The sequence below is a fragment of the Anabaena sp. UHCC 0204 genome (assembly GCF_009711975.1).
Taxonomy (GTDB): Bacteria; Cyanobacteriota; Cyanobacteriia; order Cyanobacteriales; family Nostocaceae; genus Dolichospermum.
In genome coordinates this window covers 1-56,848 of sequence record NZ_VIKW01000008.1, presented here as the reverse complement: position 1 = coordinate 56,848, position 56,848 = coordinate 1, and the positions used below count along the sequence as shown (strand labels likewise).

Sequence of the window (56,848 nt, the reverse complement as noted above, 5' to 3'; positions counted from 1 at the left end):
GGTATTAAATTTAGCTGTAGTCACTTTTACCAGTTTGCTAGATTTCCTGCTGACAATGGTACTAACGTTTTATTTATTACAGCATGGCGGTGAACTTTGGCAAAGTTTAGTAGAATGGCTACCTTCTAAATTTCGCGTTCCCTTCTCTAAAACAGTGCGTTTGAGCTTTCAAAACTTTTTTATTACCCAATTAATTTTATCAACCTGCATGGCATCTGCTCTCATTCCCACCTTCTTGTGGCTGAAAGTTCCCTTTGGTTTATTATTTGGGTTAACTATTGGAGTCATGGCACTTATCCCCTTTGGCGGCTCTGTAGGTATCGCCCTGACAACTTCTTTAGTCTCACTGCAAGATGTTTCTATGGGGGTGAGGGTATTAATAGCCGCCGTCATCGTGCAGCAAATTCTCGAAAATCTGATTGCACCCCGAATTTTAGGCAGTTTTACTGGTTTAAACCCTGTTTGGATTTTAATTTCTGTTTTGACTGGGGCGAGAATTGGTGGACTTTTAGGGGTAATTGTAGCTGTCCCCTGTGCTGTTGTCATTAAAAGCATCATTAGCGCCATTCGCCCTCCCAGTCGTAATCTCGACACAGAAGACTCTTCTCCAGGGGAGATAGCTGCACCCATGACACCAGAAGAATCTTCAAAAATTGAAGCGAATAATTCCTTGAGTGTTTCTTAAAATTAACCTATTGACCTCAAAATGGATTGTTTTCCGGCGAAAGGCTGGGTTTAGAGCCAGGTAAATAAGATTTAGAGAGGGCGTTACTACTATTGTCTACCGAGGAACAACCAAATACACTGATCAGCATAACACTAGCAGCCGCTAAAACATAACGTCTTCCTAAACTTACGCCATAACGTCGTTGTAGAAAATTGGTTTTTACAGAATTCAATTTCTCTCGGTTCATTCTTTTACCTCAATAGCTCCAGATTTTCAGGTGTTTATCTAGTCAGACGTTGATCATGTGCTAGTACCGCGGGTGGAATTAAAAAAGCAGATTAAACAGGCTTTTTAGGTATTTTTAATCGTTTGTTAACTTACGCCGTGCTGTACTAGTTGTTCAATATCCCACGTCCAGGTCTATAAATCCTCAACTGTTACAATTTTGGTAACGGCTCTAGTAGGGAAAAGAAAATGGGTGGAAAGTCTTTGTGTGTAAGAGTTTTATCCTCACTGGATGTCAACTATTTCCTGAAAACTGCTATCAAAACATGAAAAAAGTCATACTTCAACCTTATTCAATCCTAGACCATGCAATTAATTCTCTACAGCAAACCAGGTTGTCATCTCTGTGAAGGGTTACAGGAAAAACTCGAACAAATCAAAAATCTCAGTTTTGAGTTAGAAGTTCGGGATATTACCACCCGTGATGATTGGTTTGCAGCATATCAATATGAAGTCCCGGTACTACATTTACTTACTAGCGACGGTACAGAACAATCTATACCTCGCCCTTCTCCTCGGCTGAGTGTTGAACGTCTGGAAACAATGTTAGGTAAGTATGTGAAAAGTTGAAATGGGCGATTAGAAGGGCGGTTTCTAACCGCCCGATGCTTTTTCAATAATCTCTTAAACTTACGATTATCTTTGAACCCAACCTAGTACCGCCGTGAAGTCAAAACTCAAACATCAGAACTTAATGATTTTTCATTCTTCATTTAGTTGTGACAATTGATTGAACAATATTTTCATCATATCTTAATTTTCAAGGGATATAATTATTATGACTTTCAACGTAATTGTTTAAGAAAGTGCATTATGAGTGAAAATAGGATCAAAGAAATTATTTTCTTAGTTGAAGCAGATCATGAAGGTGGTTATATTGCTAAAGCTATTAATCAATCAATTTTTACTCAAGCTGATAGTCTTCAAGAACTAAGAAAATTAATTAAAGATGCTGTTCATTGTCATTATCCTGATGAGCAAAATCGTCCTCAATATGCTATAATATCAACTAACCAAAACCCAGATACCAAATATGAAAATAATTATAGATAACCTAGAACCCAACCTAGTGGAAAAACTCAAATATCAAGCAGAACAAAATGGACGCACTCTCCAATCTGAGTTAAAGCTAATTTTAACACAAGCTGCTGCACAAATTCAGCAAGAATATTTTCACAAACAACCATTAATTACCCTAGAAACATTAGGATCACAGGTAAAAGATTCCTTAGATAATGCAGGATATAATGAGTATGGTAAAATTATTGATTTAATTCAAGATGTGAAAAAAGAAATGGCTGAAGAATATTTATTAAAAGCACGGCATCAAAATGAGTCATAATATCCCTCAACGTCTATTTTTAGATACTAATATTTATATTATTGGTGTTGCTAACCAGAATAGTTATGAAAGAAAAATATTAGAATCGGTTGGTTTTCAACAAACATCATCTATAGAAATTATCATTTCAGAAGATTTATTAGATCAGATTTTACGAGTTTCCAAACGTTTGTATAACAAAGACTGGGGTAGTCAGATTGTTGCTAGAATTTGGCAGCAATTACAAGTTATTTATGTAAATTTTACTGCTGATGAATGGCTAAAAATAGAAGAGTTAGGATTAATTCCTCGTGAAGATATTGGAGTTTATTTAACTGCTAGTAAGGGTGAAACTCAATGCTTTGTTTCTGCTAATTATAAACTAATTCGTTGTTTAGTCCAAGAAACAAAAGAGTTTGAATGTTTAACTCCTCAAGAGTTTGTGAATAAGTATTTAGAATGAATTTTTATTTCTCACTAATCAACTCAATAAATTGAGATACAGCATCATATTGATCAGGAATAGCTAAAAACTGCAATAATAACTCCTTATCCAAGTCTGGTAAAAACCGACTGCGGTTAACTTCCTCATATTCAAAAACAGTATTTAAACTAAAAATTTGGGTTTTATTATTCTTCCAAAACCAAACTTCTGGAACTCTCTTAGGTTTATACAATTCAGTTCTCTTAATTGTGCCACTACTAACTATAATTTCAATCACAATATCAGGAACTTCTTTATTAGTCCCAATACAATAAGACTCATCAGGTGTTCCCGAAGCATAACCAGATTCTTCTAAAGTAAAACCACCCCTACCATAAAACCGAATACCCTTATGTCTCATGTACGCTTCTAATAAATAAGAAAGCGTTTTTTTGACATATTCATGTTTATCACCAATAGGAGACATAATTTCCAGCACCCCTGCTAAATATGCCAATTTCACAGCATGATTTTCTTGTAACTGCACCTCAATAGTTTTAAACTGTTGCCAAGAAACACCAGGGACAGTTACCAGTTTTTCTTCTTCCTGTTCTAAAAGTGGAACTTTCATAGAAAAAACCGCCATACTTTTTACTTAATTATACTCTATTGTAGTAGGTTGAGTTAAACGAAGATAAACCTAATTAATTTCTTGATAATGTTAAGGTAAAGTGGTATTCTTGCAGAATCAGAACATTCTGAATTACAAACACTAATGCAAATTTATTAAGAAGGACTTTTGCATAAAACTACTGCATTGAGTGAATCTGTAAAACGTGGATTAATAAAAAAATTAGGTGTGTGAGTTCTAGGAGAGAAAGAATGAGCCTTTCAATTGAGCGTGTTTTAAGTGAAATTGATCAATTGACTCTAGTAGAACAAATGCAAGTATTAGAGCATTTGGTGAAGCAGATGAAACAATCTGTAGAAGCTGTTGCGGTAACTCCAAAACCTAAGTATAAGGTAACTGATTTTTATGGCATAGCTCCCAATTTACTAGAAGGAATGGATGCCCAAGAATGGGTAAATCAGTTGCGAGATGAGTGGGAAGAACGCGAAACATGGAGACAGCCTCAATGAAGCTAAGTGATGCTTTGCAGGGTGTGAATAAAGTTTTTTTAGATACATCTCCTGTGGTTTATTATGTGGAGGCTGTACCTGCTTTTGCTGAGGTAGCAAAGGGAATATTTACTCTGATAGAGAAAGGACAAATACAAGGTGTAGTGTCTCCTGTAACCTTGGCTGAATGTGTAACTTTACCTATTCGGTTGGGACAGGTAACGTTACGACAGAGATTTACAGATTTATTGACAGCTACGGAGGGAATTTTATTGGTGAATATTGATGCTGCAATTGCCCAACAAGCGGCTGAGTTACGAATTCAGTATGGGCTGAAGTTACCAGATGCTTTACAGGTAGCAACTGCTATTGCTTCTGGTTGTGAGGCGTTTTTGACAAATGATGTGGCTTTAAAACGGGTACAGGAATTGCGAGTTTTGACTATGGTTGAGTTGACAGTTTAAAAAAATAAAAAATTATCTAGGACTTACGCAACTGGCACATTGGTAATTGGTGATAAAATCTCAGTCTTAATCCTGTACATCCTTAAATCTTGTAAATTATCTCGACTCCGCTCGATAACCACCTGATTCTGACAATTTCCCTAACTAACAACTTACGTTATTAAACGTTGTCAATTGTCAATTATCAATTGTCAATTATTTCACTTTATATAGCCCTAATTAAATTCAAAAAGTACCATTTGGGGAATTAATAAATCATCTTCTAATTTGCCGATTCCTAAAAAATTGGATTCTGTTTCATAAACACGCACAAAATCGGGAATATTCAGATTAAGGGGAATTTTTTGACCTTGACACCATTTTTTTGCTGATAGTGGTGGTAAATCTATAGATGGTAGATGTTGTAATGGTGCATCTGGGGATAGAGGTTGAAATATACCAGATTGGAGTTGAGTTTCTAAATCTGTGAAGGTAAGACTGTTTTGGAGATGAAAACTGCTGCTTTCTGTACGGATTAAACCTGCTAAAGTACCATTTGTATTTAATGCTATACCCAAATCGCGGGCGATCGCTCGTATATATGTTCCCGCACCACAAGATATGGCTACGTCTAATTCTGGGAAATCTCCGTCTCGCCAGTCTAACACCTGAATTTGGGAAACTTCGACTGTTCGCACTGGAACTTCGACTATTTCCCCTTTCCGTGCTAAATCATATAGACGTTTTCCATCTACTTGAATGGCGCTATAACTGGGGGGAATTTGCTCAATTTTGCCGATAAACTGGGAAAGTGTGGTTTTCACATTCTCCAAATTTAATCCTGGACAAGGTGTGGAGGTAATAATGTCACCTTCCAAATCATCAGTAGTAGTGCGTATACCTAGACGAATAGTGGCTTGATAAGCTTTTTCCCCTGGTAAATATTGTAATAATCTTGTCGCTTTCCCCAAAGCTATAGGTAATACTCCGGTAGCTTTGGGATCTAAAGTTCCTGCGTGTCCGACTCGCTTCATGTTCAGGAGTTTTCGTACTTTGGCTACGCAGTCATGAGAAGTCCAGTCAAATGGTTTGTTTAAATTCAGAAAACCTTGCACAATTTTAATTTGAGATTTGATATTTTTGTATTTTTACACAAATTGTTAAAACTAGGAAAATGTTAATAAATGCAGTAGGGAAACACCGATACCTAGCATCCAAAATCCAAATCGGACTATGGTATGGGAAAGTTTTTTTTTACGGGATTTGTTTCTGGAGAGTGATCATCTAAAGCTGGTGCTAATTTAAGATGATCAAGGGATTGCACCAAATTTAAACCGAGAGACTGACTAGAAATACTTTGAGCATAAGCAGCATTCAGATAGGGAAGATATTCTGGTTTCTTGGCTACATAAGTTTGGAAGAAAGGTAAACTTAAAGCATTCATGTAATGCTGGGCTTGGAAAACATCACCTACCATATCAGTAGATAAGGCTATTTGTGTACTTCCAGGGTTGCTATTACCAATGGTAGAAAAATGAGTAGCACCTAGTAACATGACTAAATATTTTTGGGGATAAGTAATCCAAGAGAAAGGTAAAATTTGCTCATATAAAGCTGGTGCAACAGTATCTTCACTGCTACCAATAATCATGACTGGGGTGTGAATTTGACTTAAACCAGCTTGTCCAAAAATAGAACTAGTGATAGGATTAACAGCGATCGCTGCTTTGATTCTTTGATCTTGTAAATTATCCTCTTGTCCTGACTGATTTGGCAGTTCTAAAGCCCGACATTGCAACAGTAAAGACATATTCCAAGTATTTCTTACTTTCTCTGCATGACAGTCTTGTTTGAGTTGTTCAAAGTTAATTTTTGCTCCAACTAAAGCTAATGCAGTATAACCTCCTAAAGACTGACCAAATACTCCCACTTGTTGCAAGTTGAGCCGATGTTGAAATCGTGAATCTGATTCTAGTTGATCTAAGATATATTTTATATCTAAGGGTCTATCTTTAAATTCATTCGGGTGGGCAACTTGATTACTATTTCTCTTAATTAAAGATTGTAATTGTTTAGCATCACTACCTGGATGATTGGGAATAACAACCGCAAAACCATTTTTAGCTAAGTAATTAGCTAAATAGCGAAAGTTACTACTATCTAAACCTAACCCATGAGAAATCACAATTACAGGTGCAGGTTGTAAGGTATTGGGAATATATATATCTGTGGATAAATGCCGATTACGGATTGAATCAAATAACTGTAATGTTTGTTTTTGAGTTAGCAAATTTGGTTGATTTGATAACTCTGGTAATTGAGATAATTTCTCTAGAGGAATTGTAGCTGCTTCTAAATGGGATGCTTGGATAATTGTAGAAATTGCTTTTTCTGTTTCGCTGATCATTTTTTCTAATTCATCAGCAATTTGCATACCAGAAGCTACATCAATACTAATACTTTTTTGAGGATATTTACGTAATAAATTTAATAAATTTAACCCTTCTGGTTCAGCCGCAGCAGCAATTAAAGCTGTGCGTAAAGCCTGAAATTCTGATTCTTGGGGATGAGAAGATGTTTTAATTAATTCGGTCAATCTTTGTAAGATAAATTTCCCTTGTTGAGTGTCCAAAAATTGGGAAGCTACAGAAGGGCTAATTCTGAGCGGTTGCATCAGAATATTTCTTAATTCTTGCAGTTTATGAGCCGGAATATATTGGTAATATCCTGCTAAATCCGCATTAATTATACCATGTTTAGCATAACTTTCTAAGATACTAATAGGGATAGAAATTTCTAGTGCTGAATAAGAAGCATGAATTTGTTCTGCTGCCATGACAGAGTTACTTATACCAAATGTTGGCAGCAACATTGATAGCACAAGTGACAGGGAATTTTTTCTGAGGGTGCTGCCCCAATTACCAAACATATTCATCGCTTAACTTGTGTGGTGATATTGTTGAGCGAGGCTCAAATTTTGGTAGTTATTTAAACACCCTGATCAATTAATAAAGTATTGTTTGCTTCAGATATCATTGATTAATTGAGATATATTTCTTAGCAAAAATGCCAAAATCAAATTAGAAATGTAATGGAGTTGCTGGGCAAAGTTCACTTCTCATTACTAGCATTTCTGTTAAAATCATAATAAATACATAAATGTTCTACATCAGTATTTATTGTGTATTAAGATTGATTAACCTGAAATTATGCGAATAAGTTCTATTAATGGGCTTTGCCTAAAGTAATAGATATTGAACCAAGAACAACTAAAAAAGCGCCAAGAATTCCTAACAATGATATTTGTTCATGAGAGATAATATTAGGAGCAATTGCGGACATGAGCCAACCGGAAAATAAGGTAATAATTGGAGCTAAAGCTATGACAGCACTTACTCTTGATGCTTGCCAATGTTCCAATGATTCAGCAAAAGCACCATAGGCAATGAGAGTATTAAAAGCACAAAATACCAATGTTGTAAAATGAAAGTTATCAAGAGTGAAAATTGTATTGATTTTTGCCAATGGCGTGAATAATAAAGCACAGCCACCGTAAATAATCAACATGATTTTGGCAGAGGATAAAGATTGCAATAGTTGTTTTTGTGATAAGGCATAAATAGCCCATGCTACTGCTCCTAAAACCAGTAAACCGCTACCTAATAAATATTGACCTTTAGCTGTGATGATAGTGGCTAATTGGGCATGAAAAAATAGGGCAAAACCTGAAGCCAAGATACCAACACCTAACCATTGATATAATGTATAGCGTTCGTGAAAAATTACTAATCCACCGAAACTTAATAACACACTAGATAATTGAATGATGACTTCAGCATTAGCTGGGGCTGTAAATGCTAAACCTTGCATAAACAGAAAATAGTTGGCGGCCAAAAATATGGTAGCAACTACTAATAATTGCCACGAAGTAGCACGTAATTCTGCTAAAGTTGGTAATTTTTTCTTGACAAATAAATAAATTGCTAGTAAAAGGAAGGCAGTTAAAAAGCGAAACCAAACGATGGTGTAGACATCTAGAACTTGTAAGGTTACTGTTAAGGCTAGAGGTAAAACTCCCCATAAAAAAACCGTTACCAATGATAAACCTAGCCCTAAGCGCCAACGACCAGAACTTTGATGCATTATTAATAATTACTAAGTAGGACAAGTTATCAATTGATCATTGACAATTGTTTCATTCAATGTTTAAAACCTCTCCTTTAAAGGAGAAAAAAGCCAAAAAATTCCTTTTTCTCAATTCTCGCCCTAGAAGTGGGAGACAATTGTCCATTGTTGATTTTTGCACAGTAGTTAAGTACCAGGAATAGTTAATTATTTCTGGCTCTTGGCTATGAGTCCGGGTAATATTAATTTTGAATGTGTAATTTTAAGTTACAAAATGTAATTTAAAGTTTATTAAAAATATGCGTCAGATTTCAATGATCTGTTTATTTGCAGGATTTATCTAGTCTGACGCACCCTACAAAAGATTTTTGATAGAGTGCGTCAGATTTTAATTATCTGTTTATTTGCAGGATTTATCTAGTCTGACGTGGTTGGTGAGCTTGCCGAACCACACCCTACAACAGATTTTTAGTGTGACACTCGCGTAAGTCCTGTTGAGTATAAAACTTAGTAACGGCGAGAATAGCCACCGCCGTCTCCACCACGTCGTCCACCACCTTCTTCTTTGGGTTTGGCTTTGTTAACTTTTAAGTTGCGACCCATCCATTCAGCGCCGTCAAGTGCGGTAATTGCCGCTTCTTCTTCTGCGTCTGATGACATTTCTACAAAGCCAAAACCTCTAACTCGTCCAGTTTCCCGGTCTGTAGGTAGTTGAACTTTTTTAACAGTTCCATATTCTGCAAAAGCCTGCTCAAGGTCTTGTTCTCTAACCTCATAGGATAGATTACCAACATAAATTGACATAGAATTGCTCCAGAAATTAAAAAGTGGACGTGTACAGATGTCTAAACCATATAATACCCGTGACTAGTACCAAAGGGCGGAATTAAAAATTAAAAATTAAAAATTAACAAGCAGATGATGTAAGCTTTTTAAGAATTTTTAATGGTCTGTTGACTCCCGCCTTTGTATCTAGTGATTTTAAATGACTCCTTTTTGCCTGTTCTTTGACATACTACAGTAGAATTGAAAAATTAGGAATAATTACAAGGATGGAATTCATAGTTTGTTTTCCAAAAACTCTCACTATTCTGCCAGTATTGTTAATAACTGTGCCTCACTCAACTGGCTGATCCCTAAATTCTGCGCTTTATCTAATTTAGAGCCGGCATCTGCTCCGACTACCAAAAAGTCTGTTTTTTTACTGACGGATTCCGTAACTTTACCACCTGCTTTTTGAATTAAGGCTTTGGCTTCATCCCGCTTTAAGGTTGGTAATGTCCCGGTAACTACAAAGGTTTTACCAGCAAGTTTCTGATTAATTTCGCCAATTGTTGGTGGTGCTGCGCTGTTTGCTAATTGTAAACCGATCGCTTGGAGTCGGGAAATTAAGGTTTGATTGGCTGGAGTCCGAAACCATTGATGGACTGATTGGGCAATTTGAAAGCCAATACCGTAAACGCCTTCAATGTCTGATTGTTTTGCGGCTGTGAGTGTTTCGACGGTGGTAAACTTTTCTGTGAGTAGTTGGGCGTTGACGCTGCCAACGTGACGGATGCCTAAACCATATAATACTCTAGGCCAAGGTTGGTTTTTCGATTGGGCGATCGCATTGACCAATTTTTCTGCTAACTTTTGACCCATTCTTTCTAATACACATAAACTTGATTCTGTCAAGTCATATAAATCAGCAACGGAATGTACCAACCCTTTATCTACGAGTTGATGTACCAGTTTTTCTCCCATACCTTTAATATCTAAGGCATCACGGCTGACCCAATGTTCAATTTCACCTTTGAGAATAGCCGCACAGGATGCGTTGACACATCTTGTCACGGCTTCTCCTGTTTCCCTGACTACTAGTTGCCCGCAGACGGGACAATGGGAAGGCATAATAAAAGGTTGGGTGTCAGCGGGACGCAGTTCTTTAATGACTCGGACAACTTCGGGGATGATTTCTCCGGCTTTGCGAACAATGACGGTATCACCAATGCGGATGTCTAATTGTTCGATGCGATCGCTATTATGTAAGGTAGCACGGGATACTGTTGTGCCGGCTAGTTGGACGGGGAACATTTCTGCTAATGGAGTTAATGCCCCGGTTCGTCCGACATTGACTGTGATTTTTTCTACACGGGTTGGGGCTTCTTCGGCAGGATATTTGAGTGCGATCGCCCAGCGGGGAAACTTCTGTGTAAATCCCAGTTGTTCTTGGAGTTTAAAGGTATTTAATTTAACTACAACCCCATCCGTCATATAGGGGGAGTTCAGCCGTTCTGTATCCCAATATTGGTAATATTCAACAACTTCAGCAATAGAATTGCAGAGTTTATGGTTGGTATCAATCCGAAAACCCAGCCTTTGCAATAATTCCAAAGCTTCCCATTGCGTATTCGCAATACTGGAATCATCCAACCCCGTAATATGCAAAGTATAAGCAAAGAAATCTAACTGCCGCTGTGCGACAATGCGAGAATCTAATTGCCTAAGTGTACCTGCTACAGCATTGCGAGGATTAGCAAATACCTGTTCACCAGCTTTTTGTCTTTTCTGATTAATGTCTTTAAATACTTGTAAGGGTAAAAACACTTCTCCCCGTATTTCCACCTTAGCAATATTGTCTAACCCGTCAAAATTCAAACGTAGAGGAATTGAGCGAATAGTTCTCACATTTTGAGTAATATCTTCACCCATTACCCCATCTCCTCTAGTTGCACCTCTGACTAGAAAACCATTTTCATAAGTCAAAGCCAAGGCAGCACCATCAATTTTCAACTCAGATACATATTCTATTTCACCGGGATTATACTGACTTGGTGCGTGTCGCCGCCAACGTTGATCCCAGCTTTGTAATTCTTCAATATTAAAAGCATTTTCCAGACTGTAGAGAGGGATATTATGACGAACTGAGGTAAAATGAGTTGCAGGTCTTTCACCTACGCGCTGAGTCGGACTATCGGGAGTAATTAATTCTGGATACTGCGTTTCTAATTCTTGCAGTTCTCGATACAGCCGATCATAAACTGTATCTTCCATTATTGGCGCATCTAGTACATAATACGCATAGCCAGCTTGTTGGAGTAAACTTCGCAGTTCTTCTATACGCTTTACTTCAGGCTGAGTTGACATCATGAGTTTCATAACCAAACAATAATAGCAGTGGGACTTTAATTATAAAGAAGAGAAGGAAGCATACATGACTAAAAATTTCACAATTAAACCCCCTATTATTATCGCTCATCGGGGTGCAAGCGGCTACCGTCCCGAACACACTTTAGCCAGTTATGAATTAGCAATTGATTTGGGGGCTGATTATATTGAACCAGATTTAGTTATTACTAAAGATGGGGTTTTAATTGCGCGGCATGAAAATGAAATATCAGAAACTACGGATATTGCTAATCATCCCGAATTTGCTCATTTAAAAACTACTAAAATTATTGATGGTGAAATTAAAATTGGTTGGTTTACAGAAGATTTTACTATAGCAGAAATCAAAACTTTAACCGCGAAAGAACGTATTCCCCAAATCCGTCCCCAAAATACCGCTTATAACGGAATGTTTGCTATTCCCACTTTTCAAGAAGTAATTGATTTAGCACAGCAAAAAAGTCAAGCAATTGGCCGGAATATTGGCATTTATCCAGAAACTAAACATCCTAGTTATTTTAAATCTATTGGCTTACCCTTAGAAGAAACTTTATTATTCAATTTACAAAACATTAATTTACCTGTATTTATTCAGTCATTTGAAGTTGGCAATTTGCAAGAATTATCAAAAAAAACAAATTTACCTCTTGTGCAATTAATTAATGATAGTGGTAAACCATATGATTTCGTAATTGATAATGATCCTCGGACATATACGGATTTATTAAATCAACAAGGTTTAAGAGAAATCGCTGAATATGCCCAAGCGATTGGTGTAAATAAAAACTTGTTGATTCCTCAAGATATTAATGGTAAATTACTTTCGTCAACCTCTTTAATTATAGATGCTCATGTAGCTAATTTACAAGTTCATCTCTGGACTTTTAGAAATGAAGATGTCTTTTTGCCTCTAGACTTAAAAGGAAATCCAGACAGAGAATATGAAATGTTTTTCAGTTTAGGGATAGATGGCTTATTTAGTGATTATCCAGATATGGCTGTAAATATCCGCAATTCTAGATTTTTATATCAAGCAAATGAGTAATTTACCTTTAAATCGTTTAACCGAAATTGCCCAACTTTTTCTCAAATTGGGGATTATTGGTTTTGGTGGACCAGTTGCCCATATTGCCTTGATTGAAGATGAAGTAGTAAAACGTCGTCAATGGTTGACACAAGAACATTTTCTAGATTTGGTAGGGGCAACTAATTTAATTCCTGGACCCAACTCCACAGAAATGGTAATTCATATTGGATACATTTATGCAGGTTGGTTAGGATTAATTGTAGCTGGTGTTTGTTTTATTTTACCCGCGGTTTTAATTACAGGTGTATTTGCTTGGATATATGTTAATTATGGGACTTTACCACAAGTTGCACCTCTACTTTATGGCATAAAACCCGTTGTTTTGGCAATTATCATGAATGCTATTTGGGGTTTGGCAAAAAAATCAGTAAAAACGCGAGAATTACTGATAATTGCTATCGTAGTTGGATTAATAACTGGGTTTGCTAAAGTTAATGAAGTTATCGCTTTATTGCTAGGAGGAATATTAGGCATGATTTGGTTACGTAGCAGTAATCAAACTAATTTAATGATGGCTATTTTCACTACAGGTACACTTTGGCAAACTACCGCAACTGTAACTACAACTATCAGCAATAATGTATCTGTACCTTTATGGCAATTGGGTTTATTTTTCCTGAAAGTTGGTAGTGTACTGTTTGGTGGTGGTTATTTGTTGATAGCATTTTTGCAAGGAGGATTAGTAGAACAATATGGTTGGTTAACACAACAACAGTTATTAGATGCAATTGCTATTGGCCAATTTACTCCTGGACCTATCCTTTCTACTGCTACATTTATTGGTTATGTAATTGCTGGATTTCCTGGGGCAATTGTCGCAACTTTGGGAATTTTCATGCCTTCATTTTTATTTGTGGCTGCTTTAAATCCTCTGATAAATCGTATCCGTAATTCATCGTTAACAAGACCTTTTTTAGATGCCGTAAATGTTAGTGCTGTAGGATTAATGGTGTTAACTACTATTCAATTAGCGATCGCTACTTTAAGTTTAACAAAAACCCCTTGTATAGATTTTTTGGGTTTAGGAATTGCTATAATTTCGGGAATTTTAGTGCTTCGTTACCGGATTAATGCAGTTTATTTAATTTTAGGTGGTGCTATGATTGGTTGGGGTGCAGCAATTTTTGGTTACAACTTTTTGTAGTTTTTATAGGTTGAGTTAAGCGACAGCGCAACCCAACAAAATTCCGTAAATGTTGGGTTTTCTCGCGTCAACCCAACCTACCTAATTTAAGTAATGTTTGGTTATTCTTTTTAAAGAGATAAATAATTTATTTCTCTTTCTAAATTATCACGGGCAAATTTTTCGCTACTCTCAAACATCAAAGGTGTAAAATAGATTCTTTCCCGCTGCAAAAATCCTTTTAAAATTTGTCTCCTGCCTGTGATATATTCTAATTCTGATATCCACGCATATTCTTGACGAATGGCTTCGGCATATTCTTGATATTCAACTGGTTTTGCCGCTAAGATTGCTAAGTCTGCATCAAGTAAAACCTGGCTATTTAAATCATTACTTTGATGATTTTTAGTATTTAAAATTAACTGATGAACTGTGTTAATATTGCTAGTAGGAATTCCTAAACTTTCTAGGATATTGGCAGCATAGTCAGCACTTTTTTCTTCATTATCTTGAGCATGAGTATTATAAATTATATCATGAAACCAAGCTGCAAGTTTGACAGAAGGTAAATCTTGAGCATATATTTGTAAAATATTAATTGTACTGAGAATATGATCAAGATGTTTGAGGTTGTGGTAGTAGCGATAAGGCTGAGAATAAGTGTTAACTAAGTCAGTAAAAGCTTGATTGGCTGCGATCTTTTCTATGTTAAAGGGTTTGATTGTTTGTTGCCAATGAAGAAATAGTTTTTCTTGAATCATAGGTATGGCTTGCTTAATTTAGATAATTGACCATTGATAAGTTTGTAGTGAGGACTTTAGTCCTCATTTAAGGGCTGAAGCCCTTACTACCAAATCATCTCAATATTTTTTACATTACTTAATCTAAGTTAATTTATTTTTGTCTAGTTACTTAAATGAGAACTTCATAGATAGAAATAGCTTGATCTTTACCTTTGACTTTGACAGATTCATCTACAAGTCTTAAAGACAATAATTCTGGATTATATAAGCTATTAACTACTGCTTCTGTGATCAAAATGTTGCAGTTATATTGTTTTGTTAATCCCTCAATTCGAGAGGCAATATTAACTGCATCTCCGATCACAGTGGAGTCAATGCGGGATGTGAAACCAACTGTACCCATGACCACTGTACCACGATGAATACCAATACCAACGGAAATATGAGGTAATCTTGTTTCTGTGGGGCTTTGTTCGTGTTGTAGGCATCGTTCATAATTAAATTTATCTAAAGCCTCTAGCATTAAAATAGCTGCTTTTACAGCACAGTCTGTACTATCATCATCAAATAAAGCCATAATGGCATCACCAATATATTTATCTATAAAACCACCTGCATCATCTATGGCTTTTCCCATACAAGCTAAATAGTCATTCAAAAATGTAAAAATTTCCATTGGTGCCATGGCTTCAGACATAGAAGTATAACCCCGAATATCACAGAATAAAATTGTCATTTTCTGTGTTGAGGCCATACCAACTTCTATGTTTTCTATTCCTTGGGGGGCGATGACAGAAACGAATTTATCTGGTACAAATCTTTCAAATGAATCTAAAGTTTTTTGTAATTTGCTGAAGGATATCTGCAATGTTGCCGACATTTCATTAAAGGAAGTTGCTAATGCGCCAATTTCATCTGTACGATTATCAATATCTGCACGATGTTGTAAATCACCTCCAGCAATTTGGGCTACACTGGACTGTAAACGCTGTACAGGATCACTTAACTGTCGTGCTAGGATGTAGGCACACAACCAACCTACAGCAAGTCCTACAGAACCGACTGTTAAAGCTTGATTCACTGCATTAGCAACAGCACGATCTACTTTTTGTAGAGACATCCCAATTCTTAAAACGCCTAGTTTTTTACCAGCTAGTGTGCGAATATCTGAAGCTACTTCAATGATGGGTTCACCGCGTTTAATCCGTAATTTATCTGCAAAATAAATATCTTTGAGGATAAATGTTTCAGATATGCGAGCTTTTTCGGAAGATTTTAAGGCATTCTTAGTAATATTTAAAGGAACAATATCGGGAATGTACTGGTTTTGATGTTCGTTAGGGGAAGCAGCAGCAATTTGATTGTCTTGACGGTTATCAGAGACAAAGACATAAACAAAGTCTTCATTTTCTCGTAAGATCAAATCTATGTTTAAGCGGATTTGACTCCAATTTTCTTCTGATAATTCATTAGAATATGTATAACTGAGAATGTTAGAAATACTTTTCGCATCATTCAACTTTTCCTGACGATAAAGGGTATCTTCACTTTTTACCCATACCGTAACTATCGCACCAATCAAACCAAGAATCAGCAAGGTGGTAGAAACCATGATTTGGGTACGGATAGAACGAAAAGTAAACATTTTCATATCTGTGGAGTTAACTCTTCTACAAAAGTTACCCAACGTTTATTTTTAGTTTTGCTTGGACAATCATTACCAAAGGCCAGTGTCACAGGACCACCCATTTTTGCTAAAATTGGCTGTTTATTTTCACCCCATCTAGTTGCTAAAATGACATTACAGTTATTTATGTCTGTTGATGCTAATTCTGTAGGTTCGGAATTTCTACGGTAAATTGCTGGTTTTCCGGTGACGATGACAGAACTTTGAGGTTTTATACCAGCTAGAGAAAGGACATCACGGACTCTGACACCATGTAGTTTTACTTTGCTACTAGGCCACCAGACGCGATAACCTACATTTTGATTTAGGGTTACTTGTGGTAATTTATCAAGTGCAGCTAAATTCAGTTCACGTTCACCTACACGCACTAATGCTTTTTCTGTACCAAAGATAACATGAGTTACATAAAAAGCCCAAGATCCTTCATTATATTTTTGTCTAATTTGCGGATATTCAGTATAGGGAAAGATTAAATAAAGAGGACCGCCTTGATCGCGCTGAATTGGTTTATCATCTTTGGCTAGTGCTAAAATAATTGGGTAAGTAAGCAAATCTTGGATCTTTACTGTGACTTGATAAGCGTCATAGCACACAAAAGTTATTTCTGTTACTTCTGGGGGAACTCCGAAGTTTTTGAGGAGTGTGGATACAGGTATTCCTTGAAATTTAAATACTTGATTTGGGGTAATAATATTATTGGCATCAATGGTATTGACGTTGGTTGTAGCTAATTTAAGCAACTCTGTCCAATTTAAGGTTTTAGATTTACCATCTTTTGTTTCACCCTGAATAACTAAATTCCACTGACGCTGTGAGTTGTTTTTGGCTTTATCTGCTAGAATTTCCGCATTGCGAACTGCTTGCAGCAGCGCTTCGCTATCGCTTGCTTCTTTCCGCCATACTTCCAATTGTAAATTGGTCGGCTTTTTTATACAACCTCCTAAGCAGACTATCACTATCCCCAAATATACTAAAGTTAAGTTTTTCCAGACATTCAAGACAACCACATTCAAGACTACTAGGAAAGTTTACAAAATGGCGTTAACTAAGTTAGAAATAACACCGTAATCCATTTTTACACTATCATTCAACATTACGCCAAAAAAATGTCGTTTGGAAACTGACTACTAACAATTGGGCGCAGACCCGGTTAAAACAACTGGGTGTAGGTCCTGTTAAAACAATTGGGCGCAGACCCTGCGCCCCTACAACAACTAACAAATTTATGGTATTACAAGTACAAAACAGCGTTTACGAAGCGAAAACTCAAGAAATAGCTAAACAGGTTCTTGCTGCTACTGGAGAAAATCGCTCATTTTTGGCTGCTTTACGGGATCAAATGCGCTGGGATGATAAATTACTCGATTGGGCTATGAGTAATCCGGGTTTACGGGTACAGTTATTTAGGTTTATTGACACTTTGCCCGCTTTACATAGTAAATCAGAAATTGCGTCCCATTTGCAAGAGTATTTGGGAGATGAGTCCGTAGAATTACCCGCAGCTTTAAAAGCGATCTTAAACTTTGCTAACCCTGATTCTATGCCCGCACAGGTAGCAGCGACAACTGTAGGCACTGCTGTAGAAACTTTAGCACATAAGTATATTTCTGGGGAAAATATTAAGCAAGTCATCAAAACTGTTGAGAGACTGCGAAAGGAGAAGATGGCTTTCACCATTGATTTACTTGGTGAAGCGGTAATTACGGAGACAGAAGCCCAATCTTATTTAGAAAGATACCTGGAATTAATGCAGCAATTGGTGGAAGCATCCAAAAATTGGGGGAAAATTCCGGCTATTGATGAAGCTGACGGCGAAAATATCCCAAAAGTGCAGGTTTCTGTCAAATTAACGGCGTTTTATTCCCAATTTGATCCTTTGGATGCTGAAGGTAGTGAAGCACGAGTAAGCGATCGCATTCGGATTTTATTACGTCGAGCGAAGGAATTAGGTGCAGCAGTCCATTTTGATATGGAGCAATACGCCTACAAGGATATTACTTTCAATATTCTCAAAAAGCTGTTACTAGAAGAAGAATTTCGTCAGCGTACCGATATCGGTATGACTATTCAAGCATATCTGCGCGATAGTGAACAAGATGCTAAAGACATTATCGCTTGGTTAAAACAACGCGGTTATCCTCTGAGTATTCGCTTAGTTAAAGGTGCATATTGGGATCAGGAAACTATCAAAGCTGCCCAAAAACATTGGCCACAACCAGTTTATAATGATAAAGTCGCCACAGATGCGAATTTTGAAACGATTACGCAACTATTACTAGAAAATCATCAGTATGTCTATTCTGCCATAGGAAGTCATAATGTGCGATCGCAATCTCGCGCGATCGCTATTGCGGAAAGTCTCAATGTCCCCCGTCGTCGTTTTGAAATGCAGGTTCTTTACGGCATGGGTGATAAAATTGCTAAAGCTTTGGTAGATAAGGGTTATCGTGTGCGGGTTTATTGTCCCTATGGTGAACTTCTCCCCGGAATGGCTTATCTAATTCGGCGGTTGTTGGAAAATACGGCGAATAGTTCGTTTTTAAGGCAAAATCTGGAAAATCGTCCGGTTGAGGAGTTGTTAGCTCCTCCAATTGTAGCTCACGCAGAGACGCAGAGGCACAGAGAGGAAGAAGGAGGTTTTGTTGGTGTTGCGGATACGGATTTTGCGGAGGAGGAGAGAAGGAATAAGTCGCGTTTAGCTTTTGAGGGTGTGCGTCAGCAGTTGGGAAAGACTTATTTACCGTTGCTGAATGGGGAATATGTGAATACTACAACGTTTGTTGATTCTCTGAATCCTTCTAATTTTAGTCAGGTAGTTGGAAAAATTGGACTTCTGAGTGTTGAACAAGCTGAGGAAGCAATGAAGTTTGCTAAAGCTGCTTTTCCCGCTTGGAAGAAAACTCCAGTTAAACAACGTGCTGATATTTTGCGGAAAGCTGGGGAGTTAATGGAGGAAAGACGCGCTGAACTCTCTGCTTGGATAGTTTTGGAGGTGGGAAAACCCGTTAAGGAAGCTGACGCGGAGGTTTCGGAAGCGATTGATTTTTGTCTTTATTACGCTGAGGAAATGGAACGGCTGGATAAAGGTGTAATTTATGACGTTGTTGGTGAGACTAATCGTTATATTTACCAGCCGAAAGGTATCGCTGTTGTGATTTCTCCCTGGAATTTTCCGTTGGCTATTGCTTGCGGTATGACTGTTGCTGCTTTGGTTTCTGGAAATTGTACTTTACTCAAACCTGCGGAAACTTCTTCGGTAATTACGGCAAAATTTACAGAAATTTTGATTGAAGCTGGAATACCAAAAGGTGTTTTTCAATACGTTCCCGGTAAGGGTTCTCAAGTCGGTGCTTATCTGGTCAATCATCCTGATACCCATGTAATTGCTTTTACTGGTTCTCAAGAAGTAGGCTGTAGAATTTACGCAGAAGCAGCTATCTTGCAACCTGGTCAAAAGCATCTCAAAAAGGTAATTGCGGAAATGGGGGGCAAAAATGCCATCATTGTTGATGAAAGTGCTGATTTAGACCAGGCTGTAGTCGGCGTTGTCCAATCTGCTTTTGGTTATAGTGGCCAAAAATGTTCTGCTTGTTCACGGGTAATTGTGCTTGAACCAATTTATGATGCTTTTGTGGAAAGGTTGGTTGAAGCAACAAAATCTTTGAATATTGGGGAAACGGAATTACCCAGTACCCAAGTTGGTCCAGTGATTGATGCTAATTCGCGCGATCGCATTTTGGAGTATATTCAAAAAGGAAAAGAAGAAGCGAAAGTTGCTTTGGAATTACCCGCACCCACCCAAGGTTATTTTATCGGTCCGGTGATTTTTTCGGAAGTTCCTGCAAATGGAGCGATCGCCCAACAGGAAATATTTGGACCCGTCTTAGCAGTAATTCGCGTTAAAGATTTTCAAGAAGCTTTGGAAGTTGCCAATGGGACAAATTACGCTTTAACTGGTGGACTTTATTCCCGTACACCTTCCCATATTGAACAAGCACAAGCAGAATTTGAAGTAGGCAATTTATATATTAACCGGAATATAACCGGGGCAATAGTCTCACGTCAACCTTTTGGTGGGTTTAAACTTTCTGGTGTCGGTTCAAAAGCAGGAGGTCCAGATTATCTTTTGCAATTCCTAGAACCACGCCATATCACAGAAAACATCCAACGTCAAGGTTTTGCACCAATTGAAGGTGCAGATTAAACCAAATCATGTAGGGGTGGGGAAACCCCACCCTCTTCAAGAAATTATTCTAGTCTCACATCTGAAAACTTGAATTTACCAAGAATACAAGAGATAGCTGATTATTTATATACAAGCAATACTTTTACTGAGAGTCGTGATAGAATTGATCTTAACTGCTGAGTTTAAATAAATGACAACAACAGTTGCAAAAATAATTACCATAGAAGAATTCTTAAAACTGGATTATATTGATGAGTCACCAGCTTGGGAATATATTAACTCAGAAGCAATTCAAAAACCGATGGGTGGAGGTAAACATAGTCTTTTACAAAAACGATTAGTTACAGTTATTGACACAGCCACAAGTGATTATGAAGCATTTCCAGAATTGCGTTGTAGCTGTGGTAATCGTTCTGTAGTTCCTGATATTGCAGTGATTACTACTGATTTAATTCCATTAGATGAAAGCGGTGATATTATTAGCAGTGGAATTAATTTTGCACCAGATTGGGTAATTGAAATTCTTTCACCTGCTCAAAGTCAAACTAAGGTAACTGGCAATATTTTACATTGTATCAAACATGGTACTAAACTGGGATGGTTGCTTGATCCAAATGAGCGTTCAATTTTAGTTTATCAGCCTCATAGTTTACCAGAATTGTTAACTGGAACAGATAGATTACCCGTTTTAGAAGGTGTGAATTTAATCATCACAGTTGAGGAAATATTTGCTTGGTTACAAAGGAAAAAGTGATAAATTTAACCCTCAGAACTAACTTGATTATTTAACCAAATAACCAAATCATTTACACTGGTAAAATCCAACAAAGCTAAACCTAAATTCTCCAAATCTTCCACAGACAACTTATTAATTTTTACCTGTAAATCCTGACTAACTCCACCTATACGACGTTCAAGTAGACGCATAGTGTAATTTAACGCCTCTTCATAGCGAACTTCTTGATAATATCTTGTATTTTTTAAATCACTAATACTAAACATTCTTATTAAATCCTGAAGACTAAAACGAGGTAATTTATAGGAAATAATAGCAGTAGGGTGAGTTAGAAAAAGCGTAACCCACCATTAATTTTTAACTAACTAAATTTGCTTTATCATTCAACCAAGCCACCAAATCAGCTTTACTGGTAAAATCTAACAACGCTAAACCTAAATTCTCTAAATCTTCCACAGACAACTTATTAATTTTTACCTGTAAATCTTGACTAATTCCACCTATGCGACGTTCCAACTGACGTATGACCAGATTTAACTCAGACTCATAGCGCACTTCTTGATAATATCTGGTATTCTTTAAATCACTCATAGTAAACATTCTTGCTAACTCCTGGGGACTGAGACAGTGATAGATTTACGCCACACTATTTTTGATAAAAAAATTATTAAATATTCTTAAACCTATTCTAATATCTGTGTCAGAGTTGGCAAGTAAACATAAGGCTGAAGTATCGAAGGTTTCCAACCGGTAGCCTCCTGAATAAATCCTCCTTTCTCTGCATACGTAGAATTCCAAAATTTATCTATTACTGGAAGTTCTAGCCAATTCAACCTCTCTCCTGTTAAAGAGTTGACTGGCCAATTATAGAAAGTTAGGAAATTTTCATTCATTAAATTTGGGTAATGCTTGAACTCAAAGGGCATAAACTCAGTTTGAGTACGTCCCGGCTGTTCAACAAACCAATGAATAGGAATCAAGCCATTGGGGTATTTTAAATGAACTAGTTTTACCCATTTTTTAAATAAGGTTTGAGCATCAATTTCTTGAGGAGTGTAATCATCACTTATTGTATCAAGACTAACTTCCCAATAGGCAACTAACACACCCTCCCATTGATAGTTTGTAGTTTTGCTATTAACTTTCCAAGTTGGAATTTGCTTCTTTTCGTTAGACATAGATAGCTTTATTGACTACGTTATCCTATTGGTGATTAATTACAGTTTAATCTACTAATATGCTATTTCTTTCAATTTATTCTATGATGCTATCACGCAAAGCTGCAACCAAATGGATCACATTTGTCTGAGTGTTGGTAGGCTAAATATCTTCTGCTTTAATCAGTATAAGACCGAAAAACTAATTATACCCGCTAAAACAATGTCAATTTTAGAGTTTCTCATTGCGATTAATGGCATGGCTGAGTTATGGAGTGCTGATAGAGTATTTCTAGGATTGTTGTCAAGTAACCAGTATGATCCAAACTCTATCAATAATCTTGATGGCATATACGGCAGTTTTAGTGGAATCCAAAGCATCCGTAACTCTGTTGGAATGTATAGCGGTACATCCGGTATTTACAGTCCTTATAACATTTTCTGCCTCAACCCCCCTTTTGTCCTTTATCAAAATCAACCAGTTTTAGTTGTGACAAGAAACGCTCATTTCCAGACCAATGGTGTGCCAGTTGTTGATCCTGATTTTCTTTTAGGTGTCTACGCACAACTGGCCAGTTCAGCACCAATATTAAACAATTCTACCCCATTGGACAGAGTGAATGAGGCAGCGCGAAATACTATGGAGGTTTTGAACAACGCATCGGCAATAGCTGCTTCTATGTTCCATTAATCCCTAATTAGTTTGTAGGGTAAATTAGTGAGCGATCGCATAACCCATTATTAATATTAAATTAAATCCCCCCTCTATCTGACAATAAAGGGGGTGAGAAAATACGATTAAGCCGTGAAATACTTCGCTACAGGGTGATAAGTAATAATCGCCGTTGTAGACTGTTCAGGATATAATTGCTCACTTTCATCCATGTGCATCTTCATCCTATCAACTCCCAGCAACTCCAACTGCTTAAACTGATCTTGAATATTCGGACAAGCCGGATAGCCGAAACTATACCGAGAACCTTGATAACGCTGCGCTAACATATCCCGAATATTATCCGGTTCAGAATCACCAAAACCTAACTCCCGACGGATTCTCGCGTGAGTCCATTCTGCTAAAGCTTCCGCTACCTGTACAGCCATACCATGAAAATACAGATAATCAGTGTATTGATTATTGGCAAATAATTTCTGTCCAAACTCCGTTGCAATTTCCCCCACAGTCACCGCTTGCATAGGGAAAACATCAATTATTCCAGACTCCTTTGGTGCAAAGAAATCGGCAATACATAACCTATTAAAAGACCTTTGACGCGGAAACTCAAAACTTGTCACCTGTTTTGATTGATTCTCCACATCATATATATGTAAAGTATTCCCTTCAGATTGACAAGGGAAATACCCATAAATTACTTGAGGGTGTAATAAATTCTCCTCAATAATTCGCTGCTTCCAATCTTCTAAAATTGGATAAACCTTCTCAGCTAAAAATGCCTGATATTCATCCTTAGATTGTTCTTTTGGCTTGCGAAATTGCCATTGTCCAGCTACCAAAGCTTGCAAATCCAAATACCAGAATAATTCCTCTAAAGAAATATCATCAGATTGTAAAAACTGTGTTCCCCAAAAAGGTGGTTTTGGACGTTCAATATCTACAGCTACTGCTTCCGAACGACGGGTATCTATTACTTTAGGTTCAGCAGGTACTTGATCTTTAACAGCATTATCTACTGTTTCCTTCTGTCCATTTGTTGACTCTTCAGATTCTCCTAATTCATCCAAAAATCCCTGCAAATCATGCCAATTACCTGCGGTTTTAGCTGGCATTAACTTATCCATAAAATGCAAATCAGAAAAAGCATCTTTGCCATAAACAACTTTACCTTTGTAAGCATTTTGGCAATCTTGATTTACAAACTTAGGAGTTAAAGCAGCACCACCTAAAATTACCGGCACAGTAATTCCTTTTTCATTAAAAGCCTGTAAATTCTCCTTCATAAAAGCAGTAGATTTTACTAACAATCCACTCATAGCAATACAATCAGGTTTATACTGTTCGTAAGCTTGAATGATGTTTTCCACAGATTGCTTAATTCCCAGGTTAATCACCTTGTAGCCATTGTTAGATAAAATGATATCTACCAGGTTTTTACCAATATCGTGAACATCACCTTTCACCGTAGCAATTACAAAAGTTCCCTTCGCATTATTACCAGATTCCGACTTTTCCATAAACGGTTCAAGATACGCAACCGCAGCTTTCATGGTTTCGGCTGATTGTAATACAAAAGGTAATTGCATTTGTCCAGAACCGAACAATTCACCCACTACTTTCATCCCGTCTAATAAGAAAGTATTGATGATTTCTAAAGGTGGATATTGTTCTAAAGCCTTGGTTAATTGTGTTTCTAAACCAATGCGTTCACCGTCAATAATATGCCGTTTCAAACGTTCGGGAATAGGGAGATTTTCATCAATTCCCGTATTCCGTTTGGTTTTGACTCCCGCAAAAATTGTTGTCAATTCTCCCAAAGGATCATAAACGCAGACATTACCATCAAATTTGCGTTCATCATAAATTAACTGCCGACAAACTTCTTGATGCTGGGGATCAATTTTCGCCAGTGGTAAAATTTTACTCGCGCTGACAATAGCTGCATCCATACCCGCAGTCATCGCTTCATGCAAAAACATCGAGTTTAACACCATCCGCGATGCTGGATTTAACCCAAAAGATATATTGGAAACACCAAGAATTACATGACTTCCTGGCAATTCTTGACGAATACGGCGAATTGATTCAATGGTAGCCTTGCCATTTTCCCGATCTTCTTCAATCCCAGTAGAAATAGGTAGAGCCAAAGTATCAAAAAAGATTTCCGTGGGAGCAATACCATATTCTACCGCTTGACGGTAAGCACGTTGGGCAATTTGAAACTTTTTCTCGGCTGTCCGCGCCATACCATCTTCGTCAATTGTCCCAATAATTACACCAGCACCGTATTTTTTCGCCAATTCTAGCACTTTCAAAAATCGCGGTTCGCCATCTTCATAGTTGGTAGAATTGAGCAAACACTTACCACCAGCCACCTTTAAACCCGCTTCCATTTTTTCCCATTCTGTGGAATCGAGCATTAACGGTAATGTAACATTATTAACAATTCGGGAAACTAGCTCGTGCATATCACGCACGCCGTCACGTCCCACATAATCAACGTTAACATCAAGGATGTGTGCGCCTTCTTTAACTTGACTTCGCGCCATTGAGACTAAACCATCCCAGTCTTCGGCGTTGAGTAAATCCCGGCATTTTTTAGAACCACTGGCGTTAAGACGTTCACCAACAATCAAGAAAGAATTATCTTGTTCATAAGGCTGAGTAGAATAAATTGATGCGGCTGCTGGTTCTAAACTTGGCTGTCTAACTTTCGGTTTTAACTCTTTAGCAATTTCTGCTAATTGTTGAATGTGTTCTGGCCGTGTCCCACAGCAACCCCCAATCACTTGGACACCTAAATCTTCGATAAAGTGCATTAAAGACATCCGTAATTCCATCGGTGTCAGTCGGTAATGCGCTTGACCACCAACATTTTCCGGTAAACCGGCGTTAGGAATACAGGAAACTACGAAAGGTGAATGTTCTGATAAATACTTGATATGTGGTTTCATCAAGTCTGGACCAGTGGCGCAGTTCAAACCGAGAATATCAATCGGATAAGGTTCTAAAATCGTCAGAACAGCATTGATTTCTGTACCTACCAGCATTGTTCCCATGCTTTCCATAGTCACAGACACCATTAAGGGTCTTCTTTCCCCTTTTTTGGCAAAAACTTCCTCAATCCCATTTAATGCGGCTTTAATTTGCAGCACATCTTGGCAGGTTTCCACTAGAAATAAATCAACACCACCATCAAACAGTGCTTCTGCTTGTTCAGCAAAAGAATCTTTCATGGTGTCAAAATCAATATGTCCCAAGGTGGGTAGTTTGGTTGTTGGACCAATCGAACCGGCTACAAATCGGGGTTTTTCTGGTGTAGAAAATTCCACAGCCACACTTTTGGCGAGTTCGGCGGCGGTTTTGGTGAGGTAGTAAGCCTGGTCTGCTAGGTCATATTCTGCTAAAACTATGGACATAGATCCAAAGGTGTCGGTTTCAATGACATCAGCACCAGCAGTCAGAAAGTCACGGTGAACTTTAATTATGGCTTCGGGCTTACTGTGGACTAGATATTCGTTACAGCCTTCATACTGTGCGCCTCCGAAGTCCTCAGCCGTGAGGTTTTGGGTTTGCAGATTTGTTCCCATTGCGCCGTCAAAGACGATAACGGGACGTGCTGGACTATGTAGGTGTTTGAGGAAAGGATGGGTCATATTATGTGAAAAAATAGAGTTAGTTTTGTGATAGTACACTTAATTTATTATTTTCCTAGATTTTGATAGTTTATACAGGTTGTCAAGAAAACAATATGTTGAAAAGTCAAGAGGATGGTTTTATCCGCTTACAAATAGATGTAATCCAGAGTAAAATTTCGTTGATTATTAGTGAGGTGATATTGGAGAAACAGCGCCTCGTATTGGCAAAATGGGGAAAAGACGTAGCTGCTATTATCCCTGATGATGAATTTGAACGTCTTGAGTGGTTGAGGTATGATATCCAATATGGTCAATTTCAGCTAGATGAAGAATATGATGATGATGAATCTGGCATCCCATGTATTAGCATTAATGAATTAGAATTTAATTTTGATTGTATACTTGCTCAGGTAATGGACAATGATGAAATTTTTGGTTTAACTTTCCCAACAGCTTCTTTTGAAGATAACAATGAGAATTTTATCTCAGGGGCAATTTTAATGAATATTAATAATTTCTGGATACCAGATTATTGGTTGAATAAGTAACATTAAATTTAGTTGATTAAACATCTATATTAAATATATGAGATTTCGAGACTGGGCGACTAGAGTAATGCTAATTTTTTTCCTGCTTGCGGCTCTGATTTTAGCCTTATTTGTTGGTGGATCTAGAAAACCACAAAATAATATTAGTACATCGAATTCAGATCCTACAATCTGGAGTCAATATCCACAAACCCTATTTCAGTCAGCAAAAAAAACCGAGGAACAGCAACCTAATTTACCTAATTTAACTAACTCTTCTGAACAAACCAAGCGAGTTATTAGCAGATACTCCACGACTAAAGCCTTTACTCAGTATAGACCTAATTTTGTCCAAGCTAAAGTTGATCCTAGTAATTATGGCGATCGCTATACCGCAGATATTAATGGTGTCCCTTTTAATCATCAACCTATTATTGTCCTTCATGAAACCACTAATTCAACTTCTAGCGCCATTAATTTTTTTCAAACACCTCATGATGATGAAAATGTTCAAGCCAGTTATCACGCTTTAATTACTTTAGAGGGACAAGTGATTTATTTAGTTCCTCCAGAAAAACGCGCTTTTGGTGCTGGTAATTCGGTGTTCAATGGTGCTAATGGTGTGGAAACTGTCCAGACTAATCCTAATTTACCTCCATCTGTGAATAATTTTGCTTATCATGTTTCTCTAGAAACTCCTCCTGATGCTTGGGGTAAACGTAATATTAAGGAACATACAGGATATACGGAAGCTCAATACGATTCTTTAGCTTGGTTAATTGCTCAAAGTCAAGTTCCAGATGATAGAATTACTACTCATAAAGCTGTAGATGTGGCAGGTGGAAAAGTTGATCCCTTGAGTTTTGATGGTGATAAGTTTCTAAATAAATTGCATTCTTTTCGGCAATTAAAAACTTTTAATAATGTAAAAAATTAACTGCTCATTCAAAGTTTTTTTGTTTTTTCAGTTTATCAATTAGAATATGTACTTTTGTTGATGGTTTAGTACATCCATCTTCGTTAGGATGCTTTTGCTCTAGTTTAATAGCATGATCAATAGCTTTATCTTGATTGAGTTTGAGTTTTTCATATAGCAATTTATAACTTTTATTATAAGTTTCTCCTTGTTTGAGAATACCCTCTTTTTTCATTTCCGATTCTAGCTTTGGACGTAATTCTTTGTAACTACTAAAGGGAGTTGTAGTATAACAATAATGTAGTAAAAACCAAAATTCAAAACAGGGTATTGATGTTATAGATTCAAAATTATATTCTTTTGCTGTACTGAGAGCTTGTTTATATTTTTCTGGTTTATTATCATCATCAAATATACAAAATACCTCATCATATTTTGGTTCACCTCCCCTTTTACTTTCCTGTTGTTTTTCTTGAAATAACTTATAAGCTGTATTTACAATCACCAAAGGATCTCCACCAGCAGCAGAAACAACTTTTATTTTAATTGTTGTTAATTTTAGTTCTCTTATTAGAGAATTGAAATAGTTATATTCTGTTTCTTCACCTTCAACTACAATTAAGAAGTAACTTCTAGAGTTTTGATTTCTTGAACTTCGTTTTAAATTATTGGTAGATTTTCCCCGTGACATATATTTTTAGATAGTTAACCCATTAATAAAAGGAATAGCACCATAGCGACCTAGTAGATAACCTTTTTGTAAAGATTCATTTTCACGAGGTCGAAAATCAAGCAATGAATATAGTTGAGTCATGCTGTTATCTTTCTCAGTAAACCATACTTGGTCAGGTCTGAATATTTCATCATCTAACAGTGTAGTGTCATGAGTTGTAAATATTAATTGGGCATTGTTTTTATTAATTTCTGGATTATTAAACATTTTAATTAAGGCTTTAGAAAGAACTGGGTGTAAACTTCTATCTAGTTCATCTATGAATATTACTTCTCCATATTCTAATACATACAGCCAAAGTCCAGCTATTTCAAATAAACGTTGTGTACCATCAGATTCATCATCTATATCAAATTCTACTTCTTGTTCGGAGTCATTCATTTTATGAACAGTTATAATATCTAATTTTCCCACATCAGTGATATCTTTCATACTTATATTCATTCCTCTATTCTCCATTTCCTGTTGAAGAAAATAAGTCAAACTAGAATTTAATGTCTTAGGTGTACTTTCAATCTTTAGATCAGCAATATCAGTATCTGCTTCAGTTAATAACTTAGCAATTTGGTTCTGAAAATTTTTATTATTATTATCATCAACTATGTAGGGAGTATCTATATGGAGAAGAATATTTATTTCATCTTGAAAAAAAATAAATACCTCTGTTAATTGAGGATGATTATTTTGTGCAGCATGAGATATAAATAAAGAATTAGAACGAACAAATCTTTGAATACGTTTTTTTTCCCCTTTTAATCCTTTACCAAAAGACCATTTATATCCTTCATCTGGTTGAAATTTTGGATTATCTGGCAGATATTCACGAGAAAACCAGTTTTGCTGAATTTCATTGGGATAAGCAATTAACCACTCTTCAAATACTCGTTCTCGATTTAAAGAAACTCCATATTCATAACGAATATCATCACGAATAAAAATTACTTCAAAACTACTAGGCTTTTTTGCTGATTCACTATTTAATCTAAATGCTTCAACAGGTAATTTATCACCAATTTGCATTCTACTAGCTGAGTTAATTACAAGATTTTTCAGGGTTTGCATAGCTTTGAGTAAATTACTTTTACCTGAAGCATTAGGACCATAAATAGCAGTGCTTGTAACTAAGCGTAAATCATCATTATTAGGGATAGAAAAAGTATTACTATCTAGCATGGTTTCATCTTCAGAAGCTACCATAATTAATGTTTGCTTTTCTTGGATTGAACGATAATTTTCTACACTGAATTCTACAAGCATAACTTTATTCTTAGTTGGTTATCCGCATATAACCCACAAATTATTCTAAATACTAAAAATTGGCGTTGCTGAATTAGGGTATGAAATTCAAAAATCAATGATTTCAAACTCTTACTCTCTGTAGACTCTGCGCCTCTGCGTGAAACAAAATCATACTCTTAATCAGCAACACCTAAAAATTATACTTTTTGTACTTGCTAATTATCTAGTTTATAGCAACTTTTATTTGTGGGCTTACTCAAGCATACATAAATAATGAACAAATAGCTCCAGCTATAAAACTAGAGCTATGATCAATATATGGAAATTTAGGAAATCCTACTTACTAAAACTGTAAATCTGCTGAGTTTGTAAGTTATCTTTTAAAGATGAAGGTAGTAAACCAACAGAGAAGATTTGCCTGTCTAACTGTACCTGCAAATTACTCAAAGGATCGCTACCTGTCGCAATGAGAAATTCCATTTTCTGAATATAGGGTAAAGTTGCGATTTCATCTAAAATCTGGCAAATTGCTTGCAGGTAAGGATGTCCTTTTTGTTGATACCAATTAGATTCAGCAATATTAGCTTGATCAAAACCTAAATGTACAGTTAAAGATGGTTGATCAAATAAAGCGATTCCTAATGGACGGGCTTCTTCTTGTAACAATAAATGCTGATTCTTTGATAAATGCCGTATTTTTTCTAATCGTTCATAACGTTCAGTTACGGATTCCGGTTCATCTTGCCAATGTATCGCTATTGTTACTAGATAAGTTTGTAACAACATATGTCCCAATTTCTTGGCTTTGGTAGCTAGATAATAGGAATTGAAATCATTAGACTCAATTAAGAGGGGAAGACGATCTACAACTTCTAAACCATAACCTTTGACACCAGCAATTTTCCGGGGATTATTGGTAATGAGGCGGATTTTTTTGATGCCCAAATCCATGAGAATTTGCGCCCCCATGCCATAATCGCGCAAATCAGCCGGAAATCCTAAACGCTCATTTGCTTCTACCGTATCCAAGCCCATATCCTGCAAAGAGTAGGCTTTCAGCTTGTTAATTAAGCCTATTCCCCGTCCCTCTTGACGCAGGTAAACAACGACACCTTGACCAGCATTTTCAATCATTTTCAATGCGGCTTGCAATTGCATTCGACAGTCGCAGCGCAAAGAACCCAAAGCATCACCCGTTAAACATTCTGAGTGCATTCGCACCATGATTGGTTGATCTTGGAAATTTGCTGGATCTCCCTTGACAATAGCGACGTGATCTGTATTATCTAGGGTGTGGCGGTAGCCGTAAATATCAAATTGACCAAACTCGCTGGGTAGCTTGGTAATAATTTCGCGATATACCAGGCGATCGTTTTGCAGACGATAACTGATTAAATCAGCAATGCTAATTATTTTCAGGTGATGATTTTTGGCATATTCAACTAACTGATTTAACCGAGCCATTGAACCATCAGGGTTTTGAATTTCACAAATTACCCCGGCTGGGTAAAGTCCAGCTAGTCTGGCTAAGTCAACAGCGGCTTCTGTATGTCCTGCCCGTTTGAGTACGCCTCCCGCCCTAGCCCGTAGTGGGAAAATATGACCTGGACGGCGCAATTCTTCCGGTTTGGTGGCTGGGTTGAGGGTGACTTGAATCGTGCGGGCGCGGTCTTCGGCGGAAATACCAGTGCTAACGCCCAAATGGGGACCAGCATCAATACTAACGGTGAATGCAGTTTGGTTAGTATCTGTCAGCTTGCTCACCATTAATGGTAAGTCTAGTTCATCCAAGCGATCGCCTGTCATAGCCAGACAAATCAACCCTCTGGCTTCTACGGCCATGAAGTTAATCATGTCAGGGGTGGCAAATTGGGCGGCACAAATTAAATCGCCTTCATTTTCTCGATTTTCGTCATCTACGACGACGATGACACGACCAGCTTTGAGATCGGCCAAAGCGGCATCAATAGTATCAAATTTAAAGGTTTGAGTTGTCTTAGGCTGTGACACAGAAAATTTCCAGCTACCAACGTAAATTTTTTTAACAATTTCTTATTGTAAATTGTAGCTTGTTTCTCAGAATTAGATTTTGTCTAAAAACTAAGTCACATTTTTGACGGATTTGATACCTGTACTGCACCACTGAACCAGTAACCATCGGTCAGAATCTTTGTCTAGTGCTGGTTTGAGGCGGAAATTAAAAACTTCTTCCCATACATCCACTCCATACTGATCAACAAAATCAGACTCTAGAGTTTTAAATTGTTCCCAATTGCGATCGCTAATAGCAATTAACATAGGAACAATAGTATTAATGGGAACTTGGGTCGCTACGGTAATCATTCTGGGTAATCCTCAAAAATACAAATGATAGGCATTGATGACTTTTTCGTATTAATAATTTTGACCAGCCGTTTTCCCTTTCTTCTTGCTAAAGCAAAACAAGCTAACTCTGTAACAGCCGCAGACCAATCTCTTGTATCTGTTACTGGATCAAATTCCTCCTCATCTGGGTTATTTGGTTCATTCTTGTCATTCATGTTGTCAACTATTTTTTATTTTGACGGTTGGCGATCGCATTCTTGAGGACAGTTTCCACAAGATTGCTAACACTCCTGTTTTCTTCTTCAGCCCAATTGTCTAATTCTGCTTTTAATTCAGTTGGCAAGTAAATAGTCACTTTAGGTTTTTTGGTAGCCACAATCATTTTGATATAATCAGCGTCGTTATAACGCTATTTATAACCTTTTCGGATAACTTAATTCTAGAGTGTCAATACTTGCCGTTACTTACCAATACTATACCACAGTAAAACTAACTTGGTATCGGGCTTGGAAATTTATAATTTTCTGTCACATAAAAAACATAATCTTTAGTGGTACTGATTTTATACACACTATGAGTGTGATTCTTTTTTAAAGATATTTGTAATTATAGGTACGCTAAAAGATGCTCTTTGCTATACAATGCAGCGAAAGTTCAATAGCAAGAAGTCTTTAGTAATTAGCGACTAGCTGGACTGCTGATGACTGATAATAGATAACTAAAAGTGGATAAGGATTTAAGATCATGGGAAATTTAAGACGCGTACCAGTTGGAATCGTTGGCGCGTCAGGGTATGGTGGAGTGCAGCTAGTGCGACTGCTGATGGATCATCCTGAAGTAGAAATCGTTTATTTAGGTGGTGAAAGCAGCGCAGGTAAATCCTTTGCTGACCTGTATCCACAGTTCGGTAATATAGTTAATTTGCCCATTGAGGCAGTCCAACCGGATATTATTGCTAGTCGTTGTGAAGTGGTATTTCTATCTTTACCCAATGGACTAGCTTGCCAAATCGCTCCCCAACTTATAGAAAAAGGTTGTAAGGTACTGGATCTGAGTGCTGATTATCGCTTCGGTGATTTGAAAACTTATACGACTTGGTATGGAACAGAAAGAAGCGATCGCACTATAGCAGCAACAGCAGTTTATGGTTTACCGGAATTGTACCGCGATCGCATTGCCGAAGCCAATCTGGTCGGCTGTCCTGGTTGCTATCCTACAGCTAGTTTGCTGGCACTCTCCCCACTTCTAAAACAAGGTTTAATAGTTCCTGAAACAGCCATCATTGATGCCAAATCCGGCACATCTGGGGGCGGAAGACAAGCCAAAGTCAACCTGTTGTTAGCCGAAGCCGATAACTCTCTGGGTGCTTATAACGTCGGTAGACACCGCCACACCCCAGAAATTGAGCAGATTTGTAGTGAATTGGCAGGACATGACGTAAAAATCCAATTTACACCCCACCTGATCCCCATGGTGCGGGGGATTTTAGCCACTGTGTACGCCACCATGCGCGATCCCGGTTTAGTCCGTGATGACCTGATTACCATCTACAGCGCCTTTTACCGCAATTCCCCTTGGGTGAAAATCTGTAATAGTGGCACTTATCCCCAAACTAAATGGGCGTGTGGAAGTAACAATTGTTATATCGGCTTAGAAGTTGACCCCCGCACCGGGCGCGTTATCGTCATGTCAGCCATTGATAACCTGATTAAAGGTCAAGCCGGACAAGCAATTCAGTGTATGAATATCATGTTGGGTTGGGATGAAACCTTAGGATTACCTAAAGTTGGGTTTTATCCTTAATTAGGTTACAGGGAACAGGTGACAGGTGACAGAGAATAGGGAATAGGGAATAGGGAATAGGCAAGAAATATGATCTTTCTTTCACCTCTTACCTTCTTTTACTGTCACCTGTCACCTGTCACCTGTCACCTATTTTGGTCCTAAACCCACAGTACCAGCATAGATGGCGCGATCGCCTAATTCATGCTCAATGCGGAGGAGGCGATTGTATTTAGCTACTCGTTCACTGCGACACAGAGAACCGGTTTTGATTTGACCGGCGCGAGTAGCTACTGCTAAATCAGCAATGGTTGTATCTTCAGTTTCACCGGAACGATGGCTAATTACTGAACGGAAACCGTTGCGAGTCGCTAAATCAATGGTTTCCAAAGTTTCAGTTAGAGAACCGATTTGATTCAACTTAATCAAAATCGAATTAGCGGCTTTTTGTTCAATGCCTTTTTGTAAGCGGGTGGCGTTGGTGACAAACAAATCATCACCCACCAACTGCACTTTTGAGCCTAACTTCTGAGTTAGTAATTGCCAACTTTGCCAATCTTCCTCATGTAAACCATCTTCAATGGAAACAATGGGATATTGCTCAACCAATTGTCCTAAATAATCAATAAACTCATTTGGTGAGTGGGGTTTACCATCATAGACATACTGGCCATTTTTGTAAAATTCACTAGCAGCCACGTCTAAAGCTAAGGCTACATCTTCACCAGGTTTGTAACCAGCTTGTTTAATCGCCGCTACCAGCAATTCTAAAGCTACTTGGTTAGATTCTAGGTTAGGTGCAAAACCACCTTCATCACCCACACCTGTCAGCAAACCTTTATCATCTAACACTTTGCTGAGTGTGGCAAATACTTCTGCACCCCAGCGCAATGCTTCTTTGAAAGAAGGAGCGCCAATAGGAACAATCATAAACTCTTGAAAATCAACGTTATTAGATGCGTGCGCTCCACCGTTGATCACATTCATTAAAGGGACTGGCAATAAATTCGCCAAAGGTCCTCCTAAATAGCGATAGAGGGGAATATCTAAAGACTCCGCACCAGCCTTTGCAGCAGCCAGGGAAATGCCTAAAATGGCATTTGCACCCAAATTCGCTTTATTGGGTGAACCATCGAGGGAAATCATCAATCTGTCTAAGGCTTCTTGGTTGAGAGCATCCAAACCTAGTAATTTAGGAGCTAGTACCTCATTGACATTCTGCACCGCCTTGAGTACCCCTTTGCCACCATAACGGCTTTTATCGCCATCACGCAATTCATGAGCCTCAAATGTGCCTGTGGAAGCCCCGCTGGGAACTTGTGCTACTCCGATAGCGCCGTTAGCTAAATGGACTTCGGCTTCAACTGTGGGTTTTCCCCGTGAGTCGAGGATTTCGCGGGCGACAATAGCTTCAATAGCTGTATCTAGAAATTTGGTCATTCGTTGTTTGTCCTTGATTTTGAGTATGTTGTCAGGGTTGAACTTTTACAGTTTACTAATAACCCAATCGTTAGTTTATGTGTTTCTGAGGCAAAATCGGCTGACATTAAAGAAGATTTCCAATCGTGAAGGGTGATAATGCTCGCTGAGTATGGAAGGAAACATGGAATTTGTCTGAATCAGGATGTACAGGATTATTTATTGATAATTTACTTATTTTGAATACATCAATTGCTGTCTTTATTTTTAATATTCAGGTATAAAATCCTGACAATCCTCAAATCCTGAAAATCCTGATTCTGACTAATATTTGTTATGATTGCATATCGAAATCGAGTTCATGATCTCAGATATAAAACTTAGCCATGCAGTTTAGCAATGTTAAATCCTTACTGAGTGAGAAACAGATTCCAGATATTTACGTTATAATTTTCTTAAATCAAAATTAGCTAAACAATTAAAAAGCAGCTAAAAACTATGAAAGCCTTAGAAGTTACTGGAAAAATACAAGAAGGACAATTAACCTTAGATTATCCTTTACAAATTGATAATATTAATGCTGTCAAAGTAATTATTCTTTTACCAGAAGCAGATGATTATGATCTTGATGATACTCCCATTGAAGAAATAAAAGAGAGTTTAACCAGGGCTTTTGCAGAAGTAAAATCAGGTAAGGCTAGACCTATTTCTGAATTATGGGAGAGAATTGAAAGTGAATGATATCTCAGTTAAATTTTCTCCTGAATTTGAAAAACAATTATATAAACTATCAAAACGATATCGGAAAATTCGTGATGATATTGAACCCATTATTTTGCAGTTGCAGGAAGGAGAAATAATAGGAGATCGTCTCGTAGGGTTAGGAGAAGAATATCAAGTTTATAAGGTTAGGGTGAAAAATAGCAATATTCAAAAAGGCAAAAGTGCAGGATATCGAGTTATTTATTATCTACAAACTGCTACAAATATTATTTTGTTAACAGTATATTCAAAATCTGATCAAGAGGATATTGGTGTTGCAACCATTCAAGGAATTGTAGAACAGCTTATGGAATAGAATAACTAATTTCCATAGATACAGAAAAGCGTTAGCGTTAGCTTACCGCAGGTATCGCTCTTTTGAAGTTAATGTGGCTAGTACCGTCAGGCGGAATTAAAAATTAATAATTAAAAAGGCTGATTACACAAGCTTTTTGAAGATTTTTAATGGTTCATGTACTTGCGTTGCATTGTACTAGGATAAATTTTGATATAATTATAGCATTTTCATGAACACATAACGTAGGGGTTTAGCTTTTAGCTAACCCCCTACCCGTATATAAAAATGTAGAAACGAATTTCTATCTAATCTCAATAATCTTGATATTTGAATCAGTTATCCAAAAAAGCCATCATCGCCATTTATTGTATCTTGTCTTTCTCCACAAACTGCACAGGATAAATTACGTTCCCATCTAGCCCCATACCAACGTAAAATAGAAGGTGTTTTTGAGCCATATTCCATCTTAGGCCAACTTTCATAAGTATTATCTCGGCGATTAGCCCAAATATAAAAATCTGCAATTAAATCTTCCTCTAAAGACTTAATACCACTATCTTTACCACGAGATAATTCAACTAATGCCAATTTGACAATCATATTTGATATAGGCAAAATATCAGAAGATAAACCTACTTGAACAGTTGCTTTGACTTCATTATCAGGAACATAAGCAGGATTATCCTCTCTAGCTTGTCGAAATTGAGAAACTTCTTCTTGCCGAGATTCCAAAAAATCCTTAGTAAAAACACAGGCTAAACAAGGTCCTGCAAAAGGACGAACTCTTAAAATATCTCCACCACAAGCACGAGTTAACGCCCTCCCAAAAATAGTAGGTATTTTATATTCCAATGCAATACTATTGAGATTAAAGCGACTACGATTATTATCAGTTGCAGCAATAATTAAATGACAATCTTTGAGTAAAAGTTTAGTCTGATCTAGATTAGTATTGATATCTATTTCAGCAGTTTCTACTTGAAGATAAGGATTTTTGCCATATAATAAATCTCTAACAGATTTAGTTTTATAACGTCCTAAATCACCAGTTCCACAAGTATGACGCGCTACGTTTCCTAACTCTAAGCGATCAAAGTCAATTAAGACAAAATTACCAACTCCCGCTTTGGCCAATTCTATTGCTACGGAAGAACCACCACTTCCTAATCCTACTATTCCAACCTTAAAATCTTCAAGCAATGAAGTTTCTAGCAAACCTTGGCTTCTGGAATAAAGCTCAGAATGTTCAGGAATGAATTTCACAATTCCTTCATTCAAAGAACCGTCAGGTTGCTTAATAAAAACACGACATTGTAATTTATCTTCTTCAATTGCAGATAAAACTATAATATTATACGATTGTTTTTCGTGTTGATATAATCTTGTATTAACAATTTCATTAACCACATTCAAGACTTCATCATTATTTCCAAACTGTGGTAAAATTTGGATAACTGAAGTAACAGAAATACCCGCAAAATGAGCTTTAGGTTGTGACGTATATACATGAAATACTTCTCCCTCATCAAATCCAAAAGCTACCGCAGGAACTTGATCAATTTTGGATACTTTCCAGCTTTGATAAATAGTTGAAATTTGGTTTTCGTGCATATACACAAAAGAAGTTTTTCCAAAAAAACCTTCTTCAGCAATTTGATCAGCTACTACAGCATCAGGATTAGGTAATTTTTCATTCTTCCCTTGCACAACTAACTCACCCGTTGTAGGGTCAAATACTAGGTTTTGATCTTCAGGAGTCTCTCCTGCTGCTACTGTTTGTTGGAAGAAATTTTGAACTTCTTGAGATTCTGCTTGACTCATGATTTTGCCTTTATTTTAATCTTGTGTTGAATACATATGTCCTAAAAAAGCGTCAATTGGTTGACCTGTTCTTTTGTGTGCTTCGAGTGCTTCTAACCAAAGACGACCTTTAAAAACAACTTTATATAAAGTTATATTAGGCAACCAATCTCGATAGTGGCAAATCTTCACATACCCATCTCTGGGAGTTAAAGTGTGCATACTACTACTACTCGTTTCATGTTGTTTCATATCTTGTCCTTTATCACCTTTTAACGGATATGGAGAGATAACAACCATATCTGGTAAAGAGTTAGGAAAATCAGAAGGAACATAGACTCGGAGTTTATAGACATTACCTACATTAGTTTTCACTTCTCCTTCAATTCTTGTATTATTAGTATCCGTGGGATTAATCCAGTTAAATTGAGGAAAATATTTGTGTAGAATATCTCTTTCTAATGCTAATCTTTGACGCTGTACTTGATTCCATGACATAATTATTTACTCCATTCACCATTGTAATATCTTTGGATACAAGCTTCGATTTGCCTGAAAACTTGAGACGCCCCATTCCAATCTTTTATTTTCGATGATGAACGCTCATTAACCTTTATTTTCGGTGAAGATTGAGGGAAATTATTAGGAATATCAACACGCCATTTATCAGAAGCAGATCCATATCCATAATTAGGATTTTGCTCAAATGTAAAATAAATCTCTTCCAATGGAGTACGGAACATTTCACAATTTTGATAACTGTTTTTTAAGCCATCAAAAATTTCTTTTAATAAAGCCTTACCTCTCGTTGTTGAATACCATATATCCTTTGATATTTCAATTGGTTCAGTAGAAATTAATCTTTGTTCTTCTAATGTTGTTATGTCAACTTCCCAGTTTTTATCACGTCTACAATTCCTCAATAAACTTTGATTATCGCCCCGACTTAATCCTTGACGAATTGGACTTTGATCAGGCAATACTACCCAAGAACCTGTTTGATACTCAGTAGATGAAGGAGTAAATAAAAAACAGCCAACATTAACTTTATATTTACTTCCTGAACTTTCCCTTTCTGAACGTAAATTAGCAATACATAGCAAAAACTTAGGAAACTTGTATTGCTTTAAGGCGTTAAAAACAGTCTTTTCATCACCCCCACTAGGTTGTGCTAATCCCATCTGATGATGAGAGTGCCATTCTCCAATATGTTGAAGACCATGTTTCTGTCTGAGAATTTCTCCTGCTTTAATTAAATGTTCTCTATCTTGATAAAAACTAGTTTGATTATGTCTGCTAGTTTTTCCAGGACCTAGAACAAACTGAACAACAGGAAAACCTGAATGAGTCCAAAAGCCAAATAAATCTCCACCTGTTTCTAAGTTGGGATCTTCTTGAACCCATCCTGCAATGTGTTCTAACTCTTGTTCATAAATAAGGGTTTTAAACTGATTCACTTGTCCTCTTCTGGTAATCTCCATCAATATACTATTCTTACATTGTTACAAGTTTTGTTGATTTAGATACAGTTTTCGGAAAAAACCACACACTACATTCAAATTGTAACCACTACTTTTAAAATCACGGAACATTTCTTGTATACACAATTGCTTTTTATAGGCGAAAATTCCTCGTCATCCCGTCAGTAATTAAACGTAAAAAGCGAAGATATAAATACCAATAACTTATTAAATCGATGCAACGTGGGTGAAATTATTTAATATTGAAAAACAGATATTATTAAATATCAGTCAAGATAAAAACCCTGTAACTAGAGATAATATTAGAGATTCATTATCTTTGTCGTCAGAGGATTTAATCAATGGCTTACAATCATTAAATAGACGATTTTTGTTAACTAAATTAAACACTCATGAAAAATTGCTAAATATATCTTCCATATTCAGGAAATATTTACAAATATATCATTAGTTTTTATCACTAACTAAGCTACAGAAAAATCTTTAACCTGCCGATATTCAGGACAAATAAATTCTACTCATGAAATAAACTTGCTTCTACATGAAAAAAATCTCCCAGTTTTTGCGCTAAATCTAGAGTTATTTTCTGCTTTCCACTTAAAATATGATCAACTACACTTTCTGAACCCAAAACCGCTTGTAAATCAACTTTGCTTTTATCAGATTGTTCCAAAAGAAATAACAACATAGATTGAGGATCATGTTGTTGATTAATCTGATAATATTCTTGTTCAAATTTTTCAATTAAAGTAATTAATAACTGATAAAGTTCATCTTCTTCAGGACTGCGGTTTCGGTGCATTAAATCTTCTACAATAGCTAAAGCTTGTTCATTTTCAGCTTCAGTCTTGATAATTTTGGGGAGATATGCTGTTAATAGTTCCTTGTATTTCTCTGGATTAAAAGTAAGGGTCATTTAGCTTTACTAGCAATGTTATACCAGTTGTTTAGTGATTCCTGACAATCTGCATGATTTTTTGCATATTCTCTTACTATTCTAAAACTAATAACGTGCATCTTCCCTTTTATAACTACCAAATTTTCCCCATATTCAAAACAAATCCTGATAAAACAGGATCACAACTAACAGTATCAGGATTTTCTAAACATTCTTCTGCTTGTCCAGGACGATAAATATAAACTCGGCGATTTTTACGATCAATGAATAAACCTAATTGTATTTCTGGTTCTTGCATATATTCCTGCATTTTGTCTTTTAAAGGTTGCAAGTTATCAGAAGGTGACCTTAATTCAATTACCAAATCAGGACAAATAGGAGCAAATTTTTTCTGTTGTTGTGGTGTAAGTTTATTCCATCTTTCTAACTTGATCCAAGAAGCATCAGGAGAACGTTCTGCACCTGTAGAAAGTTTAAACCCTGTACTGGAACTAAAAGTTATACCTGTTCCATCTTTTTCTGACCAGACCCATAACTGTCCAAGGATATTAACTTCTCTATTTCCTGTTTCTGAACCTGCGGGTGACATGATTGATATATCTCCAAATTTATTCCTCTCAATACGTAAATCACGGTTTTCTTGACAGAATTCAAAAAATTGATCATCTGTCATTGGCATTGATGAGGGAAAATGTAATATCAAAGGAGATGAAAGCATAATTATTTTCTCCATCGAAAATTAAGATTAATTTTACCACAATTTAGATGATTCGGAGATTTGCTATTAGTGTCAATTGTATAAATTATAATGCGGAAGATAATTGATTTACGCCTCTAACACTTGTGCTTTTCAAGTATGCACTGTGATTAGTACACAACAGCGTAAATCAATCACTCCTACTTTCAATAAGCAACCTACAAAATAGTTAAAAAATCTGATGAATCAGCTTCTTGACTACTATGTTGCTTTACAAAGACAGACTTTCATCATTCCGAGGGGGAAGAGAACAGCAATTAACATCATTCAAACAAACTTTGCCCCATTGTAAAGCCCAACGCACCAAAGCCACACGGTTATCAGTTTTAGTCTTTGTGAGAATGTTACTGATGTGGTTATCAACTGTACGTTTACTAATTTCCAGTTTAGCTGCAATTTCTTGGTTAGTTAAGCCAGTGGCCACTAAGTCGATAATTTGCAGTTCTCTGTCTGACAGACTAACAGGTGTCCCAGACTCACTAGCAGCCATGACTTACTATTCTCCCTTAGTATATGTACTCAAGTCTTATTTCTCATTCTAGAAGATTCTTTCCGAGGTAGACATTTTTAAATGTTGTTAATAATACTAATGTCAATATTTTCTTTTAATTTTAGATTTGTAGTCATACAAGTTACAAATACAAGGTATTTATTGTCACTGAACCCTTGTAGAGACGTTCCATGGGTAGGGATTCTCGTCTCTACATTCTTTTCTGGAGATGTTGATTAAGTAGTTCATTAGTTCGCGTTGAAAAGGCTGGTAATACCTACTCTACTTTTGTCAAGCAATTCTTCCCAAATCCTCTATAACCTGTAGAAATCCTCATCAAGGATCTTTTTCATGATCTCCTATTCTCTCTTTTCTCCCGCAGTCCGAATTAATTCCCCTATTAAAGCGACAATAGCAGTCATAGAAATTAACATTACACTTAAGGCATTAATATCGGGTTTTACTCCGGTTCTAATGCGGCTAAAAATTTCTATTGGTAAGGTATTCGCACCACTTCCAGCGGTAAAACTAGCAATTAAAAAATCATCTAAACTCAATACAAAAGCCAGTAAACACCCCGAAATAATCCCCGGCATTAATTGAGGTAATAAAACCAAAATGAAGGCTTGTATGGGGGTTGCACCTAAATCTAAAGCTGCTTCTTCTAAATCAGGATTGATATTATTCATCCGCGCAGAAACTACCAAGCCCACATAGGATAGACAAAATACGATATGGGCAGCGATGATAGTCCATATACTCAAAGGAATAGCAAAAGCTGCTAAACATACTAGTGTCGAGACAGCGATCGCAATATCAGGAATTAATAAGGGTAAATAAGCAATTCCTCGATATATTTTTTTACCAGGAAATTCATAACGTGCCAACCCTACAGCCATTAATGTTCCCAACACTGCGGAAACTCCCACAGCACAAAAAGCAACTAATAAACTATTATATAACCCGGATAAAATCCGTTCATCACTAAATAATTTTTCGTACCATTCTAAGGTGAATCCCTCCCATTTAGCACTGTAAGGTGATTTATTAAAACTATAAAAAGCTAGTACCAAAATCGGTAGGTACATAAACACAAATACGACTAGTGCGAAAACCGCCTGCCATGAAACACGCGGTTTATTTATTTGTTTGTATATATTCATTTTGCTTAATATCTGCGACTATTGATAAATCGTATTATATTATACTTGATATTTTGTTTTAAGTCAAGTTAAAAATCAAAAATATCACCATGATCTTTTGTCTAATTTCTTTCTTAAGAATCAGATAATTACACTACCTAAGATAGACAAAAAATAACAAAAGCAAAGCATAAGATTTGGTAGTACAATCATGAATAAGGGCGATTTCTTTTAACTTTTAGCTATTTCCTGTTAGTTATTCAATTTATTTTCAAATAACTGGAAATATAAATCTGATATTTTAGGAGATTGATAATGAAAATTGCTCAAATTGCTCCATTGTGGGAGAGAGTACCACCACCAGCTTATGGTGGCATAGAATTGGTTGTAGGTTTATTAACTGATGAATTAGTCCGTCTTGGACATGAAGTGACACTATTTGCATCAGGAGATTCTTTAACTTTAGCAAAATTAGTATCAGTTCATCCCCGCGCTTTAAGGCTAGATTCTACTATCAGAGATTCAAGTATTTATGAATTTCTACAACTAGCATCAGTCTATGAACAAGCAGCAGATTTTGATATTATTCATTCCCACATGGGAGTCGCAACATTGACATCTGCAAACTTAGTCGCAACTCCTACGGTACATACTTTACATGGCATTTTTACACCAGACAATGAAAAAATCTTTAAACATTGTCGAAAACAGCCTTATATTAGTATTTCTAATTCTCAAAGAGAACCCAGATTAGGATTAAACTATGTAGACACTGTTTATAATGGAATAGATGTTAGTAGTTATGAATTTTATCCTCAACCAATAGAACCATCTTACTTAGCTTTTCTAGGAAGAATATCTCCAGAAAAAGGAACACATTTAGCAATTGAGATTGCGAAAAAAACTGGTCAGAGGTTAAAAATAGCAGGTAAAGTGGATGTAGTTGATGTGGAATATTTTGAACAAGAAATTAAACCACATATTGATGGTAAGCAAATTGAATATTTAGGTGAAGCTAATCATGTGCAGAAAAATGCAATTATGGGAGGTGCTTATGCAACTTTATTCCCCATTACTTGGCGAGAACCTTTTGGATTAGTCATGGTAGAATCAATGGCATCAGGTACACCTGTAATTGCTATGCGACTAGGTTCAACAGAGGAAGTTATTGTTGATGGGAAAACTGGCTTTCTCTGTAATAATATCGAAGAATGTATTGATTCTATTGACAAAATAGGTAGCTTGAATCGTTACGTTTGTCGTCAATATGTGGAAGAAAATTTCAGTGTTCAACAGATGACTAAAAGTTATGAGGCTGTTTATCAACAGATTATTGGAGAAAAATTAGCTCAACAAAATGGTTATTTTCGCAATGTTTTAGTTAGTTAACAGACAAGGACAATTGATAATTGACAATTGACTCCTAGCCCTAATTTGATAAAACATTCTCATAAATCCATAATGCTTGTAGAAACGTTCCATGGAACGTCTCTACAATATTTTTTGTTTAGACACCTTTCTGATGTCTAACTTCAACTACTGTATGCACATTTCCACGGGGGGTAAAATCGGTTTTCACAGTAATTTCTAAAGGATCACAAGCTGCAACTACATCATCTAAAATTTGATTGGCTGTTTCTTCGTGGGATATGTAGCGATCGCGGTAGCTGTTAATATAAAGCTTAAGTGCCTTCAACTCAACCACCCGTTGATCTGGAATGTAACTAATATAAATAGTTGCAAAGTCAGGATAACCGGAAAAAGGGCATTTACAAGTAAATTCCGGTAATGTAATACTAATATCATAGCGTCGCCCAATGCGGGGGTTAGGAAAGGTAATTAATTTTCCTTCCGCAATCTCGCGTTCACCATACTTAATTTCTTGACTGGCTGGGGATACAGTTTCCGGTGCAAAGTTACTCATTATGTTAGTAGAAATAAATGCAGAGATTCACAATTATTAACTTAACATTTCTCCCCAGCTTGCTTGATGGATTGCTGAATTAATTCCCTTTTTCCCAATCTGGACAACTTTCATCATCCCAGCCGTGAGGGTGCATACCACAAACTAACAAATTACCGCTATAAACTTGTCCGTGATAGTGACTACAACCAATACAAGCTGCATTTTTTTCGAGTGTAGGTTCTACCGCATAAGGAAAACCAGAATCTACATCTTCTGCGATGTCTTCGAGTTCCCAGTAAATTTCCAAAAGTGGTTCAGCTAAGTCTTGTAAAAACTGTTCGTGTAATGTACTGAAGGCATCAATATCAGCTAGAAATGTGTTTTGTACTTCTTCAGTAATTTCTTCCGTGAACTCAAAAAAAGCATCTACCATATCATTCATTCCCAGGAAGAACTGCTCTACGTCATCAGCCACGGTTTCGATCATGTCTATTAAGTCTTTTTGCCACTGTTCCATAACTTAATGCCCTTACTGGCTAAAAACATGACGCATAACACCATCTGGCTGGAAATGCTAGAGTACACAATAGGTAACGCACACAAAGCCATATTGGGTATAGCGTCATTTTTCCAGAATTAAATGCTACTGATACCCAAAGTAAAAGATTGCTTTTTACGGTTCGCGTTGCAGACGTTTTAACTCTTCCTGTAGTTCTAGCACTTGATCGCGCAAGTGATCTACATTATCGCCATTTTCTTTTTGCGCCTCTTTCACAGTTGGTTCTTCGTCTACCTCAAGGATTTCGATCCGACGAGGTTCAGAAGGGGCTGTTCTTTCCGATGTTTCTCCAGACGTTGGTTGCTGTTGAGCTTGCTTCATCATATCTTCGACAAAGCGGCGAGCTTCTTCTGTGTTCATCTCGCCTTTGGCTACCATTTCATCTGCTAATTTTTGGACTTGCGATCGCAGTTCGGCTAATTTCCCCCCAGCTTTTTCACCAGCGTAAGAGGCTAACCCAACACCGAGATAAAAAGCTTTTTGTACAATATCTCCAAAACCAGGCATTGCTACTGAAAGCTCCTACAAATAAGGCGACCCGGAGACTACGCCTACCACAAGCATCCCTTATTGCTGCTACCTTCCGGTCCTGACAAGATTTGGGCGTTGAAGTTGCATAGATCCAGGTCTTTTAGAATCATAACACTAAAATTCAGAATTTGTGTGTCATTCGATAACAATTCGCCATTCAAATAGTTGATAGCTGACACAATCGTTCTGTACCAAGGGATCACCAGCTACGATTGCTTGGGCTTCATCCATCGAAGCCGCCTCAAATAACATCATCCCACCACCCTTTTGCGCCCAATAACCCGTTTTAGCCTTGTGTCCTTTAGTAATCAACTCTTGTACATAGGCTCTGTGGGCGGGTACATATTGGTCAAAGGTAGGTTTATCAACCTTACCAGCTTCAATCTTGACAAACCAAGGCATATATTGGATTGGATTTTAGATTAGCAATTTTTCATTTACTAAAACTTATCATGATTTGTGATCATATTTGTATTAATTCATAGATTTGTTTCTATCACACTTCAAGATTAACCGCTACTATAATTAAATTGTCTATCTAATTACACTCTAAAATTTAATGGATCGCTTTTTTATTGCCTTATTACCACCACAACATATTCAAGAATATGCCAATAGCATTAAACAATACTTTGCAGATAAATACGCCAGTCGTAGCGCCCAAAAATCACCACCCCATATTACCTTACAACCACCCTTTGAATGGCCAGATAATGCCGTATCAAACTTAGGAATTATTGACCAAGTTAGTAAGACTAGTCCCTTTGTTCCTCATTTAACAGTAGCATTTCGGGATTTAACAAAGCAGAATTTTCGGACTGCTTGGCCAGAATTTGTACAGCGTCAGTTGCATTTTGAATACACAGCAACTCATTTAACCCTACTGATTCATAATGGGAAATGCTGGAATATCAAATCAAAATTTGCTTTTTGTCCAACACTGTAATTTCTCCTTCTTTTGCAGAAAAATACAAAAACTTTCTTTACAAAAATTCACTTTCATTGAATCATTCAAATATACTAATAATTGTTATAGTATCCTCATCAATAGCCAGCAACTTAGACTCACTTATCAGGGTATCATTATGGTCGGCAAATTAATTCTCAATATCAATGAAATTCTAAAGAAAGGTTCTCAAGGCGCAAAAGTTGAACAATTGCAAAGAATTTTAACAGAACTTAAATTTAATCTTGGGGAAATAGATGGTGATTTTGGTAACAAAACTCTAGCAGCAGTCCAACAATTTCAACAACAACAAGGTTTAACAGCCGATGGAATAGTCGGAACAAAAACCCAGGATGCTTTAAATAAATCTCTTGAAAACCTCATATCCACACCAAATAAATCCGCAGAAAAGGCCGTAATGTCAGAAAACAATCTGAATAACAATTTATCTATAAAATCATCTATTTCCGAACTTTATCTTATTAACGAAACTCTCAAAAAAGGTTCTCAAGGTGCAAAAGTTGAACAGTTACAAAGAATTTTAACAGAACTTAAATTTAATCTTGGAGAAATAGATGGTGATTTTGGTAACAAAACTCTAGCAGCAGTCCAACAATTTCAACAACAACAGGGTTTAACCGCAGATGGAATAGTCGGGAAAAAAACCCAGGATGCTTTAAATAAATCCCTGGGAAACCTTATCGTCACACCAAATAAAACCTCAGAAAAAGTCGTAGTTCAGGAAAAAAGTCTGAATATTACAGGACTTTATGGTGGTTCATCTGGAAAAGTACCACTTCCTGGAGTTGCTTTGATTAAAGAATTTGAAGGATTATTTCTCAAAGCTTATCCTGATCCTCTCTCTGGAGGTAAACCTATCACAATTGGTTGGGGAACTACTCGCAAAAAAGATGGTAGTGAATGGAAATTGGGTGAAACAATTACTAAAGCACAAGCCGAAGAAATTTTGATTTTACAATTAGATAATAGCTATCTACCACCCCTAATCAAAATTCCTGTTTGGAACGAGTTAAATGTCAATCAACAAGGAGCTTTATTGAGTTTTGCTTATAACTTGGGTGCTAATTTTTATGGTAATTCCAACTTCTCCAGCATGACTAGAGTTTTGAGAGACAAGAAATGGGATGAAATTGAAGAAACTTTTCTAAAATACAGGAATCCTGGAACTAATGTGGAAGCAGGATTAAGACGGAGAAGACAGGCAGAAGCTAAACTATTTTTAACTCCGGTTTAGTATTAAATGACTTTAATCCATGTAGAGATAGTCCATAAAGCATCTCTACATGAAAAAAATCCGGCGTTGCTGAATTAGGGTATGAAATTCAAAAATCAATGATTTCAAACTCTTACTCTCTGTAGACTCTGCGCCTCTGCGTGAAACAAAATCATACTCTTAATCAGCAACGCCAAAAATCCTAATTATTTCCCATTGGGGCGTTGAATAATTGTTTCCACAACTCGTCTTTTGGCTTTTGTGTCAATCCCCACTAAACGCACATATTCACCGCTATATTCATCTAAACAAGATTCTAAAGCAGAAATAGCATCTGAATGTGCATCAATATTAAGAGTACCGCAACTTTGCCAAGAACCAGTACGGAAACGTCTTTCATCAACGTGTTCAATCCCAATTTGACAACCTTGAGCTAAAATTTGCCGAACCTGTTCTTGAGTTTCTAAACTTAAATGAGGAGGTTGATTAATTACAGGTTTACTAACTGGAACTTCTGCAATAGGAGAAGCTGCTTGATAACCTTTGCCTCGATTTAAGCGATTATATTCATCAACTAAATGAGAAGTTTCCACCCGTTTTTGTTCACCCACCATAAATTTACCAGACTCAATTAAATGAGATAACGTAAAATCTGGCTTTTTAAATGCTGGAGGACCTTCTAAACTATTCACAACTCGTAAAGAAACATTTTCAAAACCGACTTGATGAATGAATTGGCGAATTTGCTCATCATAAATCCGCGATCGCAAAGCACTAAAAAAGTCAATAGATTGTTGAGGAAAAGTATCAACTAATTGTTCAATTTCTCGTGGTGAAAGTCCATCAGGTGCAAAAATTCCGCCGACAATTCCCACTTTATCATCGCGGTTGGGTTCCCAGTAAAATTTATCCATTCTCCCATCACGAATTAATGGTGCATAGAGAGTAGAAAAATCATTTCCTGTCACAATAATCGGGACACGACATAAAGGATTGGAGTCATAACTTCCCGGTAACTGCACATCTGTGGGATTATCAGCAATATTCATCAGTGTAGCATTTACCAACTGGGTATTTACTGTATATTGAGTTCCTTCGTCAAAGCGTCCTGCACCTGCATCTAAATCATTAATCATCAGTACGCACATTTTCCCCCGCACTTTGATTAATTCTGCTGTTTCCCGATAACGCAGACGTATCAACCGCGCAGGATCTCCAGCATCTGGACTTTCTAATTCTCCCCCAGATATTAAAGTGACTTCGATACCCATTTTTTCAAAGACTAACTCGCATTGAAAGGATTTTCCCTCTCCTTTGCGGCCATGAATACCTAAAATCAGGGGAACTCGAATACCAGGAATGTTTAAGAAGTTTTTGGTAATATGAACTGCAAGTTTATCAAGAAAGCTAGGAGCAATATAGTAACTCATAGAATTATCCCTGGTTATGATTTATTAAAATTATAATAGATTTTTTTGGTAACGATAGTCAATTAAGTGGTAAATTAAATTTGTAAATTCGTACAGATAAGTTTAATAAAAATATAATTATCACTATGAATAATTCATCAATTACTATTACTAAGTTATTAAATACAGATTTAGAAGAACTGAGAAAAATCAGTCGAGAAATTTGGTATAACCATTACTCTACAATTATCAGCAATGCACAAATTGAGTATATGCTAGATAAAATGTATGGAATAGGCGTAATTGAAAATGAAATTTATAAACAAGGGATATTTTATGATCAGGTCTTGCATAATTCTCAATTAGTTGGTTATTTATCTTATAGTTCAGAAGTAATGGATAATATGAGTTATTTAAAATTACACAAATGTTATTTATTAACATCATTGCATGGTTTGGGTTATGGTCAAATGATGTTATCTCATGTATACGAAAAAGCTAAAAATATGAATCTACAACAAATAATTCTCAATGTTAATAAAAGGAATGAAAAAGGGATTAAAGCTTATTCTCGATTTGGTTTTAAAATTATTGATAGTCAGGTAATAGATTTTGGTGGTGGCTTTGTTTTGGATGATTATATCATGGGTTATGATATTTAAGAGATAGAAAACTAATTCTTCTTAACTTTATTAAGTTAATTATTCAGGCAATATTAAAGTAAGGAAATCTGTTGCATTCACAATTGCAATACCTTCATAAGTAACTAAAGGTAACAAATGTTTTTTGTCACCTGTAACGATGTGAGTTGCATTTGCCAAAACTGCACATTCTAAAACCATATTATCATCTGGGTCAGTAGTGAGAAAATTCAAAGTGTTAGTAATTGTTACTAATCTGAGGAAGCTAAGTAAATCAGCTATTGTATCAATTACTTGAGTATCTGAAAATTTTAACTTCTGCTGCAATTTTTCTGTAACTTCCTCAAGTATTTCTGGACATATTACACCTTCTATTATGCCGCTACGTGCCAATTCAAGACAACGGAAAGGTTTGCTTCTCCAGCCAATACCAGAGAGTAAAACATTTGTATCAAATACAACTATTAGGCGCACTGTCTATCCTCATGCACCAAATCATCTATAAATGATTCACGTTCATCTTCTGACATGGTATTCCAATTTAAACCACGTTCAGTACATAAGTTATGTAGTTGAGTTTCAGCATATTCCATGCGAGACTCACGCCCATTTTCACTTTCCTTAGCTAGTTCTAACAAAACTACCCGTTTACTTTCTGGTGGTAGCTGTTTGACTAATTCAATAATTTGTGATTCACTCAATGTCAATATTGGCATGATCATTACCTCCAACTATAGTTTACTTTATTAGGGTCTGTTAGCGTTTAGTCTTCACCATAAACGCCTTATCGGATAAGCATCAAAAATTGTATCAGCACTTATTATAGGTATATTTTCCACCATAGCCTGTGCAATTAACATTCTGTCAAAAGGATCACGATGATGTAAAGGCAGTTGGGCAATAACTGAAATATGCTGTTGGTTGATTTCCTTTAATGTAATACCGTTCCCAATTATTTGCTGTTCGACAAAATCATCAAAACTCATTTCCAAGTTGAGTTTACCTATACTGTGTTTAATTGCCATTTCCCAAACACTAGCAACACTCAAAAGATTGTCGTTATTTTCAATTTGTAATCTCAAATTATCGCTGATTCTGGGATTACCCATAGTAAACCAAAGGAGAGTATGAGTATCAATTAATTGCCTCATTCCATATACTCCTTCAACTCTTCCAGCGATTCATCAAAATCATCAGACATTTTGATCATTCCCTTAGCACTACCAAATTTAGGACGAATTTTAACTGGTAATACAGGAATTAATTTCACCACAGGTTGATTATCTTTCATGATGAAAATTTCATCACCATTGAGTGCTGCTTCAATTAAATCAGATAAGTGTTGAGATGCTTCATCAAGAGTAATTTGTTGCATAATTACCACCTTTAGTTGTTTGTGTGTGCGACTCAACCGACAATTCTATTGTCTATCAAAACTAAAAAAAGAGAGATAGAAAACTCTACCCCTCTTTTTAATTTATCAAATAACTATTAGCTAATTAGCTCTTAGTATCTGCTGGGTTTGTGAACAAGGAAGCTCATAACTTGACACTGCTTAATGTTGTCAAAACCAACAACACGGATGTAGCAGTTACCATACTGAGAACGGCAACCTTGAACTTCGCTCAATACTTCTTGAGTAGTTTTAGCGCCGAACAAAGGCAATTTCCACATTGTCCAATAAAGTTCTGTTGGTTCAGAAGTTTCATTGAATTCAATTGCGGGAATGAAACCTTGTGTGATAATGTACTGAACTTGCTTGGCAATTTGCGCGTCAGACAGAGGGGGAAGGTAAGAAAGGGTTTCGTAACGACGCTCTTTAGGTAAAGTTTGCATAGTTTTTGATAAGTGGGGGAGATTTTTTATTACTTGGTTGACTGACTAATTAGATAAATTATCCAAATTAGGATCTGATATTATCTGCTTTTCAGTTTTCGGGCTGGGACTTGATAAATTTAGTTGCGTGATGCGTTCGAGATGCTGGCGACGCTGTTCCATATTGGCTTGCTGAATGCCAGTTCGTACCATTTCTGGTAAGAACTCGATCACTTCTGCCGCTATATGTTCCCTGACAGTCATAATCCGTAATGCCAAATCTGACTTTTCCAGAAACAGTTCCTCAATATATGCTTCTCCGTCTTGGATTTTCCCAGCGGAAAAGTTTTGCAACCAATGTGCTAATGGAGGATTTGTTTCGCCTAGCTGTGCTAATACAGTCCTAAGTGCCTGATAAGTCAGGTAACTTTGGAGAGTTTTGGCTGTTTCTTTCGCAATTTGCTTTAGATCCATGCTTGACCCCAGCCCTATAGATTTTAGATTTTGGATTGTTGATAAATCCAAAATCCCAAATCCTCAATTATCAGACGGTATCCATTGCTTCAAACTCGAACTTAATTTCTTTCCACAGTTCGCAAGCAACAGCCAACTCAGGAGACCACTTAGCAGCTTCGCGGATAATATCATTACCTTCACGAGCCAAGTTACGACCTTCGTTACGAGCTTGAACAACTGCTTCTAGAGCTACGCGGTTAGCTGTAGCACCAGGAGCGTTACCCCAAGGATGTCCGAGAGTACCACCACCGAATTGTAGTACGGAGTCATCACCAAAGATTTCTACCAACGCGGGCATATGCCATACGTGGATACCACCAGAAGCAACTGCCATTACACCAGGTAGAGAAGCCCAGTCTTGGGTAAAGTAAATACCGCGAGACTTGTCTTGCTCAACGTAGTTTTCACGCAATAGGTCAACGAAACCCATTGTGATTCCACGTTCACCTTCTAACTTACCAACTACTGTACCGGTGTGGATGTGATCACCACCAGACAAGCGGAGAGCTTTAGCCAATACACGGAAGTGGATACCGTGGTTTTTCTGACGGTCAATTACAGCGTGCATAGCACGGTGAATGTGCAACAGAATACCGTTATTACGACACCAATGAGACAATGTGGTGTTAGCGGTGAAACCTGCGGTCAGGTAATCGTGCATGATGATGGGCATTTTGAGTTCTTTAGCGTACTCAGCCCGTTGGATCATTTGTTCGCAGGTAGGAGCGGTAACGTTCAGGTAGTGACCCTTGATTTCGCCGGTTTCTGCTTGTGCTTTGTTGATAGCTTCAGCTACAAACAAGAAGCGATCGCGCCATCTTTGGAATGGTGCAGAGTTGATGTTTTCGTCGTCTTTGGTGAAGTCCAAACCACCACGTAAACATTCGTAAACAGCACGTCCGTAGTTCTTAGCAGAAAGACCTAATTTGGGCTTAATTGTACAACCCAATAGAGGACGACCGTACTTGTTCAACTTGTCGCGTTCAACTTGAATACCGTGAGGAGGTCCTTGGAAAGTCTTGATGTAAGCTACAGGGAAACGAATGTCTTCCAAACGTAACGCCCGTAAAGCTTTGAAACCAAATACGTTACCTACGATGGAGGTTAATACGTTGGTTACAGAACCTTCTTCAAACAGGTCCAAAGGATAAGCAACGTAACAGATGTATTGGTTGTCTTCACCAGGAACTGGTTCGATATCGTAACAACGACCTTTGTAGCGATCTAGGTCGGTCAACAAGTCTGTCCACACAGTTGTCCAAGTACCAGTGGAAGACTCGGCAGCTACAGCCGCACCAGCTTCTTCTGGAGGAACGCCGGGTTGGGGAGTCATCCGGAATGCTGCTAAAAGGTCTGTATCTTTAGGTGTGTAATCAGGTGTGTAATAAGTTAGTCTGTAATCTTTAACCCCAGCTTGATACCCAGACTTAGCCTGAGTCTTCGTTTGTGCGTAAGACATATTTTCCTTCCAAGGAGTCACTCTTTTTACTATCAAATCACGTTATGTGCAACTTTTTCTCATTCCTACTCTTTATTCATTCTTAATAAGATTATAAGTTTTGCTTATGATTAGGGGCGATCAGTTTCTATGGTGGCAGGATTGCTGCACAAACCTAGTTGTGGTAGCAATTTACCGCAACAAATTTTTTACCATATTCTTCAGACACACTAGGTGACGCTGTTATTTTTCGTCCCAGGAATACAAAATCTTGTCATCTTGAGTTTGCATACCCTACTAAACCTACTTGATTCAAGATCAACTTCTTGGCTTTACAAGCCGTCTGTGGAGTTTTTGCCGGAAAAATGATGGCATTCCAGTTTTTGAAGCTGGTTTGCAGCAATTCTCTTTTTTTACTCTGATTCCTCTACCTAATGCGGGTAAAGATTGATCATGAGGCAAATTCACTGAAGACAGGTTTAGTCTGGGATGAGCAAGGGAGAAAAAGTTGCACATCAGTGAATTTGTAGCTTACCCCACAATATATCAATAATTCAATAAGTTATTTTTCAACTTTTGTTAACTTAATCTATTTGAATTTCTAATTATATAAAGTTTTAACATTTTGTTAAGATTCATTTACAAATGTGTATATTTTAATTTTAAAAATACGTAAGACCCATATAGGACTAATATTTTATTTTTGTCAGTGCCAGCAAAGCTATCAAGATACTTAGGGTGCATAAATCCCTTGTGTCCATAGCTACGCTTAGAGCGATCGCCTAACGTTGCCTAACGTACCCTAGAAATACTTAAATTTTTTCAAAATTCAAATACTATTAGTATATTAAGTGTAATAATACTTGTAAGCAAAATAGTAAACCTTCAGTAATCATCCATGATAGAATTTGCCGCTATTACTTCGGTGATTAGTAAATATGCTCCTCAAGCTAGTCAACTAATTATTAAACAAGCTCAAAAAAATGAAGCTGTTATCAAAGTTTTACAAGAATTAAAACTCAATCCTACCCAAATTCTTGATGACGTGGATACTGTTTATGGTTACACTTTGGTAAGATATGGTGTATTTAAACCAGAAGCAATTTTAAACCTGTTTAGAGAAAAAGTAATTAAAGGTTATTTTTGGGATGCTTACAGTAATAATGCTCCTTTTGAGTTTGTAGAAAATACCAAAAAATTTCTTAATCAAAACAACGTATTAAAGACAGAGATCATTAATGCAAAAATTAATTTTTTGGCGGAATTAGAAGAATTTGGTGAAGCTTTTATTGCAGTTGCTAAACAAACGAAAGCCTCAAAATATCAACCTTACCCAGATTGGAATTTAGACGTTTATCCGAAGGAATTTAAAGCCTTAATCTTTGAAAAAACTCGCTTATTTTGTGGTCGTGATTTTGTATTTAAAGCGATTAATAACTTCTTCACATCTAACCCCAAGGGTTATTTTACGGTGATTGGGGATGCGGGGATGGGAAAAAGTGCTATAGCGTCTAAATACGTTTTAGCTACTAAATTTCCCTGCTATTTTAATGTTTTCGCAGAAGGACGTAACAAACCAGAAAAGTTTTTAGCGGGTATTCGTCAACAATTAATTAAACGTTATTCTCTTCAAAATGTAGATAACGCTGATTTAAGAACCTTACTAGAAAAAACCAGTGAAAAACTCCAAGGACAAAAATTAGTCATTGTTGTAGATGCACTAGATGAAGTAGAACAAGAAGGAAATAGCAATCTTTTAGATTTACCACAAAATGTTCCTAATGGAATTTATTTTTTACTAACAAGAAGACCTTATAATCAAGAAACAAAACGTTTAACTTTGTCTCCAGATACACCTGTAGGTGAATTGGATTTAACCAAGAGTGATTATACAGCTTTGAGTCAGGAAGACGTAAAAGAATATCTGTATTTATTTTTGAATAACGACGCAAAACTCAGAAATTGGATTAATGAACGCAACATTTCTGAAGATAGTTTTGTGGAACAAATAGCGGTTAAGAGTGAGGAGAATTTTATTTATTTACGCTATCTTTTACCGGGAATAGCTGAAGGTAAATATAACGATTTAACTTTAACGGGTTTACCCCAAGGTTTACAAGCCTATTATACAAGTCATTGGACACGGATGGGGATGGATAAAGAAACTAATGAAAAGAAAGTGAAAATACTTTATATCTTAGTAGAAAGAGGAGAACCAATTTCTAGTGGAATGATTGCAGATATTTTGGATGAAGATGAATTTGATGTCAAAGATGTGTTAGATGATTGGATTGAATATGTAACACCGAAAGAAAATAAAGATGAAAAGAAAACCTACTATAGTATTTATCATCGCAGTTTTCTAGAGTTTCTTAAAGGTCAGGATACGTTAGATAAAGATAAACGTAAGAAATTTTTTAAAGAACTTAATAAGAGTATGGCTGATTATATGGAGAACCAGATGAACTTATAATCAAAATCCATGTAGGGTGCGTTAGCGACAGCGTAACGCACCATGATTATTGTCAGAATCAGGATGTCCAGGATTAGAGGATGTACAGGATTAAGACTGGAATTTCATCATCAACTATCAACCTCAAATAGATAACCATAGCTATCCTAAATAAAATGTGTTCGCAAAGCGTACCGTAGGTATCTCATCTCTTATTTCTCTACCTCTGTGTCCTCTGTGTCTCTGCGGTTCGTTTTTTAAAAAAAGT

The 56,848-nt window shown here is 36.8% G+C and carries 62 protein-coding genes, 1 other RNA gene and 1 pseudogene (1 of these 64 cut by a window edge); 23 read left to right on the top strand and 41 right to left on the bottom strand.

Annotated features, from left to right (window positions below; genetic code table 11):
- On the top strand, window positions 1-685 hold the 3' portion of the coding sequence (locus FJR04_RS08610; protein WP_168493633.1) for an AI-2E family transporter. The gene continues 476 nt to the left of window position 1, outside the view; only the last 685 of its 1,161 coding nucleotides appear in the window; its start codon lies off the left edge, out of view; the stop codon is at window positions 683-685.
- Between the two features lie 16 nt (window positions 686-701).
- Here FJR04_RS08610 and FJR04_RS08605 read toward each other — a convergent pair whose 3' ends face one another.
- Entirely contained in the window at window positions 702-914 is a 213-nt protein-coding gene (locus FJR04_RS08605; protein ID WP_168493631.1) for a proteinase inhibitor I4 serpin, read from the bottom strand.
- A 344-nt stretch (window positions 915-1,258) separates the two neighbouring features.
- Between FJR04_RS08605 and FJR04_RS08600 the strand changes: the two genes are divergently transcribed.
- The 4 genes from FJR04_RS08600 (at window position 1,259) to FJR04_RS08585 (ending at window position 2,736) form a co-directional block, all read left to right on the top strand.
- Entirely contained in the window at window positions 1,259-1,522 is a 264-nt protein-coding gene (locus tag FJR04_RS08600; protein WP_168493629.1) for a glutaredoxin family protein, read from the top strand.
- 243 nt (window positions 1,523-1,765) lie between these two features.
- Complete coding sequence (locus FJR04_RS08595) at window positions 1,766-2,005, top strand: 2-oxoisovalerate dehydrogenase (RefSeq protein WP_168493627.1); 240 nt, start codon at window positions 1,766-1,768, stop codon at window positions 2,003-2,005.
- Entirely contained in the window at window positions 1,986-2,294 is a 309-nt protein-coding gene (locus FJR04_RS08590) for a hypothetical protein (protein ID WP_168493625.1), read from the top strand. Before FJR04_RS08595 ends, FJR04_RS08590 begins: the two co-directional genes overlap by 20 nt.
- The gene (locus FJR04_RS08585; protein WP_168493623.1) at window positions 2,284-2,736 is read left to right on the top strand and encodes a hypothetical protein; all 453 of its coding nucleotides are present in this window, start codon (window positions 2,284-2,286) and stop codon (window positions 2,734-2,736) included. The genes FJR04_RS08590 and FJR04_RS08585 overlap by 11 nt, the downstream gene beginning before the upstream one ends.
- 4 nt (window positions 2,737-2,740) lie before the next feature.
- Here FJR04_RS08585 and FJR04_RS08580 read toward each other — a convergent pair whose 3' ends face one another.
- On the bottom strand, window positions 2,741-3,328 hold the full coding sequence (locus tag FJR04_RS08580) for a Uma2 family endonuclease (RefSeq protein WP_168493621.1): 588 nt from the start codon (window positions 3,326-3,328) through the stop codon (window positions 2,741-2,743).
- Window positions 3,329-3,579: 251 nt separating this feature from the next.
- Between FJR04_RS08580 and FJR04_RS08575 the strand changes: the two genes are divergently transcribed.
- Together FJR04_RS08575 and FJR04_RS08570 are read left to right on the top strand one after the other, a co-directional pair.
- Window positions 3,580-3,837, top strand: coding sequence for a hypothetical protein (locus FJR04_RS08575; RefSeq protein ID WP_168493619.1), 258 nt, complete (start codon window positions 3,580-3,582; stop codon window positions 3,835-3,837).
- A complete protein-coding gene (locus FJR04_RS08570; protein ID WP_168493617.1) occupies window positions 3,834-4,280 on the top strand; it encodes a type II toxin-antitoxin system VapC family toxin in 447 nt (148 codons plus the stop codon). Before FJR04_RS08575 ends, FJR04_RS08570 begins: the two co-directional genes overlap by 4 nt.
- A gap of 215 nt (window positions 4,281-4,495) precedes the next feature.
- Here the strand turns inward: FJR04_RS08570 and truB are convergent, their stop codons facing one another.
- The 5 genes from truB to ligA all read right to left on the bottom strand — a co-directional run bounded on the left by truB (window position 4,496) and on the right by ligA (window position 11,516).
- Window positions 4,496-5,374 carry a tRNA pseudouridine(55) synthase TruB gene (gene truB / locus FJR04_RS08565; protein ID WP_168493616.1) on the bottom strand — a complete coding sequence of 293 codons (879 nt, stop codon included), beginning with the start codon at window positions 5,372-5,374 and terminating at the stop codon, window positions 4,496-4,498.
- Window positions 5,375-5,490: 116 nt separating this feature from the next.
- Complete coding sequence (locus FJR04_RS08560; protein WP_254445238.1) at window positions 5,491-7,095, bottom strand: alpha/beta hydrolase; 1,605 nt, start codon at window positions 7,093-7,095, stop codon at window positions 5,491-5,493.
- A gap of 389 nt (window positions 7,096-7,484) precedes the next feature.
- Window positions 7,485-8,402, bottom strand: a complete 918-nt coding sequence (locus tag FJR04_RS08555; protein WP_168493612.1) for a DMT family transporter — start codon at window positions 8,400-8,402, stop codon at window positions 7,485-7,487.
- A gap of 489 nt (window positions 8,403-8,891) precedes the next feature.
- Complete coding sequence (locus FJR04_RS08550; RefSeq protein WP_168493610.1) at window positions 8,892-9,188, bottom strand: RNA-binding protein; 297 nt, start codon at window positions 9,186-9,188, stop codon at window positions 8,892-8,894.
- Window positions 9,189-9,470: 282 nt separating this feature from the next.
- Entirely contained in the window at window positions 9,471-11,516 is a 2,046-nt protein-coding gene (gene ligA, locus FJR04_RS08545; RefSeq protein ID WP_168493608.1) for an NAD-dependent DNA ligase LigA, read from the bottom strand.
- 64 nt (window positions 11,517-11,580) lie between these two features.
- On the opposite strand from ligA, the gene FJR04_RS08540 reads away from it, so the two are divergent.
- Both FJR04_RS08540 and chrA read left to right on the top strand, forming a co-directional pair.
- Window positions 11,581-12,579, top strand: coding sequence for a glycerophosphodiester phosphodiesterase (locus FJR04_RS08540; RefSeq protein WP_168493606.1), 999 nt, complete (start codon window positions 11,581-11,583; stop codon window positions 12,577-12,579).
- Entirely contained in the window at window positions 12,572-13,765 is a 1,194-nt protein-coding gene (chrA, locus tag FJR04_RS08535; protein ID WP_168493604.1) for a chromate efflux transporter, read from the top strand. The genes FJR04_RS08540 and chrA overlap by 8 nt, the downstream gene beginning before the upstream one ends.
- A gap of 110 nt (window positions 13,766-13,875) precedes the next feature.
- Here chrA and FJR04_RS08530 read toward each other — a convergent pair whose 3' ends face one another.
- The 3 genes from FJR04_RS08530 to FJR04_RS08520 form a co-directional block, all read right to left on the bottom strand.
- The gene (locus FJR04_RS08530; RefSeq protein ID WP_168493602.1) at window positions 13,876-14,505 is read right to left on the bottom strand and encodes a hypothetical protein; all 630 of its coding nucleotides are present in this window, start codon (window positions 14,503-14,505) and stop codon (window positions 13,876-13,878) included.
- Between the two features lie 151 nt (window positions 14,506-14,656).
- Window positions 14,657-16,138: an adenylate/guanylate cyclase domain-containing protein gene (locus FJR04_RS08525; protein WP_168493600.1), complete on the bottom strand. Its 1,482-nt coding sequence runs from the start codon at window positions 16,136-16,138 to the stop codon at window positions 14,657-14,659.
- Entirely contained in the window at window positions 16,135-17,181 is a 1,047-nt protein-coding gene (locus tag FJR04_RS08520) for a molybdopterin-dependent oxidoreductase (protein ID WP_168493598.1), read from the bottom strand. Before FJR04_RS08520 ends, FJR04_RS08525 begins: the two co-directional genes overlap by 4 nt.
- Window positions 17,182-17,399: 218 nt before the next feature.
- Here FJR04_RS08520 and pruA point away from each other — a divergent pair, with 218 nt between their 5' ends.
- Together pruA and FJR04_RS08510 are read left to right on the top strand one after the other, a co-directional pair.
- Window positions 17,400-20,378, top strand: coding sequence for an L-glutamate gamma-semialdehyde dehydrogenase (pruA, locus tag FJR04_RS08515; protein ID WP_168493597.1), 2,979 nt, complete (start codon window positions 17,400-17,402; stop codon window positions 20,376-20,378).
- Window positions 20,379-20,550: 172 nt separating this feature from the next.
- A complete protein-coding gene (locus FJR04_RS08510; protein WP_168493595.1) occupies window positions 20,551-21,114 on the top strand; it encodes a Uma2 family endonuclease in 564 nt (187 codons plus the stop codon).
- A gap of 5 nt (window positions 21,115-21,119) precedes the next feature.
- On the opposite strand, the gene FJR04_RS08505 is transcribed toward FJR04_RS08510, so the two are convergent.
- From FJR04_RS08505 to FJR04_RS08495, 3 genes are all read right to left on the bottom strand, one after another.
- Window positions 21,120-21,362: a DUF4351 domain-containing protein gene (locus FJR04_RS08505; RefSeq protein WP_168493593.1), complete on the bottom strand. Its 243-nt coding sequence runs from the start codon at window positions 21,360-21,362 to the stop codon at window positions 21,120-21,122.
- 91 nt (window positions 21,363-21,453) lie between these two features.
- Window positions 21,454-21,687, bottom strand: a complete 234-nt coding sequence (locus tag FJR04_RS08500; RefSeq protein ID WP_254445237.1) for a DUF4351 domain-containing protein — start codon at window positions 21,685-21,687, stop codon at window positions 21,454-21,456.
- 92 nt (window positions 21,688-21,779) lie between these two features.
- Window positions 21,780-22,274 carry a hypothetical protein gene (locus FJR04_RS08495; protein ID WP_168493591.1) on the bottom strand — a complete coding sequence of 165 codons (495 nt, stop codon included), beginning with the start codon at window positions 22,272-22,274 and terminating at the stop codon, window positions 21,780-21,782.
- Between the two features lie 202 nt (window positions 22,275-22,476).
- Between FJR04_RS08495 and FJR04_RS08490 the strand changes: the two genes are divergently transcribed.
- Window positions 22,477-22,944, top strand: a complete 468-nt coding sequence (locus tag FJR04_RS08490) for a hypothetical protein (protein ID WP_168493589.1) — start codon at window positions 22,477-22,479, stop codon at window positions 22,942-22,944.
- Window positions 22,945-23,051: 107 nt separating this feature from the next.
- Here FJR04_RS08490 and metH read toward each other — a convergent pair whose 3' ends face one another.
- Window positions 23,052-26,582 (bottom strand): methionine synthase, encoded by a 3,531-nt coding sequence (metH, locus tag FJR04_RS08485; RefSeq protein WP_168493587.1) that lies wholly within the window; start codon window positions 26,580-26,582, stop codon window positions 23,052-23,054.
- A gap of 95 nt (window positions 26,583-26,677) precedes the next feature.
- Between metH and FJR04_RS08480 the strand changes: the two genes are divergently transcribed.
- Together FJR04_RS08480 and FJR04_RS08475 are read left to right on the top strand one after the other, a co-directional pair.
- Complete coding sequence (locus FJR04_RS08480) at window positions 26,678-27,112, top strand: type II toxin-antitoxin system Phd/YefM family antitoxin (RefSeq protein WP_168493585.1); 435 nt, start codon at window positions 26,678-26,680, stop codon at window positions 27,110-27,112.
- A gap of 37 nt (window positions 27,113-27,149) precedes the next feature.
- Complete coding sequence (locus FJR04_RS08475; protein ID WP_168493583.1) at window positions 27,150-28,028, top strand: N-acetylmuramoyl-L-alanine amidase; 879 nt, start codon at window positions 27,150-27,152, stop codon at window positions 28,026-28,028.
- Between the two features lie 4 nt (window positions 28,029-28,032).
- On the opposite strand, the gene FJR04_RS08470 is transcribed toward FJR04_RS08475, so the two are convergent.
- From FJR04_RS08470 to FJR04_RS08445, 6 genes are all read right to left on the bottom strand, one after another.
- Window positions 28,033-28,698 carry an RloB family protein gene (locus FJR04_RS08470; RefSeq protein WP_168493581.1) on the bottom strand — a complete coding sequence of 222 codons (666 nt, stop codon included), beginning with the start codon at window positions 28,696-28,698 and terminating at the stop codon, window positions 28,033-28,035.
- Window positions 28,699-28,704: 6 nt separating this feature from the next.
- Window positions 28,705-29,997, bottom strand: a complete 1,293-nt coding sequence (locus FJR04_RS08465; RefSeq protein WP_168493579.1) for an ATP/GTP-binding protein — start codon at window positions 29,995-29,997, stop codon at window positions 28,705-28,707.
- Window positions 29,998-30,315: 318 nt separating this feature from the next.
- Window positions 30,316-31,989, bottom strand: coding sequence for a bifunctional 3,4-dihydroxy-2-butanone-4-phosphate synthase/GTP cyclohydrolase II (ribBA, locus tag FJR04_RS08460; RefSeq protein ID WP_168493577.1), 1,674 nt, complete (start codon window positions 31,987-31,989; stop codon window positions 30,316-30,318).
- A 90-nt stretch (window positions 31,990-32,079) separates the two neighbouring features.
- Window positions 32,080-32,322, bottom strand: a complete 243-nt coding sequence (locus FJR04_RS08455; protein WP_168493575.1) for a hypothetical protein — start codon at window positions 32,320-32,322, stop codon at window positions 32,080-32,082.
- Entirely contained in the window at window positions 32,319-32,519 is a 201-nt protein-coding gene (locus FJR04_RS08450) for a hypothetical protein (RefSeq protein WP_168493573.1), read from the bottom strand. The genes FJR04_RS08455 and FJR04_RS08450 overlap by 4 nt, the downstream gene beginning before the upstream one ends.
- An 8-nt stretch (window positions 32,520-32,527) precedes the next feature.
- The gene (locus FJR04_RS08445; protein WP_371418129.1) at window positions 32,528-32,680 is read right to left on the bottom strand and encodes a ribbon-helix-helix protein, CopG family; all 153 of its coding nucleotides are present in this window, start codon (window positions 32,678-32,680) and stop codon (window positions 32,528-32,530) included.
- A gap of 368 nt (window positions 32,681-33,048) precedes the next feature.
- Between FJR04_RS08445 and argC the strand changes: the two genes are divergently transcribed.
- Window positions 33,049-34,107, top strand: a complete 1,059-nt coding sequence (gene argC / locus FJR04_RS08440; RefSeq protein WP_168493569.1) for an N-acetyl-gamma-glutamyl-phosphate reductase — start codon at window positions 33,049-33,051, stop codon at window positions 34,105-34,107.
- A 129-nt stretch (window positions 34,108-34,236) separates the two neighbouring features.
- Here argC and eno read toward each other — a convergent pair whose 3' ends face one another.
- On the bottom strand, window positions 34,237-35,526 hold the full coding sequence (gene eno, locus FJR04_RS08435; RefSeq protein ID WP_168493567.1) for a phosphopyruvate hydratase: 1,290 nt from the start codon (window positions 35,524-35,526) through the stop codon (window positions 34,237-34,239).
- A 477-nt stretch (window positions 35,527-36,003) separates the two neighbouring features.
- On the opposite strand from eno, the gene FJR04_RS08430 reads away from it, so the two are divergent.
- Window positions 36,004-36,246 (top strand): hypothetical protein, encoded by a 243-nt coding sequence (locus FJR04_RS08430; RefSeq protein WP_168493565.1) that lies wholly within the window; start codon window positions 36,004-36,006, stop codon window positions 36,244-36,246.
- Window positions 36,233-36,583, top strand: coding sequence for a type II toxin-antitoxin system RelE/ParE family toxin (locus FJR04_RS08425; protein WP_168493563.1), 351 nt, complete (start codon window positions 36,233-36,235; stop codon window positions 36,581-36,583). The genes FJR04_RS08430 and FJR04_RS08425 overlap by 14 nt, the downstream gene beginning before the upstream one ends.
- Window positions 36,584-36,901: 318 nt before the next feature.
- Here the strand turns inward: FJR04_RS08425 and FJR04_RS08420 are convergent, their stop codons facing one another.
- The 7 genes from FJR04_RS08420 to FJR04_RS08385 form a co-directional block, all read right to left on the bottom strand.
- Window positions 36,902-38,386 carry a ThiF family adenylyltransferase gene (locus FJR04_RS08420; protein ID WP_217359262.1) on the bottom strand — a complete coding sequence of 495 codons (1,485 nt, stop codon included), beginning with the start codon at window positions 38,384-38,386 and terminating at the stop codon, window positions 36,902-36,904.
- A gap of 15 nt (window positions 38,387-38,401) precedes the next feature.
- On the bottom strand, window positions 38,402-38,863 hold the full coding sequence (locus FJR04_RS08415) for a hypothetical protein (RefSeq protein ID WP_168493561.1): 462 nt from the start codon (window positions 38,861-38,863) through the stop codon (window positions 38,402-38,404).
- 2 nt (window positions 38,864-38,865) lie between these two features.
- Window positions 38,866-39,822, bottom strand: a complete 957-nt coding sequence (locus tag FJR04_RS08410) for a Mov34/MPN/PAD-1 family protein (RefSeq protein WP_168493559.1) — start codon at window positions 39,820-39,822, stop codon at window positions 38,866-38,868.
- A gap of 538 nt (window positions 39,823-40,360) precedes the next feature.
- Window positions 40,361-40,762, bottom strand: coding sequence for a type II toxin-antitoxin system HigA family antitoxin (locus FJR04_RS08405; protein ID WP_168493557.1), 402 nt, complete (start codon window positions 40,760-40,762; stop codon window positions 40,361-40,363).
- 115 nt (window positions 40,763-40,877) lie between these two features.
- Window positions 40,878-41,462: a Uma2 family endonuclease gene (locus tag FJR04_RS08395; protein WP_168493555.1), complete on the bottom strand. Its 585-nt coding sequence runs from the start codon at window positions 41,460-41,462 to the stop codon at window positions 40,878-40,880.
- Between the two features lie 250 nt (window positions 41,463-41,712).
- The gene (locus tag FJR04_RS08390) at window positions 41,713-41,991 is read right to left on the bottom strand and encodes a LuxR C-terminal-related transcriptional regulator (RefSeq protein ID WP_168493553.1); all 279 of its coding nucleotides are present in this window, start codon (window positions 41,989-41,991) and stop codon (window positions 41,713-41,715) included.
- Window positions 41,992-42,350: 359 nt separating this feature from the next.
- Window positions 42,351-43,079, bottom strand: a complete 729-nt coding sequence (locus FJR04_RS08385; RefSeq protein WP_217359261.1) for an ABC transporter permease — start codon at window positions 43,077-43,079, stop codon at window positions 42,351-42,353.
- Window positions 43,080-43,448: 369 nt separating this feature from the next.
- Here FJR04_RS08385 and FJR04_RS08380 point away from each other — a divergent pair, with 369 nt between their 5' ends.
- Window positions 43,449-44,522, top strand: a complete 1,074-nt coding sequence (locus FJR04_RS08380; protein ID WP_168493549.1) for a glycosyltransferase family 4 protein — start codon at window positions 43,449-43,451, stop codon at window positions 44,520-44,522.
- A gap of 118 nt (window positions 44,523-44,640) precedes the next feature.
- Here the strand turns inward: FJR04_RS08380 and queF are convergent, their stop codons facing one another.
- The 5 genes from queF to FJR04_RS08355 all read right to left on the bottom strand — a co-directional run bounded on the left by queF (window position 44,641) and on the right by FJR04_RS08355 (window position 46,531).
- Window positions 44,641-45,057, bottom strand: coding sequence for a preQ(1) synthase (gene queF, locus FJR04_RS08375; RefSeq protein ID WP_168493547.1), 417 nt, complete (start codon window positions 45,055-45,057; stop codon window positions 44,641-44,643).
- Window positions 45,058-45,136: 79 nt separating this feature from the next.
- Window positions 45,137-45,556 (bottom strand): hypothetical protein, encoded by a 420-nt coding sequence (locus FJR04_RS08370; RefSeq protein ID WP_168493545.1) that lies wholly within the window; start codon window positions 45,554-45,556, stop codon window positions 45,137-45,139.
- Window positions 45,557-45,712: 156 nt separating this feature from the next.
- A complete protein-coding gene (locus FJR04_RS08365; RefSeq protein WP_168493543.1) occupies window positions 45,713-46,105 on the bottom strand; it encodes a phasin family protein in 393 nt (130 codons plus the stop codon).
- Between the two features lie 25 nt (window positions 46,106-46,130).
- An RNA gene (gene ffs, locus FJR04_RS08360) (signal recognition particle sRNA small type) lies at window positions 46,131-46,227 on the bottom strand.
- Between the two features lie 37 nt (window positions 46,228-46,264).
- Window positions 46,265-46,531 (bottom strand): YciI family protein, encoded by a 267-nt coding sequence (locus tag FJR04_RS08355; RefSeq protein ID WP_168493541.1) that lies wholly within the window; start codon window positions 46,529-46,531, stop codon window positions 46,265-46,267.
- Between the two features lie 157 nt (window positions 46,532-46,688).
- Between FJR04_RS08355 and FJR04_RS08350 the strand changes: the two genes are divergently transcribed.
- The 3 genes and pseudogenes from FJR04_RS08350 (at window position 46,689) to FJR04_RS08340 (ending at window position 48,330) form a co-directional block, all read left to right on the top strand.
- A complete protein-coding gene (locus FJR04_RS08350) occupies window positions 46,689-47,075 on the top strand; it encodes a 2'-5' RNA ligase family protein (protein WP_168493539.1) in 387 nt (128 codons plus the stop codon).
- A pseudogene (locus FJR04_RS26615) lies at window positions 47,023-47,424 on the top strand (peptidoglycan-binding protein); the annotation flags it as partial. The gene FJR04_RS08350 and the pseudogene FJR04_RS26615, both read left to right, overlap by 53 nt.
- Before the next feature lie 69 nt (window positions 47,425-47,493).
- A complete protein-coding gene (locus FJR04_RS08340) occupies window positions 47,494-48,330 on the top strand; it encodes a glycoside hydrolase family protein (RefSeq protein WP_168493814.1) in 837 nt (278 codons plus the stop codon).
- Window positions 48,331-48,515: 185 nt separating this feature from the next.
- Here FJR04_RS08340 and FJR04_RS08335 read toward each other — a convergent pair whose 3' ends face one another.
- On the bottom strand, window positions 48,516-49,739 hold the full coding sequence (locus tag FJR04_RS08335) for a ribulose bisphosphate carboxylase small subunit (RefSeq protein WP_168493537.1): 1,224 nt from the start codon (window positions 49,737-49,739) through the stop codon (window positions 48,516-48,518).
- A 125-nt stretch (window positions 49,740-49,864) separates the two neighbouring features.
- Between FJR04_RS08335 and FJR04_RS08330 the strand changes: the two genes are divergently transcribed.
- Complete coding sequence (locus tag FJR04_RS08330) at window positions 49,865-50,380, top strand: GNAT family N-acetyltransferase (protein ID WP_168493536.1); 516 nt, start codon at window positions 49,865-49,867, stop codon at window positions 50,378-50,380.
- A 39-nt stretch (window positions 50,381-50,419) separates the two neighbouring features.
- Here FJR04_RS08330 and FJR04_RS08325 read toward each other — a convergent pair whose 3' ends face one another.
- The 7 genes from FJR04_RS08325 to FJR04_RS08295 all read right to left on the bottom strand — a co-directional run bounded on the left by FJR04_RS08325 (window position 50,420) and on the right by FJR04_RS08295 (window position 54,149).
- The gene (locus tag FJR04_RS08325; RefSeq protein ID WP_168493534.1) at window positions 50,420-50,833 is read right to left on the bottom strand and encodes a putative toxin-antitoxin system toxin component, PIN family; all 414 of its coding nucleotides are present in this window, start codon (window positions 50,831-50,833) and stop codon (window positions 50,420-50,422) included.
- On the bottom strand, window positions 50,824-51,075 hold the full coding sequence (locus FJR04_RS08320) for a hypothetical protein (RefSeq protein ID WP_168493532.1): 252 nt from the start codon (window positions 51,073-51,075) through the stop codon (window positions 50,824-50,826). The genes FJR04_RS08325 and FJR04_RS08320 overlap by 10 nt, the downstream gene beginning before the upstream one ends.
- A 54-nt stretch (window positions 51,076-51,129) precedes the next feature.
- Window positions 51,130-51,510, bottom strand: coding sequence for a type II toxin-antitoxin system VapC family toxin (locus FJR04_RS08315; RefSeq protein WP_168493530.1), 381 nt, complete (start codon window positions 51,508-51,510; stop codon window positions 51,130-51,132).
- The gene (locus tag FJR04_RS08310) at window positions 51,507-51,734 is read right to left on the bottom strand and encodes a type II toxin-antitoxin system Phd/YefM family antitoxin (protein WP_168493528.1); all 228 of its coding nucleotides are present in this window, start codon (window positions 51,732-51,734) and stop codon (window positions 51,507-51,509) included. Before FJR04_RS08310 ends, FJR04_RS08315 begins: the two co-directional genes overlap by 4 nt.
- A 131-nt stretch (window positions 51,735-51,865) precedes the next feature.
- The gene (locus tag FJR04_RS08305; RefSeq protein WP_015079281.1) at window positions 51,866-52,195 is read right to left on the bottom strand and encodes a ribulose bisphosphate carboxylase small subunit; all 330 of its coding nucleotides are present in this window, start codon (window positions 52,193-52,195) and stop codon (window positions 51,866-51,868) included.
- 45 nt (window positions 52,196-52,240) lie between these two features.
- Entirely contained in the window at window positions 52,241-52,648 is a 408-nt protein-coding gene (locus tag FJR04_RS08300) for a chaperonin family protein RbcX (protein WP_168493526.1), read from the bottom strand.
- A 70-nt stretch (window positions 52,649-52,718) separates the two neighbouring features.
- Entirely contained in the window at window positions 52,719-54,149 is a 1,431-nt protein-coding gene (locus FJR04_RS08295; protein WP_168493524.1) for a form I ribulose bisphosphate carboxylase large subunit, read from the bottom strand.
- Window positions 54,150-55,026: 877 nt separating this feature from the next.
- On the opposite strand from FJR04_RS08295, the gene FJR04_RS08290 reads away from it, so the two are divergent.
- Entirely contained in the window at window positions 55,027-56,601 is a 1,575-nt protein-coding gene (locus FJR04_RS08290) for an NACHT domain protein (RefSeq protein WP_168493522.1), read from the top strand.
- Window positions 56,602-56,848 lie beyond the last annotated feature (247 nt).

Bases quoted from the DNA above. Each gene is read 5' to 3' on its own strand.
- FJR04_RS08605 (WP_168493631.1), bottom strand. From the start codon at position 914: ATGAACCGAGAGAAATTGAATTCTGTAAAAACCAATTTTCTACAACGA.
- FJR04_RS08600 (WP_168493629.1), top strand. From the start codon at position 1,259: ATGCAATTAATTCTCTACAGCAAACCAGGTTGTCATCTCTGTGAAGGG.
- FJR04_RS08595 (WP_168493627.1), top strand. From the start codon at position 1,766: ATGAGTGAAAATAGGATCAAAGAAATTATTTTCTTAGTTGAAGCAGAT.
- FJR04_RS08590 (WP_168493625.1), top strand. From the start codon at position 1,986: ATGAAAATAATTATAGATAACCTAGAACCCAACCTAGTGGAAAAACTC.
- FJR04_RS08585 (WP_168493623.1), top strand. From the start codon at position 2,284: ATGAGTCATAATATCCCTCAACGTCTATTTTTAGATACTAATATTTAT.
- FJR04_RS08580 (WP_168493621.1), bottom strand. From the start codon at position 3,328: ATGAAAGTTCCACTTTTAGAACAGGAAGAAGAAAAACTGGTAACTGTC.
- FJR04_RS08575 (WP_168493619.1), top strand. From the start codon at position 3,580: ATGAGCCTTTCAATTGAGCGTGTTTTAAGTGAAATTGATCAATTGACT.
- FJR04_RS08570 (WP_168493617.1), top strand. From the start codon at position 3,834: ATGAAGCTAAGTGATGCTTTGCAGGGTGTGAATAAAGTTTTTTTAGAT.
- FJR04_RS08560 (WP_254445238.1), bottom strand. From the start codon at position 7,095: ATGGCAGCAGAACAAATTCATGCTTCTTATTCAGCACTAGAAATTTCT.
- FJR04_RS08555 (WP_168493612.1), bottom strand. From the start codon at position 8,402: ATGCATCAAAGTTCTGGTCGTTGGCGCTTAGGGCTAGGTTTATCATTG.
- FJR04_RS08550 (WP_168493610.1), bottom strand. From the start codon at position 9,188: ATGTCAATTTATGTTGGTAATCTATCCTATGAGGTTAGAGAACAAGAC.
- ligA (WP_168493608.1), bottom strand. From the start codon at position 11,516: ATGATGTCAACTCAGCCTGAAGTAAAGCGTATAGAAGAACTGCGAAGT.
- FJR04_RS08540 (WP_168493606.1), top strand. From the start codon at position 11,581: ATGACTAAAAATTTCACAATTAAACCCCCTATTATTATCGCTCATCGG.
- chrA (WP_168493604.1), top strand. From the start codon at position 12,572: ATGAGTAATTTACCTTTAAATCGTTTAACCGAAATTGCCCAACTTTTT.
- FJR04_RS08530 (WP_168493602.1), bottom strand. From the start codon at position 14,505: ATGATTCAAGAAAAACTATTTCTTCATTGGCAACAAACAATCAAACCC.
- FJR04_RS08525 (WP_168493600.1), bottom strand. From the start codon at position 16,138: ATGAAAATGTTTACTTTTCGTTCTATCCGTACCCAAATCATGGTTTCT.
- pruA (WP_168493597.1), top strand. From the start codon at position 17,400: ATGGTATTACAAGTACAAAACAGCGTTTACGAAGCGAAAACTCAAGAA.
- FJR04_RS08510 (WP_168493595.1), top strand. From the start codon at position 20,551: ATGACAACAACAGTTGCAAAAATAATTACCATAGAAGAATTCTTAAAA.
- FJR04_RS08505 (WP_168493593.1), bottom strand. From the start codon at position 21,362: ATGTTTAGTATTAGTGATTTAAAAAATACAAGATATTATCAAGAAGTT.
- FJR04_RS08500 (WP_254445237.1), bottom strand. From the start codon at position 21,687: ATGAGTGATTTAAAGAATACCAGATATTATCAAGAAGTGCGCTATGAG.
- FJR04_RS08495 (WP_168493591.1), bottom strand. From the start codon at position 22,274: ATGTCTAACGAAAAGAAGCAAATTCCAACTTGGAAAGTTAATAGCAAA.
- FJR04_RS08490 (WP_168493589.1), top strand. From the start codon at position 22,477: ATGTCAATTTTAGAGTTTCTCATTGCGATTAATGGCATGGCTGAGTTA.
- metH (WP_168493587.1), bottom strand. From the start codon at position 26,582: ATGACCCATCCTTTCCTCAAACACCTACATAGTCCAGCACGTCCCGTT.
- FJR04_RS08480 (WP_168493585.1), top strand. From the start codon at position 26,678: ATGTTGAAAAGTCAAGAGGATGGTTTTATCCGCTTACAAATAGATGTA.
- FJR04_RS08475 (WP_168493583.1), top strand. From the start codon at position 27,150: ATGAGATTTCGAGACTGGGCGACTAGAGTAATGCTAATTTTTTTCCTG.
- FJR04_RS08470 (WP_168493581.1), bottom strand. From the start codon at position 28,698: ATGTCACGGGGAAAATCTACCAATAATTTAAAACGAAGTTCAAGAAAT.
- FJR04_RS08465 (WP_168493579.1), bottom strand. From the start codon at position 29,997: ATGCTTGTAGAATTCAGTGTAGAAAATTATCGTTCAATCCAAGAAAAG.
- FJR04_RS08455 (WP_168493575.1), bottom strand. From the start codon at position 32,322: ATGATTACCGTAGCGACCCAAGTTCCCATTAATACTATTGTTCCTATG.
- FJR04_RS08450 (WP_168493573.1), bottom strand. From the start codon at position 32,519: ATGAATGACAAGAATGAACCAAATAACCCAGATGAGGAGGAATTTGAT.
- argC (WP_168493569.1), top strand. From the start codon at position 33,049: ATGGGAAATTTAAGACGCGTACCAGTTGGAATCGTTGGCGCGTCAGGG.
- eno (WP_168493567.1), bottom strand. From the start codon at position 35,526: ATGACCAAATTTCTAGATACAGCTATTGAAGCTATTGTCGCCCGCGAA.
- FJR04_RS08430 (WP_168493565.1), top strand. From the start codon at position 36,004: ATGAAAGCCTTAGAAGTTACTGGAAAAATACAAGAAGGACAATTAACC.
- FJR04_RS08420 (WP_217359262.1), bottom strand. From the start codon at position 38,386: ATGAGTCAAGCAGAATCTCAAGAAGTTCAAAATTTCTTCCAACAAACA.
- FJR04_RS08415 (WP_168493561.1), bottom strand. From the start codon at position 38,863: ATGTCATGGAATCAAGTACAGCGTCAAAGATTAGCATTAGAAAGAGAT.
- FJR04_RS08405 (WP_168493557.1), bottom strand. From the start codon at position 40,762: ATGACCCTTACTTTTAATCCAGAGAAATACAAGGAACTATTAACAGCA.
- FJR04_RS08395 (WP_168493555.1), bottom strand. From the start codon at position 41,462: ATGCTTTCATCTCCTTTGATATTACATTTTCCCTCATCAATGCCAATG.
- FJR04_RS08390 (WP_168493553.1), bottom strand. From the start codon at position 41,991: ATGGCTGCTAGTGAGTCTGGGACACCTGTTAGTCTGTCAGACAGAGAA.
- FJR04_RS08385 (WP_217359261.1), bottom strand. From the start codon at position 43,079: ATGTACCTACCGATTTTGGTACTAGCTTTTTATAGTTTTAATAAATCA.
- FJR04_RS08380 (WP_168493549.1), top strand. From the start codon at position 43,449: ATGAAAATTGCTCAAATTGCTCCATTGTGGGAGAGAGTACCACCACCA.
- queF (WP_168493547.1), bottom strand. From the start codon at position 45,057: ATGAGTAACTTTGCACCGGAAACTGTATCCCCAGCCAGTCAAGAAATT.
- FJR04_RS08370 (WP_168493545.1), bottom strand. From the start codon at position 45,556: ATGGAACAGTGGCAAAAAGACTTAATAGACATGATCGAAACCGTGGCT.
- FJR04_RS08365 (WP_168493543.1), bottom strand. From the start codon at position 46,105: ATGCCTGGTTTTGGAGATATTGTACAAAAAGCTTTTTATCTCGGTGTT.
- FJR04_RS08355 (WP_168493541.1), bottom strand. From the start codon at position 46,531: ATGCCTTGGTTTGTCAAGATTGAAGCTGGTAAGGTTGATAAACCTACC.
- FJR04_RS08350 (WP_168493539.1), top strand. From the start codon at position 46,689: ATGGATCGCTTTTTTATTGCCTTATTACCACCACAACATATTCAAGAA.
- FJR04_RS08340 (WP_168493814.1), top strand. From the start codon at position 47,494: ATGTCAGAAAACAATCTGAATAACAATTTATCTATAAAATCATCTATT.
- FJR04_RS08335 (WP_168493537.1), bottom strand. From the start codon at position 49,739: ATGAGTTACTATATTGCTCCTAGCTTTCTTGATAAACTTGCAGTTCAT.
- FJR04_RS08330 (WP_168493536.1), top strand. From the start codon at position 49,865: ATGAATAATTCATCAATTACTATTACTAAGTTATTAAATACAGATTTA.
- FJR04_RS08320 (WP_168493532.1), bottom strand. From the start codon at position 51,075: ATGCCAATATTGACATTGAGTGAATCACAAATTATTGAATTAGTCAAA.
- FJR04_RS08315 (WP_168493530.1), bottom strand. From the start codon at position 51,510: ATGAGGCAATTAATTGATACTCATACTCTCCTTTGGTTTACTATGGGT.
- FJR04_RS08310 (WP_168493528.1), bottom strand. From the start codon at position 51,734: ATGCAACAAATTACTCTTGATGAAGCATCTCAACACTTATCTGATTTA.
- FJR04_RS08305 (WP_015079281.1), bottom strand. From the start codon at position 52,195: ATGCAAACTTTACCTAAAGAGCGTCGTTACGAAACCCTTTCTTACCTT.
- FJR04_RS08300 (WP_168493526.1), bottom strand. From the start codon at position 52,648: ATGGATCTAAAGCAAATTGCGAAAGAAACAGCCAAAACTCTCCAAAGT.
- FJR04_RS08295 (WP_168493524.1), bottom strand. From the start codon at position 54,149: ATGTCTTACGCACAAACGAAGACTCAGGCTAAGTCTGGGTATCAAGCT.
- FJR04_RS08290 (WP_168493522.1), top strand. From the start codon at position 55,027: ATGATAGAATTTGCCGCTATTACTTCGGTGATTAGTAAATATGCTCCT.